Origin of the sequence: Alloalcanivorax gelatiniphagus (genome assembly GCF_005938655.1) — a bacterium.
In the GTDB taxonomy this organism is placed as follows: domain Bacteria; phylum Pseudomonadota; class Gammaproteobacteria; order Pseudomonadales; family Alcanivoracaceae; genus Alloalcanivorax; species Alloalcanivorax gelatiniphagus.
The window spans coordinates 52,463-98,240 of the sequence record NZ_VCQT01000008.1 but is presented as its reverse complement, the minus strand read 5'-3'; the positions used below and the strand labels follow the sequence as shown (position 1 = coordinate 98,240).

The following is a 45,778-nucleotide window of genomic DNA, read 5'->3' as shown; positions in this document are numbered from 1 at the left end:
GCTTGCCTGATTGTTAAAGAGCGTTGGAAGCGTTTTGCTTCCCGACCGGGCCGCTGCTGCTTGGCTGCGTCCGCCGTCGTTGTGGGAGCGCATTCTAGGGATTTGCGGAGAGGCGTCAACACTTTTTTCATCACTGATTCATCAAACGGTCAGAACTTGAGCATGACGATGAAAAAAGCAGCTTTCCCGGGCAAAACCGCTCATTTTCCAGGCAAAAACCGTCCTCGCAATCGATAGCCCACCAGCACCAGGGCCACCGCCAGAAACGCCAGCGATTCGCCGAAACCGGATTTCTGCACCCAGAACTGATGAATCAGTGCCAGGGGCAGGGCCAGAAAGATCAGTCTATGCAATTTCACCCACCGCTTGCCCATCCGCCGGCGCGCCTTGCGGGTGCTGGTCAGCGCCAGCGGCCATAGTGCCAGCCAGGCGGCGGCGCCGACGATGATATAGGGGCGTTTGCTCAGCTCGGTGGCCAGCCGGCCCGGGTCCCAGCCCAGGATCAGGGTCGCCCAGGCGAGAAAATGCAGGCTGGCGTAGATGAACATCCACAGCCCGAAGGTGCGCCGCCAGATCACCAGCGCCGGGATATTGAGCAGCCGGGCCGCCGGGCGCATGGTCAGGCACACCAGCAGCAGCACCAGCGCCCACCAGCCCAGGGCATTGACCAGCGCCGCCACCGGGTCCGGCCCGCTGCCGCCAGTGACGCCCTGCCACAGCACCCAGGCCAGCGGCAGCGCCCCCAGCGGCCAGGCAATCCAGGTCCAGCTCTTGGGGTTCACACTGTTCGCCGCCGCCATCAGTAGTTCTTTCTCAGATCCATGCCCTTGTAGAGCCCGGCCACCTGGTCATAGCCGTTGAACAGCTCGGTGGGCCGCCAATTGGGGTTGAACAGGGAGTTGGGCAGGCGGCGCTCCCGGGACTGGGACCAGCGCGGGTGATCCACCTCCGGGTTCACGTTGGCGTAGAAACCGTATTCCCGGGGCGCCAACAGGTTCCAGGTGGTCGCCGGGCGCTGCTCCGTGAATTCGATGCGCACGATCGATTTGATCGACTTGAAGCCGTACTTCCAGGGCACCACCAGCCGTAGCGGCGCGCCGTTCTGGTTGGGCAACGTGCGCCCGTACAGGCCGATGGCCATCAGCGTCAGGGGGTGCATGGCCTCGTCCAGGCGCAGTCCCTCCCGGTAGGGGAAGTCGATGCCGGTGAACGGCGAGTCCACCCCCGGCATCTGCTTGGGGTCGGCCAGGGTGGTGAACGCCACGTAGCGGGCCTTGCTGGTGGGCTGCAGTTTCTTCAGCAGCGCCGCCATGGGGATGCCCACCCAGGGGATCACCATGGACCAGGCTTCCACGCAACGCAGGCGGTAGATGCGCTCCTCAACCGGCAGACCCTTGAGCAGGTCCTCCAGATCAAAGGTGCCGGTGCGTTCGGCGGCGCCGGCCACGGTGAACTGCCAGGGATTGGTCTTCATACGGTGGGCATTGGCCGCCGGGTCGTCCTTGCCGGTGCCAAACTCGTAGAAGTTGTTGTATTGGGTGACGTCGTCGAAGGGGGTGAGCTTTTCGTCGGTGCTGGGCACACCGTCCTTGGCGCCGGCTACCTGCTGGCGCAGCCAGGCCGGGCGGGCGTCGTCCTCGGCGACCGGATCGACGGCGCGGGCCCAGGACGGGGTGGCGGCGAACAGTCCGGCCAGCCCGCCCAGAATCATCAGTTCCCGGCGCTTAAGATAGACGGATTCCGGGGTGATTTCGGAGCTTTTCGGCTCATTACGGTGACGTTTGCGAATCAGCACGGCTCGTTCTCCTGGTCGGTTATTCCGTTAGAGAGGCGAGCCGCGCTTTTGTTACACGGACTTCTTGCGCAGCCGCCAAAGGTTCAACAGCAGGCCGGTGACAACGTAGACCACCGCCACGGTAAGCAGCACCAGCGGCGGGTCCAGGAACACGATGGCGAAGGCCACGATCACGCCCAGCAGCACCTTGAAGGGCACCCGCCCAATGTGAAACTCCTTGAACGAGTGGTAGCGCACCGAGGACACCATCAGCAAACCCGCGCCGGCCACCGTAAAGGCTACCAGCCAGGAGATGTCGTTTCCGTCAACGCCGCGGCTGGCGCCCAGCCACACCAGGGTGGCCACCAGGCCGGCGCCGGTGGGACTGGGCAGGCCGATAAAGAACCGCTTGTCGGTGCTTTCCGCCTGAACATTGAAACGGGCCAGCCGCAACGCGGCGCAGGCCAGGTAGATGAAAGCGGCCATCCAGCCGAACTTGCCCAACTCGGTCAGCCCCCAGGAATAGGCCACCAGCCCCGGCGCCACGCCGAAGGCCACGCAATCCGAGAGCGAGTCGTACTCCGCCCCGAACTTGCTCTGGGTGTTGGTCAGTCGCGCCACGCCGCCGTCCAGGCCATCCAGAATGCCGGCCACGATGATGCCCACCGCGGCGGCCTCGAACAGGCCGTTCATGGCCGCCACGATGGCGTAGAAGCCGGCGAACAGGGCACCGGTGGTGAACAGGTTGGGCAGCAGATAGACGCCCTTGTGGCGGGCGCCGGTGCGTTCGGCTTCCACCACCTCGAAGGCGTCGGGCGCGCGGTCGCCGGTCTCTTGGGAACGGTCTTGAGGGTGGTCCTGATGCTCGGCCATGTTTGCTCACGGTAATGGGCGTTGCCGATAGTCTACCCCAGGGGCCGGACGCAAAAAACGCGCCCGGGGGCGCGTTTTTGCAAAGCTTTAGACCGCCGGGTGGCGGCAAGGCTTCAGTTCTTGGACTTGTCGACGATCTGGTTGGCCTGAATCCAGGGCATCATGTTACGCAGACGCTCGCCCACTTGCTCGATGGGGTGCTCGGCATTCTGGCGGCGACGGGCGGTCATGCTCGGGTAGTTGAGGCCACCTTCGCTGATGAACATCTTGGCGTATTCGCCGCTCTGGATGCGCTTGAGCGCATTGCGCATGGCTTCGCGGGACTGCTCGTTGATGATCTCCTTGCCGGTGGTGTATTCACCGAACTCGGCGTTGTTGGAGATCGAGTAGTTCATGTTGGCGATGCCGCCTTCGTACATCAGGTCGACGATCAGCTTCAGTTCGTGCAGACACTCGAAGTAGGCCATCTCCGGCGCGTAACCGGCTTCCACCAGGGTCTCGAAACCGGCTTTGACCAGCTCCACGGTGCCGCCACACAGTACCGCCTGCTCGCCGAACAGGTCGGTTTCGGTTTCGTCCTTGAAGGTGGTTTCGATGATGCCGGTACGGCCGCCACCGATGCCACAGGCGTAGGACAGCGCCAGGTCCTTGGCCTGACCGGAGGCGTCCTGGAAGATGGCGATCAGATCGGGAATGCCACCGCCACGGGTGAACTCGGTGCGCACGGTGTGGCCCGGTGCCTTGGGCGCCACCATGATCACGTCCAGATCCTTGCGCGGCACGATCTGGTTGTAGTGGATGCAGAAGCCGTGGGCGAATGCCAGGGTGGCGCCCTGCTTCAGGTTCGGCTCGATTTCGTTCTGGTAGATGGCGGACTGGTTCTCGTCCGGGGCCAGCACCATTACCACGTCGGCGGCTTTTACCGCTTCCGGCACGCTTTTCACGGTGAGGCCGGCGCCTTCCGCCTTGGCGGCGGAGGAGGAACCTTCACGCAGTGCCACCACGACGTCGACACCGGATTCCTTCAGGTTATTGGCGTGGGCGTGGCCCTGGGAGCCATAGCCGATGATGGCCACTTTCTTGCCCTGGATGAGGGAAAGGTCACAATCCTTATCGTAGTAGACTTGCATGGTGTTGCCCCGAATGCTGGTGAATGAACGCTGGTGAATAAATCAAGGGCCCACACCTTAGGCCATGCCCGGCGTTGCGTAAAATGATATATTCGCAACACAGCATGCCGATTTCCGGAACACACCCATGGACACCCGCCCCCTCCGCCTGTTTCTGGCCCTGGCCGAGACCCTGCACTTCGGCCGCGCCGGCGACCGTTGCCATATGAGCCCCTCGGCGGTGAGCCGCACCATCCGCCAATTGGAGGACGAACTGGGCGTGACCCTGTTCCTGCGCGATAACCGCAGCGTGAGCCTGACCCGGGAGGGGCGGCGTTTTCAGCAGTACGCCCGGGAGGCGCTGGCGCAGTGGGACAGCCTGCGGCATTCCATGCAGGAAAGCGGCCGCGTGCTGCAGGGCGAGCTGAGCCTGTATTGCTCGGTGACCGCCAGCTACAGCTTTCTGTACGACATTCTCAGCCGCTTCCGCGTCGACTACCCGGGTATCGAGATCAAGCTGCATACCGGCGACCCGGCCCAGGCCATGGACCGGGTGCTCACCGGCCGCGAGGACATCGCCATCGGCGCTCGCCCGGACGGTGCCCTGCCCCGGGGACTGGCGTTCCGGCCGATCCTGCGCTCGCCGTTACTGTTCATCGCGCCCAGCGATCAGCCCCGGCTCGCAGAGGCACTGTCCGGCCCGGCCCGGGCGGAGGCCTGGCGCGAGGTGCCAATGATTCTGTCCGAACAGGGCCTGTCCCGGCAGCGTCTGGATCAGTGGTTCCGCACCCTCGGGGTGACGCCGCGCATCTATGCCCAGGTGAGCGGCAACGAAGCGATTGTCAGCATGGTGAGCCTGGGCTTCGGCGTGGGGGTGGCGCCGCGCATCGTGCTGGAGCGCAGCCCCCTGGCGGAACGCACCCGGGCGTTGCAGGTCACCCCCGCCCTGGCGGATTACGAGGTGGGCTTGTTCACCCGGGAAAAACGCCTGGCCGACCCGGTGATCCAGGCGCTCTGGTCCCAGCCGCGCTGAGACCGGGGATCAGGACGGGTCGGTGAACAGGCTGCTGGTGGAGGGGTCCGCCAGGGACTGCAGAATGGCGCGGCTGACCAGGGTGCATTTAACGCCGTTGACCAGCCGGTAGGCGCCGTCATAGGGCGGGAACCAGAACGCGCGGATCTTGCGTTCCACGTCGTCGCCGTCGCGCACTTCCTTCATGGCTTCCATCTCCGCCCGGCTCACATAGCGGCCGCCGGTATTGGGAGTGGTGGGCAGCGGCGCCGGGTCCGCCAGCAGACGCGCGGTGACCGATTCGAACTGGGCCAGCAGCCGGGGCTGGGATTTGGCTTCCAGGCTGCGCGCGGTTTCGTGCTCCCGGTCCACCGGAAACGACTGCACCTGGATGATCTCGCCGGTGTCGATGTCCTCGTCCACATAGTGGGCGCTCACCGCCCAGTCCGGCCGGTCCTCGAGAATCGCCAGGTTGTAGCCGGCGGTGCCCTTGTACTCAGGCAGCGGCGCGGGATGGAAATTAATCACGCCCCGGGCGCAGTGATCCAGCAGCGGCCGGCGGATCTTCTGCCAGTAGAGCATGGACAGCCCCAGGTCCACTTGCAGCTCGCCGGCGGCCACCTTCGCCTCCATGGTGTCCCGGTCGAGAATCGGCACGCCGGCGGCGCGGGCCACGTCGCTGGTGGGCGACACCGACAGATGGCTGTCGGTGATCACACCCACTACCTGCACGTCGTCGCGGGCCAGCAGCCAGCGCAGTGCCTCGGCGGCCACCGGCTTGCGGCCCATGAACAGTACCTTGGTCCTGGAAGCATCCCGGGTCATGGTTCGTCGTTCCCCTGAAAATAGTCGGTGGTGGCGTGGCCGTCCTTGGCGACCCCGTCGCGTTTCAGCACGGCGGTCACGGTGCGCGCCAGGATACGCAGATCCAGCCACAGGCTGTGATGATCCACGTACCAGACATCGAGATCGAATTTTTCCTGCCAGGTGATGTTGTTGCGGCCGTTGACCTGGGCCCAGCCGGTGACGCCGGGCCGCACTTCGTGACGGCGGCGCTGGTGGGCGTTGTACAGCGGCAGGTAACTCATCAGCAGCGGGCGCGGGCCCACCAGGCTCATGTCGCCGCGCAGCACATTGATCAGCTCCGGCAGTTCGTCCAGGCTGCTGTCGCGCAGAAAGCGGCCGAACGGCACCAGCCGTTCCGCGTCCGGCAGCAACTCGCCATTGCCATCGCGGGCGTCGGTCATGGTGCGGAATTTCATCATCTCAAACGGCTTGCCGTGCAGGCCCGGCCGGGTCTGGCGGAACAGCACCGGCGCCCCCAGCTTGACCCGCACCAGCACCGCCAACACCAGCAGCAGCGGCGACAGCACCAGCAGCGCGCTGCCGGATACCAGCACATCAAGCAGCCGTTTAATCATGATCGCTCTCCTTCACCGGTGCCTGCCCGCGGGTCACCCAGGCGACGAAATCACGGCCCAGATCATCACGGCTGAAGCGGGCCCGGGCCAGCGCCAAGGCCGCTTCACCCCGGGCGGCCAGAGCCGGGCGATCATCGGCGGCGACCTCCAGGGCGTCGGCGAACGCCGCCGGGTCTTCCGGTGGCACCGCGAACCCGCAACCGGCTTCCTCGATCATCGAGGCCAGCCAGCCCGGATAGTTGTTGAGCACCGGCAGGCCGGCGGAGAGGTAGTCGAAGAACTTGTTCGGCGAGGTGCCGTAATAAAACGCCGGCACATTGGCGAGGATCTGCATGCCCAAGTCGGCGGCGGCCATCAGGCCGGCCAGGTCCGCCTTGCCCACCGGATCATGGAACACCATGGCGCCGCCCTGGGCGGCGTCCAGCTTTTCCCGATGGGCGCGGTCGATCAGCGCCGGCTTGCGCATGCCCTGCCCCACCAACACCAGCTTGATGTCCTGGCGCCCCCGGCGGCGCAACTCGGCGGCGGCGTCGAGCACCGCTTCCAGCCCGTTGGCCATGCCGTGGGTGCCGGTGAAAATCGCCATCAAGTCCTGTTCGCCCACGCCCTCCGGGCGCCAGGGCTTGCCGGCGTTGCCGAAGATGCGGAAGTCACAGCCGTTGGGGATCATGGCGATGCGTTCGTCGGCGATGCCGCGACGGCGGATGCCCTCCGCCATGCCCGGCGACAGCGCCACCAGCCGCTGGGCGGAATGGTAGGACAGCCACTCCAGCGCGCTCATCAGTGTCAGCACCAGCGGGTTGCGGATCACCCCCATGGCCTTGGGCAACTCCGGCCACAGGTCGCGCACCTCGAACACGAACGTTTTGCCGCGCAACCAGCGCGCCACGATGCCGGGGATACCCGCGGTCAGCGGCGTGCTGGTGGCGAACACCACGTCGTAGCGCCGGGTCAGCGCCACCGCCACGCTGCGCAGGGCGAACAGCAGGAACAGGCCGGCGCGCTTCACAAAGCCGTCCGAATTGGCGTAGGCGAGATTGAATTCGAGCACTTGAATGCCGTCCACCCGGCCCTCCCGGCGCCCGCGCCGGAACGGCCCGTCCAGCCCGGTTTGCCCGCCGTGATAAGAGCCGCACACCATGGTCACCTGATGCCCGGCTTCGACCAGCCGCCGCGCCATCTCATAGGAACGGGTGCCGGCGGAGCCGCCGGGGGTGGAAAAATGCTGGTGAAAATACAAAACCTTCATTCCGGAAACGCCCACTCCGTGGTCAATGTGCCCGCCTCGCCGATTTCGACTTCCACTACCGGCAGCGGGGTTTTGCGACTGTAATAGCGGGACTCCCAGCCTTCCGCCAGGCGTCGCCCCAGCACCGGCACGGTGGCCTCCACGGTCAGCACCCGCCGCCCGCACACCAGGCTGCGGTCGTCCCGCCATTGCCAGTCGCCCGGCGGCAGGCGCCAGCGCAGCACCGCCCGCTGGCGGAAACCGGCGACCCGGTCCACCACGGTCAGACGGTTGGGCGTGACCAGCGCCGTGCGATGATGCTCCGCGCCCCGCCAATCCCGATAGCCGGCGGCCATGGTCACGCCACCGGGCTCTCCGCTTTCCTCCGGGCCCTGTAGCCCGGAGGCCGATGGCCAGGCGCCGAACAGAAAGCGACCCAGCCGGGGCATCTGATCGCGGCCGTCGAACTGCACCGTATTGTGGGCGGCGGCGCCGGGAAAATAGCCATTCCAATCGGCGCCGTCATCCCCGGCCGGGTTGTAACTGTAGGTGCCGGCATCGCGCAGCAGGTTTTCGCCGTGCAGCCACAGATCCAGATGGAGCAAATCGCTCTGCGCCGGCCGGAAACGAAAGCGCGGGTAACGCAGCAACGCCAGCACGCCGCCGGTGCGCGCCACCAGATAGCCGCCGTCCGGGTAACGCACGCTGCGCCCCCAGGGCTGATGGCGGGCCGGCGGCGGCAGATCCAGCCAGGCCAGCACCTCGTCCGCCGCCGGACAATCGGTGTAGGCGCGAGCGTCGGCGAACAGGGCGGTGGCCAACTGCACGGACGGGCGGAAATCCCGGTAATCGGTGTCCGTCAGCGGCACAAAGCGGGCCCCGTCGTTGGCGCCCAGATTGGGCGCGTCCCCGGTGCCCGGGTCGGTCAGATTGCCGAGCCAGGCGGTGGCCGCCCGGGCGCGCCGCAGGAAGCGGTCGGAAAACGGCCGCCGCCCCAGCGCCCGGCGCCAGCGTTCGGCCATGCTCAAGGTGTCCAGCAACACCCGGTGGTAGGTCACCGAGTGCTGGCTGAAGCTGCCGTCCTCGCCGATCAGGCGCGCCGCCCGGTTTTCCAGCCAGCGCCGTCCGCGCCGCTCCCAGGCGGCGCCACCTGGCAGCCCCAGATCCGCCAGCCAACTGCCGCCCACGAACAGGGCGGCGGCCTCGGAGGTGCCATGGTTGTTGTCCTGGGCCAGCGCGTAATGAAGCGTGGGGGCGATGCGCGTCAGATGGGCGGCGATCAGCGCCGGCAGCCCCGGCTCCGGCGCCGCCACCTGCTCAAGCATCAGCGCCGCCATGGCCAGATGGAGCACACGAATGGATGCTTCCTGGCCGCATTTCCAGTTGGGGCCGAACCAGGGCGGATTGGCCCGCGCCGCATCCGCCAGCCAATGATTCAGACGTTCCAGGGCCCGCTCGCGCTGATCCTGATCCGGCGCCGCCAGGGCCTGCTGGGCCGCCGCCAGCACCCAGTCGTAGCGGGACGCTTCCCAGACGCCCTTGATGTCCCCCACCCCGGCATCGAAATCGCCGATCTTCCACCAGGGGCGGTCCGGGTCCGCCACCGCCTTGCCGGTGATCAGGCTGCGCGACCACCGCGGCGGCGTCGCCATGGCGCCCTCCCAGGGCGGCAGGCGCAAGCCGAACGCCTCCGGCCAGAGGTACCAGCCCTGACGCGGCGTCAGCTCCGGGCGCGGATGCTCCGGGGCACGGAAAAACGGCCCGGCCACCGCCGCCGGTGGCCGCCGCACCGCCCGGTTAACGCCGCAGCGCACGCTCAACCGGTAGAGCAGCACCCGGGCGATATTAAGAGGGCCAAGCGCCCAGGCGGTGCGCAGCAAAAGAAGGCTTCGATGGCGGCTGTTCAAAACCACAGCTCCTGTATTTCGGCGGGAAACCGCACCAGCATGGCAATCAGCATGGACGTCAGCACCAGACCGCTGATCGCCGCCTGGCCCAACAACTCCCTGGGCGCCAGATGATCATGCAGCTGAGAGAGCATGACCAGGTTCTTGATCAAGGTATAAAGCACCTGGCAGACCACGATCTGCGCGACATAGTGGCGCAACTCACCCACGCCCCAGGCTTTCAGAATCAACAGAATAAAAACACCGATCACCGAGACGGCCAGCCCCGCCAGCGCCGGTGCGCGAACCCGCTTCACCGACACGGACAGGTTCGCCAGCATCAGAGAGGAGGCCGCGTACAGGATACTCATAAAGAGCGCGGACAGGAGCAGGAACTCCAGGTCATCGAAGGACACCCCCAGCCAGACCGCCAGCAACGGCTGCCCGACCGCCAGAAACGCAACGAAGCCGAGCACCGAGGCCAGGGCCAGTGTCAGCGAGCCTTTCCAGGCCAGTGCCTGAAACGCCCGGGACTGATTATCAAAATGCAGGGACGAGCGGGTACCCAGCGACGCATTGAAGGAAATAAAGAAACCGCGCGTGAAATTATTCAGTTGCAGAAACACGCCGTACAACGACAGGGAGCGGGGGCCGACGGCGCCGTGCAACAGAACCTGGGGCGCGGTGATGATCAAGGCATAGCTCAGACTGTTCAGGCTGAGCCAGGCATTCAGTGAGAAAATTTCCCGAAAGTAGACACCACGAAAACGGCCGTCGGAGCGCAATGTTTTTTGCGGATCGGCCAGTGACGAAAAACGCGCACTGACGATGGCATAAATCAAAAGTTGTTCCGCCGCCAGCACCGCGCAATAGAGAAAAACGCCGAGGGAATCGGCCGCGTACAACGCCACCACCGCCACCACCTTGCACAGGGAGGCAACGATCAATGCCTTGAAATGCAGGTCCAAACGGTCCATGGCATACAGAGCGGCGTACTTGGGAATGGCCAGTAAGGTGAAGATCAGGCCGGCCATGGAAACCAGCAATTCCGCGCGCAGGGGTGAACTGCTGAAGGCGGCGAACAGCGCACTGCCGGCCAGAAAAAAAACGCCGATACCGAGCAAACCGCGACGCGCCGTGGTGTACAGATCCGCCGCTTTGGCCGATTGCTTCTGGTTCTCGATCAGCAGTCGGGATAACGCCACCACGGCGCCGCTTTGAATCACCAGCACCAAAGACAACACACTGAGCGAGGTGGCGACGATCCACCATTCATCCAGACCAATGGCCTGAACACCCAGCCCCACGGTGAAGAAAGAAACACCGATTTGCGCAAGACGGCTCAGCACGCTGAACGAAAGATTACGGGCCAGAATGCCCCTTGAATTCGGGTCCGGCCCGGGTCTCATGCGGGTGCCGATGCCCATAGACCGCAGGCGTCGATGCAGCATTTTCCGTCCAGGCGGGCCTGATCCAGTCCCCGGAAAGAGCGATGACCGACCAGCGCCACCGCGATATCGGCTTGCGCCAGGGCCTCATCCGCCGACACCAGCCGAACGCCGTGGTCGACCAGTTCCTTGGGCAGGGCCGTGATATTGGGCTCCACCGCGAGCAGGCCGCCCGGGTGCACCCGGGCCACCCGGGTGGCGATTTCCAGGGCCGGGCTTTCGCGCAGGTCGTCGATGTCCGGTTTGAAGGCGAGGCCGAAGAAGGCGATGGTCAGGTCCGTGGCGCGGGCCTGGGGGCGGCTCTGCAGGAGGTCCGCCACGGCCACCTTGATCTTTTCCACGACCCAGTCGGGTTTGCCGCTGTTGACCTCGCGGGCGGCGCGGATCAACCGGGCCTGCTCCGGGGTCTGGCTGACGATGAACCAGGGGTCCACGGCGATGCAGTGGCCGCCCACTCCGGGCCCCGGCTGAAGAATATTGACCCGGGGGTGGCGGTTGGCCAGCCGGATCAGTTCCCACACGTCGATGTCCAGTTGCTCGGCGATAATCGACAGTTCGTTGGCGAAAGCGATGTTCACGTCGCGGAACGCATTCTCGGTGAGCTTGGCCATCTCCGCGGTGCGCGCGGTGGTCAGCAGGCAGTCGCCGCGCACGAAACAGCGGTACAGGTCACCGGCGGCCCGGGCGCAGGCCGGGGTCATGCCGCCGATGATCCGGTCGTTCTCGATCAGTTCGTGCATGATACGGCCGGGCAGCACCCGTTCCGGGCAGTGGGCCACGCGAATGTCGGCCTGCTCCCCGGCGTGCTGGGGAAAGCTCAGGTCCGGTCTCGCCTCGGCCAGCCAGGCGGCCATCTGTTCGGTGGCGCCCACCGGCGAGGTGGATTCAAGAATCACCAGGTTGCCTTTGCGCAGCACCGGCGCCACCGACCGGGCCGCTTCACGGATATAGGTCAGATCCGGTTCCGGCACCGCCGCCGGATCGGCCTGCCGCTTGAAGGGGGTGGGCACCGCGATCAGAAACGCATCCGCCGGTTCCGGTTCCGTGGTGGCGTGCAGATAGCCTTCCTTGACCGCCGCGTGCACCGCGATGTCCAGTTCCGGCTCGACGATGTGAATCTCACCCCGGTTGATGGTGTTCACCGCGTCCCGGTTCACGTCCACGCCGATCACTTTCTTGCGGCGGCCGGCAAACACAGCGGCGGTGGGCAGGCCGATGTAGCCCAGGCCAACCACACAGACAGTTTGGAATTCCATGGATCAGGGTTCCTCGGCGAGAAAATCGGCGATGCGGCGGGCGGCCTGGCCGTCACCGTAGGGGTTATGGGCCAGGCTCATGGCTTGCCAGGCGACGGCGTCGGTGAGCAAGCGGTCGGTTTCCCGGAAAATCGCCGCCTCGTCGGTGCCCACCAGTTTCACGGTGCCGGCCTCCAGGGCGTCGGGCCGCTCGGTGGTGTCGCGCATCACCAGCACCGGCTTGCCCAGGGACGGAGCTTCTTCCTGGATGCCGCCGGAGTCGGTGAGAATCACCCGGGCGTTGCTCATCAGCCACACGAACGGCAGGTAATCCTGGGGTTCGATCAGGTGCACGTTGGCGCGGTTGCCCAGCAGCCGTTTCACCGGCTCCTGGACGTTGGGGTTCAGGTGCACCGGGTACACGAAGTCGGTGTCCGGGTGGGCGTCGGCCAGCCGCGCCACCGCCTGGCAGATCCGCTCGAAGCCGCCGCCGAAGCTCTCGCGCCGGTGGCCGGTGATCAGCACCATCGGCCCGGCCAGACCGAACGGCAGGCGCTCGGCGAGTTCCGCCCGCAGCGCCTGGTCCTGATCCAGCCGCGCCTTCACCCACAGCAGGGCGTCGATCACGGTGTTGCCGGTGGTGAGGATGGTGGCCGGGTCCACGCCCTCGGCGAGCAGGGCGTCGCGGGCGGTGCCGGTGGGCGCGAAGTGGGCCCGGGCCAGCACGCCGGTAAGCTTGCGGTTGGCTTCTTCCGGCCAGGGGGACAGCAGGTTGCCGGTGCGCAGCCCCGCTTCCACGTGGCCCACCGGAATTTTTTCATAGAACGCCGCCAGGGTGGCGGCCAGGGTGGTGGTGGTGTCGCCGTGCACCAGCACCATGTCCGGTTGCTCGGCACGCAGCACCGGGCCGAGCCCGAGCAGGATGCGGGAAGTGATGTGGTGGAGGTCCTGACCCGGCGCCATGATGTCCAGATCGTGGTCGGGGGTAATGGCGAACAGCGCCAGCACCTGGTCCAGCATTTCCCTGTGCTGCGCGGTGACACAGACCCGGCTTTCAAAGCGGGCGTCATCCTGCAGCGTTTTCACCACCGGCGCCATCTTGATCGCTTCCGGCCGGGTGCCGAACACGCAGAGAATCCGTTTTACGCTCACTGACTGGGTCCTTCTGTCCTACCCCACGGGGGAGCGTTCATTTTAGCCAGATACGACAAACCCCGCACACGGCAGGGTTCGTCGATGGATGGCTTGCCCGGCGGCCGGGAGAAGGGGCTCAGAGGCTGAGCACCTTCTCGCCACGGGAGATGCCGGACACGCCGGAGCGCACCACTTCCAGCACCTGGGTTTCGCCGATGGCGGCGATGAACGCCTCCAGCTTGTCGGTGGTGCCGGTGAGCTGCACCGTATAAACGGTGGCGGTCACATCCACGATCTGGCCACGGAAGATGTCCACGGTGCGTTTCACCTCGGCGCGCTGGGCGCCGGTGGCCTTCACCTTCATGAGCATGATTTCACGCTCGATGTGGGCCCCTTCGGTGAGATCCACCAGCTTCACCACCTCGATCAGCTTGTTGAGGTGCTTGGTGATCTGCTCGATCTTCTTCTCGTCGCCGGTGGTGGTCATGGTCAGGCGCGACAGGGTCTCGTCCTCGGTGGGGGCCACCGTCAGGGTTTCGATGTTGTAGCCACGCTGGGAGAACAGACCCACCACCCGGGACAGGGCCCCGGGCTCGTTTTCCATCAGAATCGAAATGATACGTCTCATCAGGTCCGCTCCGTCTTGCTCAGCCACATATCACGCATGGACCCGTCGGCGATGTGCATCGGGTACACGTGCTCGGTGGGGTCCACGTAGATGTCCATGAACACCAGCCGATCCTTCAGCGCGAAAGCTTCTTCCATGGCGCTGTCCAGGTCCTCGATCTTCTCCACCATCATGCCCACGTGACCGTAGGACTCGGCCAGCTTGACGAAATCCGGCAGGGATTCCATGTACGACTGGCTGTGGCGGCCGCCGTACTGCATGTCCTGCCACTGGCGGACCATGCCCAGGGCCTGGTTGTTGATGTTGATGATCTTGATCGGCAGCCCGTACTGCAGGCAGGTGGACAGCTCCTGAATGTTCATCTGGATGGAGCCCTCGCCGGTGACACAGGCCACCACCGCGTCCGGGTGCGCGAACTGCACGCCCATGGCCGCCGGCAGGCCGAAGCCCATGGTGCCGAGCCCGCCGGAGTTGATCCAGCGACGGGGCCGGTCGTACAGATAGTACTGGGCGGCGAACATCTGGTGCTGGCCCACGTCGGAGGTGATATAGGCGTCGCCCTTGGTGGCCTTGTACAGGGCCTGGACCACCTGCTGGGGCTTCATCGGGCCCTGCTCGTTGGTCTCGAAGCGCAGCCCGTGCACTTCCCGCCAGCCGGCGATTTCCTGCCACCAGCGCTCCAGGCTCTTGGTGTCGGTGCCGACGCTGCCCTGCTCGTCGAGCATGGCCAGCATTTCGTCCAGCACCTGGCCCACCGGGCCGACGATGGGAATGTGCGCGGCCACGTTCTTGGAAATGCTGGCCGGGTCAATGTCGATATGAACGATCTTGGCGCCCGGACAGAATTTCTTGGTGTTGTTGGTGACACGGTCATCCAGGCGCGCGCCGGCGGCCAGGATCACGTCCGCGTTGTGCATCGCCATGTTGGCTTCGTAGGTGCCGTGCATGCCGAGCATGCCCAGGAACTGCTCATCGGTGCCCGGGTAGGCGCCCAACCCCATCAGGGTGTTGGTGACCGGGAAGTTGAGCTTGCGCGCCAGGGCGGTGAGCGCCTCGCTGGCCTCGCCCTGGATCACGCCGCCACCGGCATAGATCACCGGCCGCTTGGCCTTGAGCAGCTCGTCCACGGCCTTGCGGATCTGACCGGAATGGCCACGGGTCACCGGCGCGTAGGAACGCATCTTCACCTTCTTCGGGTACTCATACGGGAAGGTGTTGTGCGGCGCGGTGTGGTCCTTGGGAATATCCACCAGGACCGGGCCGGGCCGGCCGGTGCTGGCGATATAGAACGCCTTCTTGATCATGTCCGGAATCTGACGCGGGTCGCGCACCATGAAGCTGTGCTTCACGATCGGCCGGGACAGACCCACCATGTCGGTTTCCTGGAAGGCATCGTCACCGATCCAGTCGGAGCGGACCTGACCGGACAGCACCACCATGGGAATGGAGTCCATGAAAGCGGTGGCGATGCCGGTGATGGCATTGGTCGCGCCGGGACCGGAGGTCACCAGCACCACGCCGGGCTTGCCGGTGGAGCGGGCATAGCCGTCGGCGGCGTGGGTGGCCGCCTGCTCGTGGCGCACCAGAATATGATTGACCGTGTCCTGCTGGAACAACGCGTCATAGATGTGCAGTACAGCCCCTCCGGGATAGCCGAAGATGTACTCCACCCCCTCGTCCTGCAAAGCGCGGACCACCATTTCCGCACCGGATAACATTTCCACGTTGGTTACCTCGAATCACAAATAGCATTCACTCCGCCGGCGGGCGGCGGAACGGGAGTGTTGCCTGGGTACGTCAGGTACCCCATAACCTGTGGGAAGAACGCCGTACTTGGGCGTTCCGGGTCCGCGTGGAGGTGGCCGACGGCGGACACAGGTCGGGAAGCTCGGAGGGGAGCGCCTGGCCGCGCAGAACCCCAAGAGATTCCAACGGCGGGACAAGCGTGCAGTAGATGCTGCTTTAGGACGCCGCGGTAACGACGCCCCGGGTCCCGGCCACACAGGCGCCGGTAAGCGTCTGCGGGTTCCGATCTCCGGAAAGGGCTCAATATTGTCAGAAATGCGGCCGTTTTCAAACCCCTGAAAGGCGGTTCAGTTGCACAATAGCGGGCGCCGGGGGCATTCTGCCCCGGCCATCCTTAGGGGTTTTCGAGGGGACCGACCACCATGAACACGACCCGCGCACTACTCACCGCCGCGCTGCTGGCTCTGGCCGCGCCGGCGCTGGCCGCCAAATACTACAAATGGGTGGATGAAAACGGCGTCACCCACTACGACACCCGGCCGCCCCAGGGGGGCTCCGCCGAGGAGGTGCGCACCCGCCGGTCCGCCAGCTCCGATCAGCCGGAAGCCCTGGAACGCCTGCGCGAACGGCGCCAGGCCGAGGCCCGGGATGACCAGGGGTCGGACCAGGGCAACCGCCAGCCCCAACCGGCCGCCGGGCCGGTCCGGTACCGCAAGGAAGAATGCGACCAGTACCGCCGCAATGTGGACACCCTGGAGAACAAGCCGGTGGTGCGGGCGGAAAACCCGGATACCGGGGAGATGGAAGTGATTGATCAAGAGCGCCGCGCGCGGATGCTGGAGCGATCCCGCGCGGCGGTGCAAGCCTGTGACCAGCAAGGGGTCAAGTAAGCCGTCATGAGTCGATTTTTGCGTGAGCGTTTCGAGGACGTGGACCTGACTCCCGGCCAGGGGCGCATCAGCGCCACCCTGGCGGTGGGGCTGGGCAGCCTGGCACTGCTGGCCAGCTTCTGCTTCCTGTTCCCTCAGTGGTTCACCACGCCGGAGTTCCGGGGCTTCTACAATGCCGGCGTGCTGCGCGCGATCCTGTTCGCCGGCATCGGCGTGGCGTTCGTGTCCGGTTTTATCAGCGTGCTGCGCCATCCGGACGCCCGCTATGGTCTGGTGGGCATGGTGCTGGCCTGCATGGCCGCCCTGCTCGGCTCCGGGCGCATCAATGTGCCCGCCGTGGAGGGGCGCAGCCTGTACGCCGGGCTGGACTACTTCGTGCTGACGCTGCTGGTGCTGGCGCTGGTGTTTATCCCGCTGGAGCGGCTGTATCCCAAGGATCGGGATCAGCGGGTGCTGCGCCGGGGCTGGATCACCGATATGAAGTACTTTCTGTTCAGCCATGTGGGTGTGCAGCTGATCAGCTTCTTCACCATCATTCCGATTCAGGTATTCCTGCACGACCATGTGCACGTGGGCTTTCAACAATGGGTGGCGGCGCAGCCTCTGTGGCTGCAGTTCATCGAGATCCTGGTGGTGGTGGATCTGGCCAGCTATTGGATTCATCGGGCCTTCCACGAGGTGCCCTGGCTGTGGAAATTCCATGCCGTGCATCATTCCAGCGAGCAGTTGGACTGGATGGCCTCTTCCCGTCTGCATCTGGTGGAAATCGTCGCCAACCGCTTCGCCGGCTATCTGCCGATCTTTCTGTTCGGCTTCGCGCCGTCGGCGGTGTACGCCTATCTGGTGTTCATCTCGTTCCACGCCATCTTCATCCACGCCAATGTGCGCTTCCGCTTCCCCGTGGTGCGCTGGCTGATCGCCACGCCGGAGTTCCACCATTGGCATCACTCCTCCGAGGATGAGGCGGTGGACAAGAACTACGCCGCCTTTCTGCCGGTTTACGACAAGCTGTTCGGCACCCTGTTCATGCCAGACCGGCTGGCCGCCCGCTACGGCACCCGGGCCAGCACCCGGGTGCCGGAAGGGGTGGTGCGGCAGCTCTCGTTCCCGTTCCGCCGGGACCGCGGCGCCAAGCCCTGAAAGGCAGGCGAAAAGGTTCATCGCGCTTTGGCCGGACATTTCGCTCCGGCCGGGGCGGCTCAGTAAGCGACGCCCTTCCTCGATCAACTCCGGTGCTACTGTCATCGCGACTGAAGTCGCTCCTACTCACAGCTCCGCTTTGGGGTCGCCGTCACCGGCCGGGGTTACCGTAGGAGCGGCTTCAGCCGCGATGAACCATAAAAAAAGGGCCGGGAATCCCGGCCCTTGGTTGTTGGGCACTTGCGTTGCTGGTCAAGGGCGCCTGGGGCGATGGCGTCAGGCTTTGGTAAAGCTCAGCTTGCCGTCGACCACATCCACCCGGATGGTGTCGCCCGGGACAAACTCGCCCTTGAGCAGCGCCTGGGCCAGCGGGTTTTCCAGCTGGGACTGGATTGCCCGTTTCAGTGGCCGTGCGCCGTACACCGGGTCGAAGCCCGCCTCCACCAGCTTGTCCAGCGCCGCGTCGGACAATTCCAGATCCATCTCGCGCTCCACCAGCCGTTTGCGCAGGTAGTCCAGCTGGATGGCGGCGATGCCCTTGAGCTGGCCCTGGCCGAGCGGGTGGAACACCACCGTCTCGTCCACCCGGTTGATGAACTCCGGGCGGAAGTGGGTGGCCACCACTTCCATCACCGCGTCCTTCATGGCGTCGTAATCCTTCTCCTTATCACCGGATTCGACACCGGCAAGACGCTGGATCAGGTCGGAACCCAGGTTGGAGGTCATCACCACCACCGTGTTGCGGAAGTCCACGGTGCGGCCCTGGCCGTCGGTGAGGCGGCCGTCTTCCAGCACCTGCAGCAGCACGTTGAACACATCCGGGTGGGCTTTCTCCACCTCGTCGAGCAACACCACCGAGTAGGGTTTGCGGCGTACCGCCTCGGTCAGGTAACCGCCCTCCTCGTAGCCCACATAGCCCGGGGGTGCGCCGATCAGCCGCGCCACGGAGTGCTTCTCCATGAACTCGGACATGTCGATGCGCACCATGGCTTCCTCGGTATCGAACAGGAAGCCGGCCAGCGCCTTACACAGCTCGGTCTTGCCCACCCCGGTGGGGCCCAGGAACAGGAAGCTGCCGTTGGGCCGGTTGGGGTCGGCCAGGCCGGCCCGGGAGCGGCGCACCGCGTTGGCCACGGCGGTGACCGCCTCGTCCTGGCCGATCACCCGCTTGTGCAGCTCTTCTTCCATGCGCAGCAGCTTGTCGCGCTCGCCTTCCAGCATTTTCGACACCGGAATGCCGGTCCATTTGGAGACCACCTCGGCGACCTCCTCCTCGGACACCTTGTTGCGCAGCAACTTGGTTTCCACCGGGCCGGCGGCTTCCTCGCGCTCCTGGGCCTGGCGCACCTTGGTTTCCAGGTCCGGAATCACGCCGTACTGCAGCTCGGACATGCGGTTCAGGTCGCCGGCGCGGCGCGCCTGCTCCATGTCCACCCGGGCCTGCTCCAGTTCCGCCTTGTATTGCTGGGCACCCTGCAACGCCGCTTTCTCCGCGTTCCAGATTTCCTCCAGGTCGGCGTATTCCTTCTCCAGGCCGTCGATGTCTTCTTCCAGTTTTTCCAGCCGCTTGCGGCTGGCCTCGTCGGATTCCTTGCGCAGCGCTTCCCGCTCCATCTTCAGCTGGATCAGGCGCCGGTCCAGGCGGTCCATTTCCTCCGGCTTGGAGTCGATCTCCATGCGGATACGGCTGGCCGCCTCGTCCACCAGGTCGATGGCCTTGTCCGGCAGCTGCCGGTCGGTGATGTAGCGATGGCTGAGCTTGGCGGCGGCGATAATGGCGCCGTCGGTGATGTCCACGCCATGGTGCACCTCGTAGCGTTCCTTGAGGCCACGGAGGATAGCGATGGTGTCCTCCACCGAGGGTTCATCCACCAGCACTTTCTGGAAGCGGCGCTCCAGGGCGGCGTCTTTTTCGATGTGCTGACGGTATTCGTCCAGGGTGGTGGCGCCCACGCAGTGCAGCTCACCCCGGGCCAGGGCCGGCTTGAGCATATTGCCGGCGTCCATGGCACCGTCGGCCTTGCCGGCGCCAACCATGGTGTGCAGCTCGTCGATAAACAGAATGATGCGGCCTTCCTGCTTGGACAGCTCGTTGAGCACCGCCTTGAGGCGCTCCTCGAATTCACCACGGTACTTGGCGCCGGCGATCAGGGCGGCCATGTCCAGGGACAGCACGCGCTTGTCCTTGAGGCCTTCCGGCACCTCGCCGTTGACGATGCGCTGGGCCAGGCCCTCGACGATGGCGGTCTTGCCCACGCCGGGCTCGCCGATCAGCACCGGGTTGTTCTTGGTGCGGCGCTGCAGCACCTGAATGGTCCGGCGGATTTCGTCGTCCCGGCCGATCACCGGGTCCAGCTTGCCGCTTTCCGCCCGCTCGGTAAGGTCGGTGGTGTATTTCTTAAGAGCTTCCATTTTGTCCTCGGCGTTGGGGTCGTTGACCGACTCACCACCGCGCACTTCCTGAATTTTCTCCGCCAGCACCGCCTTCTTGACGCCGGCGTTCTTCATCAGCTTGCCAACATCGCCGCTGTCCTCACAGGCCGCCAGCAGCACCGCCTCGGTGGAGATGTACTGGTCACCGTGCTGCTGCGCCTCACGGTCCGCCAGATTCAACAGGCGGGCCAGATTTTGCGACAGCTGCACGTCACCGGTGAACTGGCCCACGGTGGGCAGCTTGTCCATGGCCATTTTCAGGGCGGTGATCACGTCCGCCGGGTTGGCGCCGGCTTTTTCCAGCAACGGCGCCGCCACCCCGCCCTGCTGCTGAAGCAGCGCCAGCAGCAGATGCACCGGTTCGATGGCGGTATGGCTCTGCCCCACGGCCAGGGACTGGGCCTCGCCGATGGCTTCCTGAAGCCGGGAAGTCAGTTTGTCCATTCTCATTCTGTGTACTCCTTCTGCGCGCCGGGGCGGCCCCGTCAAACGGCGACCGGCCCTCGGCCGACTGTTCAAAAACTGAACTTAAAATGCGGGCTTACGTGAAGGTTTCAAGAGGCGGGACGGTGGATATTGATCAGGGTCAAACAGGATCGCGGCTGAAGCCGCTCCTACGGGGGCGTATTCCCCCCCCCGGGCCGTCAGGCCGGCGCCAACCAGATCAGGCTGGCGAAACGACCGGTCTGGCCCTCCGCCCGGTAGGAATAGAAATGGCGCGGGTCCGAGGCGGTGCAATGGTCGCCGCCGGCGATGTCGGCCACGCCGGCCGCCGCCAGGGCCAGGCTGGCCGCGTGGGTAAGAGAAAAGCGCCAGTGGCCGGGCTGGCTGTCCCGGCTGAAGGCCCGCGCATACTCCGGGCCCAGGGCCAGAAATGCCCGGTGCACGTCCTCCCCCACCTGATAGGCGCGGTCGGAAATCGCCGGCCCCAGCCAGGCGGACAGGGCCTGGCCATCCGGGGCCAGCGTGGCCACCGCCCGCGCCAGAATGCCGGCGCGCAGCCCGCGCCAGCCGGCGTGCACCGCCGCCACCGCGCTGCCGTCGGTACGCGCCAGCAGCACCGGCAGGCAGTCCGCGGTGAGCACCGCACAGGGCCAGCCGGCCTGGTCGGTCCACACGCCGTCGGCCTCGTTGTCCGGGTCGCCGGCGGCGATCAGCCGGTCCCCGTGCACCTGGCGCAGCCAGGCCGGCGGATGGTCGGTGCCCAGCAGCTTGTGCAGATGGCGACGGGCCTGCTCCACCCGTTCCGGTTCGTCACCGCAGTTCATGCCCAGGTTAAAGCCGTGCCAGGGGGGCGGCGAGTGCCGCCCCAGCCGGGTGGTGACCAGGGTGCGCACCCGGGGATGGGGGCGCCACTCCGGGTGCAGCCACTGGCTGATGTCGGGCAGGGTCATGGGTCCTCCCGATCCGCCTCCAGGGCCTGGATCAGTGCTTGGAAATCCGCCGGCAGGGGTGCCTCGAATTCCAGGTATTCGCCGCTGGCCGGGTGCACCAGCCCCAGTTTTCGAGCGTGCAGGGCCTGGCGGGGGAACCGGCGCAGGGTCTCGCGCAGCTGTTCGCTGGCGCCGGCGGGCAACTTCAGGCGCCCACCGTACAAGGGATCCCCCACCAGCGGGTAGCGGCGGTAGGCCAGGTGCACCCGGATCTGGTGGGTGCGGCCGGTTTCCAGGCGCACCTGCACCCGGGTGTGGGCCCGGTAGCGGTCCAGCACCCGATAGTGGGTCACCGCGTTCTTGCCGCCGTGCTCCACCACCGCCTGGCGCTTGCGATCCACCGGGTGGCGCCCCATGGGCGCGTCCACGGTACCGCCGCCGGTCATCACGCCCACCGCCACCGCCTCGTACTCGCGGTACAGGCTCTTGTCCTGCAGCTGCGCCACTAGGCCAGTGTGCGCCTCCACCGAGCGCGCCACCACCATCAGGCCGGTGGTGTCCCGGTCCAGCCGGTGCACGATACCGGCCCGGGGCAGACCGGAAAGGCGCTGGTCCAGGTGCAGCAGGCCGTTGAGCAGGGTGCCATCGGCGTGGCCGGCGGCCGGGTGCACCACCAGACCGGACGGCTTGTTGATCACCATCAGGTCCTCGTCCTCATAAACCACCGGCAGTTCGATGGCCTGGGGCCGGTCGTCGATCTCCGGTTCCAGCTCCACCTCCAGGGTCAGAGCCTCGCCGCCCAGCAGCTTGTCCTTGGGCCGCGCCGGGCGGCCGTTGACGGTGAGTACACCGTCCTTGATCCAGCCTTGCAGCCGTGATCGGGAGAAGCCGTCGAACAATTCGGCGGCGGCCTGATCCAGCCTTGACCCGGCGTACTGCTCGCTCACCTGCTCGGTGCGCTGAATTTTCTCGCCGCCAAGATGTCCCATAGTCCGACCTGTGATTACAATAGGCGCACCATTGTACCCCGTCGTACCGAGGAAAAAATGCCGAGACTGATATGGCCGCTGCTGGCCGCCCTGTTGTTGGGCGCCTGCGCCAGCAAGCCGGAGGAAAGCCCGGAACGTACCGAGGCCGCCCAATATCGTGAGGCGCAGAGCGCCATGGACTCCAATAACTACCTGACGGCCATCGACCGGCTCAAGGAACTGGAGGCCCGCTTCCCCTATGGCCGCTACGCCGAACAGGCGCAGCTGGACCTGATTTACGCCCACTTCCGGTCCCAGGAGTACCCGGAAACCGTGGTCGCCGCCCAGCGATTCATGCGTAGCTACCCGGCCCACCCGAGGCTGGACTACGCGCTGTACATGCAGGGCCTGGCCAACTTCTATATGGAGCGCAGCTTCTTCGACTCCTTCATGACCACCGACAAATCCGCCCGGGATCTGACCTCCGCCACCGACTCCTTCGAGGATTTCGAGCGCCTGGTGACCCGCTTCCCGGACAGCGAGTACGCGCCGGATGCCCGCAGCCGCATGGTGTTTATCCGCAACGAAATGGCCCGCCATGAACTGCACGTGGCCCGCTACTATGCCCGCCGCGGCGCCTACATCGCCGCCATCAACCGGGCCCAGTACGTGGTCCAGCACTACCAGCGCACGCCGCTGGTGCCGGAGGCCCTGGCGATCATGACCGCCGGCTACCAGCGCCTGGATCAGCCGGAGCTGGCCGCCAAAAGCCGCCGTATCCTCCAGGACAACTACCCGGACAGCGGCTACCTGGACAAGGACGGCGAGGTGGATCTGGCCTGGTGGCCGAATGAACACAAAGGCCTGCTGAGTCTGCTGACCTTCGATTTGTTGTAACCCTTATCGCGGCTGAAGCCGCTCCTACGGTCGATGGATTCGCCGTGGGAGCGGCTTCAGCCGCGCTGCCTCAATCCCCGGGCCGCCAACCATTGGTGATCGGATAACGCCGGTCCTTGCCGAAGGCGCGGCGGCTGACCCGGGGCCCCACCGCCGCTTGACGGCGCTTGTACTCGTTGCGGTCGGTGAGCTTCACCACCCGGTACACGGTGTCGCGGTCGAAGCCGTCGCGGATCACCGCTTCGGCGCTCATGTCCTGCTCCACATACCGCTCCAGGATCGCATCCAGCTCGTCGTAACCGGGCAGCGAGTCCGAGTCCACCTGGTCCGGGGCCAGTTCCGCCGAGGGCGGCCGGGTGATCACCCGTTCCGGGATAATCTCGCTGCCGGCTTTCTGATTGCGCCAGCGGGCGATGCTGTACACCGAGGTTTTGAACACGTCCTTCAGCACCGAGAAGCCGCCGGCCATATCACCGTAGAGGGTGGCGTAGCCCACCGCCATTTCGCTCTTGTTGCCGGTGGTCAGCACCACCGAGCCGCCTTTGTTGGACAGCGCCATCAGCAGCACGCCGCGGCAGCGCGCCTGCAGGTTTTCCTCGGTGGTGTCGGTGGAGAGCCCGGCGAACGGTTCCTCGAGGATCTCCATGAAGCCGTTGAACGCCGGCTCGATGGGCAGCACCCGGTAGTGCACCCGCAGGGCGCGGGCCTGTTGCTCCGCGTCCTCGATGCTGATCGCCGCGGTATAGCGGAACGGCATCATCACCGCCTCCACCCGTTCCGGGCCCAGGGCGTCCACCGCCACCGCCAGGGTCAGCGCCGAATCGATGCCGCCGGACAACCCCAGCAGGGCGCCCTTGAAACCGTTCTTGTTGACGTAGTCCCGGGTCGCCAGCACCAGAGCGCGGTACAGACTTTCCTCCGCCTCCGGCGGCGGCAGCATCTCGCCGCGCGGCGTCAGCCCGCCGTGCTCGTGGGCCAGGTCCACCGGCACCAGGGCTTCCTCGAAGCTGGCGCCCTGCACCCGCACCTCGCCATCACCGGCGACCACGAAGGAGGCGCCGTCGAACACCAGTTCGTCCTGGCCGCCGATCAGGTTGCAGTACAGCACCGGCAGGCCGGTTTCCCGGGCCCGGGCCTGCACCTGCTCAATGCGTTCGTCCTGTTTCCCCAACCGGAACGGCGAGGCGTTCAGGTTGAGCACGCAGGTGGCGCCGGCCTCGGCGGCCCGCGCCGCCGGCTGCGGAAACCAGATGTCCTCGCAGATGGTGAGCGCCAGCCGCTCGCCGCCCAGTTCAAACACGCAGGGCTGGTCGCCGGCCTGGAAGTAGCGTTTTTCGTCGAACACCCGGTAGTTGGGCAGGCACTGTTTGAAATATTCGTGGCGCGGGCGGCTGTCGCCGGGGAACAGCACCCCGGCGGTATTGCGGCGCACGCCGTTGCGCACCGCCGGATAGCCGATCACCACCGGAACCTCGATGCTCTCGCCAATGCTGGCCAGCGCTTCATCGATGCGGGTATTGAGGCTGGGGCGCAGCAACAGGTCTTCCGGGGGGTAACCGGTGAGCATCAACTCGGGGAACAGCACCAGTTCCGCGCCCAGCAGGGTGCGCGCTTCGCGGGTGGCGGCCACCACCGCCCGGGCGTTGCCTTCAATATCGCCGACCAGCGGATTCCGCTGGGCCATTACGAGTCGCATAGTACCGCCTTTTCTCCGTGGAGCGCTGATTGTACTCTGTAGCCGCCCGCCCTTCACAGACAACAGCCCGGTCGGGCCTTAGGGGAGATCCACATGGGTTTGATTCGGCTGCTGATTCTGGCGGCGGTGGTGTATCTCGGCTGGCGGCTGGCCCGGCGCCTGCTGAACGCCTCCGGTGGCGCCAGCGGCGGCGGGCGCGATGCCGCGCCGCGCAGCGAGAAAATGATCAAATGCCGCCAGTGCGGCGTGCACGTTCCGGAGGGCGAGTCATTCCGCCATCGCGGGCTGGCGTTCTGCAGCCAGGAACACCAGCGCCTGTACCTGGAGCGGCATGAACTCTAGCTGGACCGCGGCGCGCATCTACAACCTTTACCGCATCGTCATCGCGGCGGTGCTGCTGGCCTCGTTTTATCTGAGTGACCGGATGATCGGGCAGTACCTGCCACGGCTGTTCGAAGTCACCGTCTCCGCCTATCTGCTGCTGACCCTGATCTCTTCCGCCGCCGACTACACCCGGCGGCTGCGCAAGCCCAATTGGGCCCAGCCGCTGGCCCTGGTCATCGACGTGCTGGTACTGGGGCTGGTGGTGCATTCCAACGGCGGCCTGGAGGGGGGCCTGGCGGTGTTGCTGCTGGTCAACGTGGCCGCCGGCAATATCCTTCTGCGCGGGCGCCTGGGTTTTCTGATCGCCGCCCTGGCCACCCTCACCGTGATGTTCGAGCAGTTCTATTTCGCCACCCAGATCGGCGACCGCGACCCGTTCCAGCTCACCGAGGCGGGCCTGCTGGGCATTGCTTTCTTCATGGTGTCGCTGATCATCCAGCAGATCGCCAGCCGCCTGGAACGCAGCGAAGTGATCGCCGCCCGCCAGCGGGTGGCGATCCAACGCCTGGAAGCGCTCAATCAGCAGATCGTGGCGCGCATGCGCACCGGCGTGATGGTGTTCGACGACGACTATCAGGTGCTGCAATCCAACCCCTCGGCGGACGGCTATTTCGCCCAGTCCATGGTCGGCCAGCACCTGCCCCGGGCCCTGATCGAGCGCCACCGCGATTGGCGAGACGCGCCGCACCTGGTGCCGCCGCCGCTGCGGCTGTCGCGGCAATCCCCGGAGGTGAATTCCCGCTTCGCCGACCTGGACACCGGCCACGAAGCGCTGACCCTGGTATTTCTTGAGGACACCGCCCGCATCGCCCAGGAGGCCCAGCAGTTGAACCTGGCGTCCCTGGGGCGCCTGTCCGCCACCCTGGCCCATGAGATCCGCAACCCGCTGAGCGCCATCAGCCAGGCCGCCGAGTTACTCCAGGAGGACGGCGCCAGCGCCGAGGACGCCCGCCTGCTGACCATCATCCGCAACCATGTGCAACGGGTGAACGGCATTATCAGCGACGTGCTGGACCTGTCCCGGCGGCCCCGGGGCCAGGCGGCCCGCTTCCTGCTGGCCGATGCGGTGGAGGAACTGGCCGCCGGCTGGCACCAGCGCGGCACCGCGCCCGAGCGGCTGCGCGTGGAACAGGGGGACGGCAGCCTGGAGATCCGTTTCGACCGCAGCCAGTTTCAGCAGGTGATGGACAACCTGATCGGCAACGCCTTTGCCCACGCCGGACCGGCAAGCCGGGTCACCCTGAGCTACGGCCAGCACACGCGCACCGGCCTGCCCTGGGTGGCGGTCCGCGACGACGGCCCCGGGGTGTCGGCCCAGGCCGCCGCCCACCTGTTCGAACCCTTCCACACCACCAGCGACCAGGGCAACGGCCTGGGCCTGTATGTCAGCCGCCAGCTGTGTCAGGCCAACCAGGCCACCCTGGACCACGAGGACGCCCGCCCGGGCGCGCGCTTTGTGATAACCTGTGCCCACCCGGATCGGCAGTTTCAATAACCATGAAAATAACCACGCCCCGTGTTTTGGTAGTGGATGACGAAGCGGATTTGCGGGAACTGCTCGTCATCACCCTGGGAAGAATGAAATTGGACGCCACCGCCGCGGCGTCGCTGGACGAAGGCCGGCGCCTGCTCGACGGCGGCGCCTTCGATCTGTGCCTCACCGATATGAATCTGGGCGACGGCACCGGCCTGGATCTGATCCGCCACGCCGCCGCCCGCGCCCCGCAGATGCCGGTGGCGGTGATCACCGCCTACGGCAATATGGAAATGGCCACCGAGGCCATGAAACTGGGGGCCTACGATTTCATCGCCAAGCCGGTGGCACTGGACCGCCTGCGCCAGCTGATCGAGGACGGCCTGGGCATCAGCCGCACCGGCGCCAACGACACGGCCGGCGGCGAGGAAGACAGCCTGATCGGCCAGGGCCCGGCCATGGCCGCCCTCAAACAGCAGATCCGCAAGCTGGCGCGCAGCCAGGCACCGATCTATATCAGCGGCGAATCCGGCAGCGGCAAGGAGCGGGTGGCCCGGCTGATCCACGGTCTCGGCCCCCGCCGGGAGAAGCCGTTCGTGGCGGTCAACTGTGGCGCCATTCCCTCCGAGTTGATGGAGAGCGAGTTCTTCGGCCACCGCAAAGGCAGCTTCACCGGCGCCGTGGAGGACCGTAAGGGTCTGTTCCGCGAAGCCGACGGCGGTACCCTGTTTCTCGACGAAGTGGCCGACCTGCCCCTGCATATGCAGGTGAAACTGCTGCGCGCCATCCAGGAAAAGACCGTGCGCCCGGTGGGCGAGTCACGGGAAGTGGCGGTCAACCTGCGCATTCTCTGCGCCACCCACCGGGACCTGGGCGCGGAGATGAACGCGGGCCGCTTCCGCCAGGATCTCTACTACCGGCTCAATGTGATCGAGGCCCATGTGCCGCCCCTGCGCGAGCGCACCGAGGACATCCCCGCCCTGGTGGAACATGTGCTGCGGCGTCTGGGCGATGCCTGGGAAACGCCGCCACCGGCGGTCGGCGAAGCGGCCATGGCCGCCCTGTGCGACTACGACTTCCCCGGTAACGTGCGTGAACTGGAAAATATTCTGGAGCGGGCCATGACCCTGTGCGAGGACCGGCGCATCGAGCCGGCCCATCTGCACCTGCCCGCCGGCGACCAGGGCGCCCGGCCGGAAGCCGGCCAGGTGCCCGGCCGCCACCCGCAGCTACCGCTGGAGGATTACCTTCAGGAAATCGAGAAACAGGAAATTCTGCGGGCGCTGGACGCCACCCATTGGAACCGCACCGCCGCCGCCAGGAAACTGGGCATGACCTTCCGTTCCCTGCGCTACCGGCTGAAAAAGCTGGAACTGGATCAGGACGACGGCGACGACGATTCCAGCGAATAGTCCGCCGGGTCCACAAAGGGCGTTTCCCCGCACATCAGCTGCGCCAGCAGTTCGGCACTGGCCGGCGCCGACACCAACCCATTGCGGTGATGCCCCACCGCCGCGAAGATGCCATCGGTGCCCGGCACCGGGCCCAACCAGGGCCAGTCCCGTGCCGCCCCCGGGCGCACCCCGGCCCAGTGACGGGCAGGCTGGCAATCCGCCAGCATCGGCAGGATATTCACCGCCATGGTCTCCAGCCGCCGACGGGCCGGTGCCGTGGGTGAGGTGCTGGCGTCCCCCTGGGTCAGGGTGGAGCCGGCCAGTACCGCGCCATCGCTGCGGGGAATCAGGTAGCCCTGCTCGGTCAGAATCGTGGCGCGCACCTGCCCCGGCGGCAACCGGTAGAGCAGCATTTCGCCCTTGGCGGGGAACAGTGGCAATGAGACGCCCAGCGGCGCCAGCAGCGAGGCACTCCAGGCCCCGGCGCTGATCAGCACCGTTGGCGCGGCCAGCCGCTCACCGTTGTCCAGGATTACCTCGCCGCCCCGCGCCGTTGGCGTCACCTCGGTGACCCGCGCCTCGACCCGGGTCACGCCCAGCGCCGCCAGGCCGTCGCGCAGCCCCTTCAACATGCGCGGGTTGCGGATGTTGCCCACGTCCGGAAACCACAGCCCCTCGCCGGCCCGGCCGGCGGGCAGATGCGCGCTCAGCGGCGCCACCTGGCAGCGCTGGCCATGGTCTTGCGCCCAGGCCAGGCCGCGCTCCGCTTCCTCGCCGGCGGCTTCCACCCACAAACCGCTCTCGTTCAGGTCCGCGGCGGCCAGCGCCGGCCCGGCCAGCCGCCGCACCAGAGCCCGGTAGCGCCGTGGCCCGTCCAGGGTGAGCCGGTTCATCGGCTCCGGATAACGCCAGTGATACAGCGGCGACAGAATGCCACCACCGGCCCAGGACGCCGGCGGGTGCAGGGAGGGCGCGTCCACCAGCACCACCTCGCGGCCACGATCCGCCAGCTCCAGCGCGCTCAGCAGACCGACGATGCCACCGCCCACGATTAATACATCAGCCATAGTGTTTTGTGGTGTTTGGATGACAGGAAAGGGAGCAAAGGTAACACAGGGCGCGAGCCCGCGGGGACGTAAACTGAAACCGGATATTGGTGATCGACGGTCACCTTGCGACGGATCAATAACCGGGCCGGCGGGACGCTCTCCCGGCCCCCACTCAAGGATGAGGAAACCCCATGGAAAGCAAAGGATTCACACTGGTGGAGTGTCTGACCACGTTACTGGTGGTGGCGATTCTGGCCGCCGCTGGCCATTACCTGAACGCGGAGCTGATTCCGACCCAGCGGGTGATCGCCGCCAGCAACGGCATTCTCGGTTTGATGCATCGCGCCCGGGCCGAGGCGTTTACCCGCGGGCCGCTGCTGCTGTGCGACGGGCACAGCCACTGCGAACGCTTCCGCACCACCGACCGTCTGCTGCTGGCCTCCGACCGGGACGACGACGGCCAGATCTCCGAGCGGGACATTCTGGAACGGCTGCGCCTGCCCGCCGGCACCACCCTGGAATGGCGGCGCTTTCGCGGCGAGGCACTACGCTATGGCCGGCGCGGCAACCTCTACTACCAGAACGGCCACTTCCTGATCTGCAACCGGCGCCAGGCACGCCGCATCGTCATGACCGTGATGGGCACCGCGCGCATCGAACCGGACCCGGGTGCCCGCTGCCCCTGAGTGAATCAGCGTTTGCCCCAGGCCGGCGAGGAGCCCAAGGTACAGGAGCCGTCCTTGACGAAGCAGGTACGGCCCTCGCTGTCCAGGCGCAACAGGCCATCACCGCTCTGCGCGCCCTTGGGCGTGGCCAGCACGTTGTAGCGCTGATCGTTGTCGGTAACGTTGATGGTCACGGTGTAATAGTCACTGTTGGCCAGCTCCGGTGCCAGGCTGGCCAGCTTGCTGCCCGCGTCCTTGTAGGAAAAGTGGCGCGCCCGGTAACTCTCCAGGGAAGCGGCCAGATCCATCAGCTTGCCCTGGTACTCGGAGCGACGGGTTTCGCGCACCTGATTGGTGTAGGACGGGTAGGCGATGGCGGCCAGAATCGCCACGATCACCACCACGATCATCAACTCGATCAGCGTGAAACCGCTCTGCCTGTTGATGGTCTCGCTCATTGGTCATCCTCCTGGCTTGGCGGGAAGTACTGGTTAGCCTCGTTCTTGTCCATCGGATACCAGCGCTGCTTTCGGAACATGGCGTAGTCAGGATCAATCATGCCGGGGCACACCAAACCAGCACAGACAACAATATCCCCGGATTCAGTGTGGATTACGTCGAGGCTAGGGGGGATACCACCGGTATCCAGCTTCTCTCCGCCCCAATCATCGCCACCACCACCGCCGTTGTCGCCATCGCCACCGCCATCGCTGCCGTCGCCGCCATCATCACCGCCATTGTCACCTTCGCCGTCATCTCCGCCCCCGGGCACACTACCGTCGTTGGTGAAGGATCGAGCCTCGCCGGTGATCAAGCCCGCCCGATAGGCATAGGCGTTACCGTAGCGTACGACACAGGGGTCCGGGTCTTCGTCCGCAGTAGTCGGAACGTAAGTGGTGAACATGACCGACCCTTCGGCGATGGTCGGCGAAGACATTACTTTTTCGCCGTCGCGTTCAAAGGCCACTCGCCAACCATCTCCAGATCCGTCAAGAGTAGGGGGATTCGCACCATTCACTCGCGGCAGATCGCTCAGCGTGACCGGCGTTCCCTGTGTGGTGCTCTTGAAATTCCTGTCCGCGACGACGAAAAAGCCCTCTTCCGTATTAGTGTCCAACGGATGTGCCCGATAGCCCGAACCGGCAGCCACGTATAAAGTTTCGCGCCGGCCCGTTCTGCTGTATCCGATCGCGGGCGCCTCGTAAAAGCGCCGGTGATCCGGTACACCGCTTCCACCTAAGCTGGCCAGGCGCACCACACCGTCAACCACCTCCGAGGCACTGCCGGCGTCATTGTCCAGATTCACACGGAATATCTGGCCGCCCAGATCCGCGAAATAGAGATAATCCGCCAGACCATCAAAATTCAGATCCACCACCGAGATGGCACCTGGTACGGCCCACTTCATATCAGCAACCTGGGTCGTCGCATCATCCTTGCCAATAGACCAGAGTCGGTCCCCGCTAAAGGCATCAACCATATACACCGCATTGCCAAGGCTATCCTGCCCCGGTCGACTGCCAGCCGTATCATGACCTTCGGGGTTATAACCCCCACCGAAAACCAGCACCGGCTTGATGGAGTCTCCGACACTAACGTACGTCAAAGTCGGGGTGGACCAGGTCTGACCCAACCGGCTGAAGCCGCTGTCCGCATTCGCGGTGGAGGATTCATCCGCCCAACCACCACGGATGCGCCATTTCAAACTCGGATTATTGATATCCGAAACATCCAAGGCGTAGTAATTGCTACCACCGCGCCGCATGCCACCATAGATGTAGACATCATCGGCATCACCATTGGCCTTGGCGGTGCGGTACGCCACCCAGCTACCATCCATGCCATAAAGGCTGCGGATATTGTTCTCCTTCAAGGGAGGAGAGCGCACCAGGTCATAAGCCTTCTTGAGCATTTCATCCGGCATGAAGACAAATTTTTCCGTGCCATCCTTGGTGTCAATGGCATGCAACATGCCCCCATTGGTAGCCACGAACACATAATTGACCTGATCGTCAGCGTCGGCGCCGTCCTGATCGACCTTATAGTTCACCAGAAGAGGCTCGCCGTGCATCGGATCGCCCCAGAGCGTAAGCAGTGCCTGGTAAACCTCTTCCTTGGTATTGAAAGCTGGAACGGCATTGTCCGGGATGCCAAAATCTTCCGCATCCATATCTTCCAGTCTGTCCGCATCCAGAGTATAAGAGCCGCTACCGTCCGCGTTTCCGATAATCAGCTTGCGATTGGACAGCTCACCAACCGCCCCCCCTTTGCGAACATCCGGCCCATCCGGCTCCCCATCGGTCCAAAAGCTCTTAGCGCTTTCGCGAACGTAGCCGGTTTCGGTGTCCAGGGCTGCATTGCCGTTGGAATCCACTACCCGGCCCCCCTGCAGACGGTAGCGCTTCAAGTTTCCGGGCCAGACCGAGGTCTTCTCTGGTTTGAACATACCGTAATAAATCTGGTCCAGGTGTGACAGACGGTTGTTCTGGTTCACCGAAACACCCGGCGAGCTGATGGTCTGCGCATCTTCCGCGATCAGGTTCAGGATATCGTTGAATTCCGCGGCCAGTTCACTGGCATTGTCCGCCAAGCGCACATCCTCCGTGCCGCCGTCGACCGCCACGTTTCTCATGTTGTTGATCTGGGAAGAGCCATTACTCACCCCGAACGCCACCTGCCAGGTGCGCACTGAGCGCCCTTTCGAGTTGCGTGTCTCATCCAGTAGCCAGGACGCAATTCGACGTTGGCAGCTGTAGGAGCCATTGCAGTAGCCACCGGTAAGATCCCTGGCACTGGAGTAATCGGAATCCTGGGTCGGGTCACCATCGGTCATGACGATAATGTGGTTCGATTCGCACTGGTTTTCCAAGTTCATGGGCGAGGTGTAGCGATCACTGCTCACGATTTCGTAGCGGTTACATCCCCACCAGCGCTGATCCTTGCAAACACGCTGCAGGTTCACCGACATGCGCGGCTCGTCTTCACCAGCCTCCCCGTAAATCGCGTAACCGGACGGCGGCAACCCCATCATGTAACGGGCCATTTCCGAGTAGGCTTCCATGGTCGGAGTGTTGGAGGTGCCTTGCAGGCCGCTTACCAATTGCTTGACCTCCTGGCGCGAGGCGTCGTCCATATCGCTCACCGGATAGAACACATAACCGCCGTAGCCAGAATTTTCCGCGCCGCCATTGAATTTCCCCACGCCGATGCGCACGCCATCGCTGAGGCCGTCCACCACTTCCGAGAAGGCGACCTTCAACTGCGCCATCTTGGTATCATTGCGGGAACAATCCCGACTGCCAAAGGGCGGATCACACATACTGCCCGAGGTATCGATCAGGAAAAGAACGTTCGCAATCTGCTCGTTACTCTCGTTATTAACATCCGCCTGAGCAAAATAGATTTCGGTATCATCAGCGTGCAGACTGGTCGGCGAAAGAAAAACAGCGCCGAGCAAAAAGCAGAAAAATAAAGACCTGTTCATGATCCATTCCCTCTCACTTCTATCACGGTTGCGATGAAACACGCCTACCGCTGAAATCCGACGGCACGAACAAACCACGCTTTAGTGCCTGCTGAAGATGATGGTTATCGATTTTAAAATCGTCTACTTCTGAGTCACCCATGATTTCGAAGGTATAATCCACCACCGTAGACCCACCACCGCTATAGCTGATCTCCTGCCCATCGACTGGCTCAGCTCCATTCTGGCGGATGCGGGACTGGGCCTGGACCATTCCGCGCGAGTCCAACCGCTCATTACCCTCACAAGCCGTATCTTTTACGGTGTCGCCGCTGAGGCAACGATAGATGATCTGGCCGTTGAACAAAGGCTGCAATTCCAAGCCCTCAAGGCCATACAGATAAGCGTAGGCATCGGCGACCGCCGATTCGGCACCCTCGAACGCCATGGCGTCCACCTGGGTGCCGGTGGAAATCTTCGCGCTGAACATGCTTGTCTTCATCGCCGTGACCCCCATCAGGGAAACAATCACCAGAATCAGCAGCGCGATCAGCAGGGCCACACCTCGCTGGGCACGCACGGACGAGATTGGAGAAGTCAGTTTCATACTTCACCCCAACGGTAGTTACGAATCGCCACGGTGGACAGGAACTGTCGGAGCAGTTTCCCTCCTTCGTTCACCGCCTCCTGGTGATCCAGAAGATAAAAAGTCCGCTCCTCATCACCCCCTCCCAATGATGGCAACGGTTTCTCAAGCAGCAGGGCGATCTTCACCGCGACCACCGGATTGACACCCACATCGCTGGCTTTCACGTACCGCGAAGCGAAGGCCACCCTATCCTCGGTCTGGTCGATGCCGTAGAGCACCTGGAAGCTGCGTACATCCTTGAGCAGGATGACACTGTCCGTAGACAGGTTTCCCCGGCATTTCAGGTTGCCGTCGTCGTCCACCCAGTAACTGTTCACCACTTCGGTCATCACCGCCGGCGTCAAGGTGGTGCCGGTGCAGTCGGCGCGCCCATGGTGGCTGATGGTGAGCCGATCATTGCTGCCGTTCGCGCTGTCGGCGGAGCCCGGTATGTCCCCAACGGCTTCCAGGTTCACGCCGGGGTAATCAACGGAACCCACCAGGTCGCTCACGTAACCGGTTAGCTGCAGGTCCTGACTGATAAAGCGCATCGCCAGCTGGCCCTGCTCCTGGGCCTCGCTCATGGCCTGTTGCAAGGCGAAGGTGCGCTGGTTGGTGGAAAACAGGGATACGGCGGCGGCGGTGATCAGCAGGCCGAGGACCATGGCCACCATTAATTCCACCAAGCTGAAACCGGCCATGTGTTTGGGGGTTTTCATCGTGCCGCCTCCATGACCACGCATTCGGTGCCCTCGTCGGCGGCGATCTGCCCATTGCTGATGCAATCGTCAATGTCTTGATCGTGCCAGGCCACCACCACGCAGCTGGTAATGCCGCCGCAGGCCTGAACCTGGATGCGGCCGGCAGGCAGCAGGTTACCGGCCTGCCAAGCCAATTCCTCAATGTCCCAGGCGGCCACTTCCGCGGAGGTGCAGGTGTTGTCGTAACAGTCCATGGGGGGCGCGTCACCGAAGGACCGCTGGTCGACCCCCCACTCGTCGCGGTCCAGGTAGAGCGGCCGAGCGGCTTCATTGACGAGAATGCGTTCCAGCGCATCACGGGCCAGGGCGGTGGCCTGAGCCCGTATCTGGGCGCTTTCCGAGCCTTTCAGTGCGCTCAGCTGCAGGCCCGCATAGCCCAACACGCCGATGGCAAGAACCAGCAGGGCGACCAGAATTTCCACCATGCCCACCCCGGTTTGCTGTCTCATAGCGGTCTCCAACCTTCTTCAACCACAGGTGATCACGGTGTTACTGACCACGCCGAAGCGGCCCACGTGAATACGCCGGCCGCTCTCTCCGCTGCGGTCGTCACAGATCTTGAACTCCGCGTCCGCGGCGATCAGGCCGGAGGGCAGAAACTCCACTTCATCGCTGGCCGATTCCACGGTGACCGCCCCGGCGGGCAGAAAGCTCTGGTCGCCTTCCGTGTCGGAACTGTCGTAGAACACTTCCCAGCCGTCGTTCCAGGAGTTGCCCAGAGGCCGCAGCAGCACCGGCTTGCGCAGGTTCACCGCCTGGGCTCGGGCGGTATTGATGGCGGTGATCAGATCAGCGGCGCTGGAGCGCAGGGCGATATTGGCGGTGACCGAGCGGAACGAGGGCACGGCGATGGCCAGTAGTATTCCCGCCAGGCCAATCGTCAGCATCAGCTCGATAATGGTGAAGCCCTGCCCCTTTGCGCGGGCGTTTGTGCGTGCGTCTGAGCGTGCGTCGATCACCACGGCACTCCGTTACCCCAATTAAGGTGATCACACTGTCTCAATTACAAAAAGCAGGCAACGGCACTTGGACGAGCGGTGCCTTCCTTGCGCCAAGCGGCAACAACCGTGAAGCAACAGTGAACCGGTTCATGGTTTTGGGAGAGCATTCCCAGGCAGCGGGACGCCGCCCGGGGTAGGATCAGGGCCGCAGCGCCTTTGGCATGGAGAAGCGGATGTTCTCCTCGCGGCCGGGGATTTCCTGGGCATCCTGCCCGCCCAGCTGGCGCAGACGGGCCACCACCTGGTGCACCAGCTCCTCCGGCGCGCTGGCGCCGGCGGTGACGCCCACGGATTGTTTGCCGTCCAGCCAGGTGGGATCGACCATGGTGGGGTCGTCCAGCAGGTGGGCCTCGGTGCCGCAGCGCTCCGCCAGCTCCCGCAGGCGGTTGGAGTTGGAGCTGTTCACCGAGCCGACCACCAGCACCAGGTCGCATTCCAGCGCCAGCTGACGCACCGCGTCCTGGCGGTTGGTGGTGGCGTAGCAGATGTCCTCGCGCTTGGGCCCGAGAATGTTGGGGAAGCGGCCGCGCAGCGCATCGATGATGCGCGCCGTGTCGTCGACGCTGAGGGTGGTCTGGGTGACGAACGCCAGGTTATCCGGGTCCTGCACCTGCAGGCCGGCCACGTCGTCCTCGTCCTCGACCAGGTACATGCGCCCGCCCTTGGAGGTGTCGTACTGGCCCATGGTGCCCTCCACCTCCGGGTGCCCCTGGTGGCCGATCAGAATCGCCTCACGGCCCTCGCGGGCGTAATGGATCACTTCCATATGCACTTTGGTAACCAGCGGACAGGTGGCATCGAACACGCGCAGCCCGCGCCGCTCCGCTTCCTCGCGCACCGCCTTGGAGACCCCGTGGGCACTGAAAATGACGATGGCGTCATCGGGTACCTCGTGCAGTTCCTCCACGAACACCGCGCCGCGCTCGCGCAGCCCGTCGACCACATAGCGGTTGTGCACCACCTCGTGGCGCACATGGACCGGCGGCCCGAACACGTCCAGGGCCCGGTTGACGATTTCGATGGCGCGGTCCACGCCGGCGCAGAAACCGCGGGGATTGGCGAGACGGATTTGCATACAAAAACCTGCTTGGGCTGTGGGGCGAGTATACCCGTGGCGGGGCGGGCCCGGCCAGGAACAGGACGGGGATCGCGGCCCGGACAGGAGCCGCGATCATGGGCTCAGTTGAGGCGGACCACCTGCTCCGGCGCGTCGTGCTCGACGGCGATGATCTCCACCCGGAAGGTCAGATCGCGGCCGGCCAGGGGGTGGTTGAAGTCCACCGTCACCCATTCCTCGTCCAGGCCGGTGACCACGCCGGGCAGCTCGGCCCCGGCGGCGTCGGCGAAGTTCATGACGGTGCCCGGTTGCAGTTCATCGGCGGCGAAGGTGGCGCGTTTGAAGTGCTGGACGTTCTGCTCGTTGTAGTCACCGAACCCGGCCTGGGCATCGATGAAGACACTGCGTTTATCGCCGGGGCGCAGCCCCAGGATCGCCTTTTCAAAACCGGGCAACAGGGAACCGTCGCCCCAGGAAAACGAGGCCGGCTCGCCGCCAAAGGTGCTGTCCATTTCGGTGCCGTCCATCAGATGGACCGCGAAATGCAGGGTCACCCGGGTTTGCGGGCCGACCCGCAGGTGGTCAGTCATGGGCGCGACGCCCTCCCAGCAGCATGTCGAGAATGATCAGTATGGCCCCCAAGGTGATGGCGCTGTCGGCGATATTAAAGGCCGGGAAGTGGTAATTTCCCCAATAGAAATCGAGAAAATCCACCACATGCCCCAGCACCACCCGGTCGTAGAGGTTGCCCAGGGCACCGCCCAGGATCAGTGCCAGCGCCGCCCCCTGCATGCGCTCGGTTTTCAGTTTGCGCAGCCAGCTCAGGATCAGCACCGCCGCGACCAGGGCCACCACGGCGAAAAACCAGCGCTGCCAGCCGCCGGCACCGGCCAGGAAGCTGAAGGCGGCGCCGGTGTTGTAGGCCAGGGTCAGATTGAACACCGGCAGGATCTCCAGGCGCTCGTACAGCTCGAAGCGGGCCACGATCCAGTGCTTGGTCAGCTGATCAAGGGCGATCACCAGCACCGTCAGCCACAGCCAGTTCAGCTGCCCGGGCAGGCCCCGGGCCGAGGCCAGGGCGGAGTGGCTTCCCTGGGTATCACGCGCCCCCTGGGTATTACGCCCTCCCTGAATGTCACGCATAGTCCCGTTCCTCGCCGGGGCCTTCCACGTTGGTCACGCAGCGGCCGCAGATATCCGGATGGGCCGGGTCCACGCCCACGTCCTCCCGGTGGTGCCAGCAACGGGCGCATTTGGCGTGCGGCGACGGCGCCACCCGCACCTTGAGCCCGGATACCGCGCTGTCCTCCAGATCCGCCGGCGCTTCGCTGAGCGGCGCCAGGGTGGCGGTGGAGGTGATGGTGACGAAGCGCAGCTCGTCGCCAAGACGGCCCAGCAGGCCGCCCAGGGTGTCGTCCACGTACAGGGTGGCGTCGGCGGCCAGGTTGGCGCGCAGTTCCTTGCGGTTGCGGGCTTCCTCGATGGCCTTGTTGACCGCCTGTTTGACCGCCTGCACCCGCTCCCAGAACGCCAGGTCCATGGCGGCGTCCGCCGGCAGCCCGAACAGGCCGTCGTACCAGGTGGTCAGGAACACGGAATCCGCTTTTTCGCCGGGCAGGTGCTCGTGGATTTCCTCGGCGGTGAAGCTGAGCACCGGCGCCATCCAGCGCGCCAGCGCCTGGGCGATGTGGTACAGGGCGGTCTGGCAGGAGCGCCGCGCCACCGAGTCCTCGCGGGTGGTGTACTGGCGGTCCTTGATGATGTCCAGGTAGAAACCACCCAGCTCAAGGGCGCAGAAGTTGTGCAGCCGCTGGTAGACCTGATGGAACTGGTAGCCGTTGTACAGCTCCCGCAGCTCGTCCTGCAGCTGGGCGGCCCGGGCCACCGCCCAACGGTCCAGGGCCAGCATGTTCTCCGGCGCCACCGCGTTGGCCGCCGGGTCGAAGCCATTCAGGTTGGACAGCAGGAAGCGGGCGGTATTGCGGATGCGCCGGTAGCTGTCCGCCACCTGCTTGAAGATGTTCTTGGACACCGTCATTTCGCCCCGGTAGTCCGTGGAGGCGATCCACAGCCGCAGGATGTCGGCGCCCAGTTCGTTCCATACATCCTGGGGAGGAATCACGTTGCCCAGGGACTTGGACATCTTGCGGCCCTGCTCGTCCACGGTGAAACCGTGGGTGAGCACGCCCTTGTAGGGGGCCGCGTCGCGGATCGCGGTGCCGGTGAGCAGCGACGACTGGAACCAGCCACGGTGCTGGTCGGAGCCTTCCAGATAGAGATCCGCGGGCACCGTCAGTTCCGGGCGCTGCTCGAGCACCGAGAAATGGGTGGTGCCGGAGTCGAACCACACGTCCAGCACATCGGTGACCTTGCTGTAGCGCTCGGCGTCGTCGCCCAGCAGCTCCACCGGGTCCAGTTGGAACCAGGCCTCGATGCCTTCCTTCTCCACCCGCTTGGCCACTTCCTCGATCAGGCGCGGGGTGTCCGGGTGCGGCTCCGAGGTGGCCTTGTCCACGAACAGGGCGATCGGCACGCCCCAGGTGCGCTGCCGGGAGATACACCAGTCCGGCCGGTCCCGCAGCATGCCTTCCATGCGCGCCTGGCCCCAATCCGGGGTCCAGGTGACCTTTTTCACTTCCTCGCGGGCGCGGGCCAGCAGACCGCTTTCGCCCAGGCCGATAAACCACTGGGCGGTGGCGCGAAAGATGATCGGCGTCTTGTGGCGCCAGCAGTGCGGGTAGCTGTGGGTGATGCTCCGCTTGGCGATCAGCACGTCGTGTTCCTTGAGCGCGTCGATCACCGGGCCGTTGGCCTTGTTCACGTGCAGGCCGCCGACCACCGGCAGGTCGTCACGGAACACGCCGTTGTCCTGCACCGGGCTGTCCACTTCCAGGCCGTAGCGCTTGCCCACCGCGAAGTCGTCCTCGCCGTGGCCCGGCGCGGTGTGCACGCAGCCGGTGCCGGCGTCCACGGTGACGTGTTCACCCAGCACCACCGGTACCACCCGCTCCAGGAACGGGTGACGCAGTTGCAGGTTTTCCAGCAACTGACCTTGGAACGGCTGGGAACGCTCGACCCGCTCCAGGCCGTAGCGCTCCACCGCGCTGTCGGCCAGCGCCTCGGCCACCACCAGCTGCCGGGCGCGGCCGTCCTGCTCGCCGCTGAGCAGCACGTAGTCCACTTCCGGGTGCACCGCCACCGCCTGGTTGGCGGGCAGGGTCCAGGGGGTGGTGGTCCAGATCACCAGCGCCGGGGCGGTGGCTTCCACGCCGGTGCGGGCGGTGAAGTCCGCCGCGTCCACGGCGACGAAGGCCACGTCGATGGCCGGGGATTTCTTGTCCTGGTATTCCACTTCCGCTTCCGCCAGGGCGGAGGCGCAGTCCAGGCACCAGTGCACCGGCTTGAAGCCCTTGGTCAGCAGGCCTTTGTCGACGATCTTGCCGAGCGCGCGGATGATGTTCGCCTCGGTGTCGAAGTTCATGGTCAGGTAGGGGTTGTCCCAGTCGCCGAACACACCCAGGCGGATAAAGTCCTGCTTCTGCCCTTCCAGCTGCTGGGCGGCATAGGCCCGGCACTCCTCACGGAAGGTGCGGGCGTCCACCTTGTGGCCGGCCTTGCCCACCTTCTGCTCCACCTTGTGCTCGATGGGCAGACCGTGGCAGTCCCAGCCCGGCACATAGGGGGCATCAAAGCCTTCGAAGCCCCGTGCCTTGACCACCACGTCCTTGAGCACCTTGTTGATGGAGTGCCCAATGTGAATCGAGCCATTGGCGTAGGGAGGGCCGTCATGCAGCACGAACTTGGGACGGCCGGCGGCGGCCTCGCGCATCTTCCGGTACAGATCCTGCTGGCGCCATTGCGCCAGCCGCTCCGGTTCACGGGTGGACAGACCGGCTTTCATGGGAAAGTCGGTATGGGGAAGGTTCAGCGTCGCCTTGTAGTCCGTCATAGTCCGTCGTCTTGTGCAAAAAAGGCTTTTACCTGCTCCAGGTCCCGCCGCATGGCGGTCTTGAGCTGGTCCAGGCTGTCAAAGTTCGTTTCCGGGCGCACGAAATGGTGAAAATCCACGCTCAGGTGGTGGTCGTACAGGTCACCGCTGTAATCCAGCAGGTGCACTTCCAGGCGATTCTCGCGGCCGTTCACCGCCGGCCGCGTGCCCAGATTGGCGGCCCCCGGGTGGCGCTCCAGGCCGGCGCCGCTGACGCGCACCGCGAACACCCCCTGCAGCGGCGACACCGGCCGCTTGAGCGCCAGGTTCACGGTCGGCATGTCCAGGGTACGGCCGATCTTGTCACCGTGGCGTACCCGGCCGCTGATCCGGTAGGGCCGCCCCAGCAGGCGCTCGGCCAGGGCGAAATCACCGCTCTCCAGGGCCGCCCGCACCCGGGTGCTGGACACCCGCTCGCCGTCCACCTGGCAGGTGGGGGTGTCGGTGACCGCGAAGCCGAAGCTCTCGCCGGCCCGGCGCAAGTACTCGAAATCGCCGTCGCGGCCGCACCCGAAGCGGAAGTCATCGCCCACCACCAGATAGTCGATGCCCAGCCCCCCCACCAGCAAATCACGAACAAAGGCTTCCGCGGTAAGGCTGCGGAAACCCTCGGTGAAGCGGGCACAGAGTACCTGATCGACGCCCTGCTCGCGCAACGCGATCAGCTTGTCGCGCAGACTCATCAACCGGGCCGGCGCCTGTTGTGGGGTGAAAAACTCCTGGGGCTGGGGCTCGAACAGCATCACCGTGGCGAGTTTGCCACGGGCACGGGCCTGTTCGATCACCTGCGCCAGGATGCGCTGGTGGCCCAGATGCACGCCATCAAAATTGCCGATGGTGGCCACGCAGCCCCGGTGCGCCGGCCTCAGATTATGAATGCCGCGAATCAGTCGCATTCCGTCCTCGTCGCCTTCCCGGAGGCGTGTCGCCCGCGCGTCCGGAAGAAAAGAGCGCCGATTATAGAAATCATCGGCGCAGGTGGCGAGGTCTGAGGCCGAGAATCACCAACACCAGCAGATAAACCAGCATCCCGGTGACCACGATCAGGGCCAGCCAGGCCACCCGTTCGGTCAGCCCGCCCTGCAACCAGATCCCGGCACGGCCGGCCAGCCACTGAATCACCGCCACCATGGCGCCGCCGGCGAGCAACAGCCGCAGCCAGTGCCGGCCCCAGCCGGCCAGCGGCTCGAACACCCCGGTCCGGCGCAGGCCCAGATACAGCAACCCGGCGTTCAGCCAGGCCGACAAAGAGGTGGCCAGCGCCAGCCCGGCGTGCTGCAACGGCCACACCAGAATCAGGTTGAACACCATGTTGGCGACCATGGCCACCACACCGATTTTCACCGGCGTTTTGGTGTCCTGGCGGGCAAAATAGCCCGGCGCCAGCACCTTGATCAGCATGAACGCCACCAGACCGGCGCTGTAGGCGCGCAGGGACTCCGCCGACCGCAGCACGTCGTTGGCGGTGAATTCACCGTGGCGGAACAGGGTGGCGAGCAGCGGCTCGGCGATCACCGCCAGGGCCAGCGCCGCCGGCACGCCGATCAGCAGCACCAGGCGCAGGGCCCAGTCCAGGGTACGCTGGAACGCCCGCGAGTCATCGCCGGCGTGCTTGCCGGACAGGCTGGGCAGGATCACGGTGCCGATGGCGATGGCGAACACCCCCAGGGGCAGTTCCGTGAGCCGGTCGGAATAGTACAGCCAGGTCACCGAGCCGGTCTGCAGCAACGACGCCAGCACCGTGTCCAGCAACAGGTTGATCTGGCTCACCGACACCCCGAACATGGCCGGCGCCATCAACCGCAGGATGCGGCGCACCCCCGGGTCGCGCCAGGCCATGCGCGGCACCGGCATCAGGCTCAGGCGGGCGAGAAACGGCAACTGGAACAGCAACTGCACGATGCCGGCGATCAGCACCCCCCAGGCCAGCGCCACGGCCATGCGGCCCTCGGCGAAATGCGGCGCCAGGTAGAGCGCGCTGCCGATCAGGCTGAGATTGAGCAGCACCGGCGTGAACGCCGGCACCGCGAAGCGGTTCCAGGTATTGAGAATGGAGCCGGCGAAGGCGGTCAGGGCGATAAAGAACAGATAGGGAAAGGTCAGCCGCAGCATTTCCACCGCCAGCGCCCTTTTATGCGGGTCGTCGCCGAAACCGGGGGCGAACACCCAGATCAGCAGCGGCGCCCCCAGTACCCCGGCCAGGGTGACCAGCGCCACGGTGCCGCCCAGGGTGCCGGCGACCCGGTCGATCAGCAGCCGGGTGGCCGCCAGGCTGCCCTGGTCCCGGGCCCGGGTACGGTATTCGCTGAGCACCGGCACGAAGGCCTGGTTAAAGGCCCCCTCGGCGAACAGCCGGCGCAGAAAATTGGGGATGCGGAAGGCCACGAAGAAGGCATCGGTGCCGGCGGAGACGCCGAGCAGGCGCGCCAGCACCACGTCGCGCACCAGCCCCAGCACCCGGGAGAGCAGCGTCATGGCGCTGACCACCAGGGTGGAGGCCAGCAATCCGCCTTTTTTGCCTTTCGTCGCCTGCTCGTCCATTCCCGGGTCTCCGTGAAACCGGCCAAGGGTACCCAAAGCGCCGCCGGCCCGCCAGAAGCAGGGGCCACGGCGCGCCAATAAGGCCGCGCGTCCCCCGGGCCCGGCCCGGCACCGGCTTAATAAACGGTTTATTATTGACTTCTCAGGTACGGATCGGCATCATTGCGCACCTTCAAACCGGCCCACGGGCTTCGTGCGTCCCGGTTTCACCGAATCAAGCAGATTGATCCGCCCTTTTCCGGGCCGGTCAGAAACAAGACAGGAGCAGGACCTTGGCTAACTCACCGCAAGCACGCAAACGCGCGCGTCAGGCGGAAACGCGTCGTCAGCACAACGCCGCGATGCGTTCCATGGTGCGTACGTACCTCAAGAAGGTGAACGCGGCCATTGCCTCCGGCGACCAAGGCGCCGCACAGGAAGCATTCCAGAAGGCGACCTCTGTGCTGGACAAGGCCACCCGCAAGGGCAAGTTTCACCCGAACAAGGCCGCGCGCCACAAGAGCCGCCTGAACGCCAAGATCAAGGCCATGGCGGCCTGATCGACGCGATTTCAGCGCTCGACAAAAAAACCGGCCTGTGGCCGGTTTTTTTATGGCTGGAGATTGACCCCGACCAAAGCGGAACGCCGCGCCTCAGCCGCGATCCAGTACCACCAGATTGTCCCGGTGGATCAGCTCTTCCTCGTTCATAAAGCCCAGCACGTCGGCGATTTCGTGGCTCTTCTTGCGGCACAGCCGCCGCGCATCGGCGGCGTCGTAGTTGACCAGGCCGCAGGCCACGCGCCCGCCGTTCTCGTCCTCGCAGGCCACCATCTCCCCCCGGGAAAACTGCCCGAACACATCCACCACCCCCACCGGCAGCAGGCTGGAGCCGGACTCACGCAACCGGCGCACCGCGCCGGCGTCCAGCACCACCCGGCCACGCATGCGCAGATGCCCGGCCAGCCACTGCTTGCGGGCGTTCATCGGTGAGGTGTCCGGCATCAGGGTGGTGCCCGGCGCCGCCCCGGCGCACAGCTCCGCCAGCACCTCCGGACGACGACCGGAGGCAATGGTGGTCATGGCGCCGGAGCGCGCCGCCAGCCCGGCGGCACGCACCTTGGTGGCCATGCCGCCACGGCCCAGACCGGAACCGCCACCGCCGGCCATCAGCGCAATGGCCGGATCGGAGGCGCGCGCCTCGCGGATCAGGGTGGCCGCCGGGTTCTGCCGGGGGTCGGCGTCGAACAGCCCTTCCTGGTCGGTGAGAATCACCAGCCGATCCGCCTCCACCAGGTTGGCCACCAGGGCCGCCAGGGTGTCGTTATCGCCGAAGCGGATCTCGTCGGTGACCACGGTGTCGTTTTCGTTGACCACCGGCACCACCGAGAAGCCGAGCAGGGTCAGCAAGGTGCTGCGCGCGTTCAGGTAGCGCTTGCGGTCGGACAGGTCATCGTGGGTGAGCAACACCTGGGCGGTGTGCAGGTCGTGCTTGCGGAAGCAGCTTTCCCAGGCCTGCACCAGGCCCATCTGCCCCACCGCGGCGGCGGCCTGCTGCTCGTGGATGGATTCCGGCCGGCGCGCCCAGCCCAGCCGGGTCATGCCCTCGGCCACGGCGCCGGAGGACACCACGATGGGCTCGATGCCGGCGGCCCGCAGCGCCACCATCTGATCCACCCACACCTGCATCAGATCACGATCCAGGCCGCGCCCGTCATTGGTAAGCAGGGCGCTGCCGATCTTGATCACCCACCTAGCGCTCATAGACGATCTCCACGTCGTGATCGTCGTCGTCATCATCGTTGTCGTCATTGTCCCGGGCAGCCCGGTTGACGCGCTTGATCTCCTGGATCTTCTCGCGGGCTTCCTGCTCCAGACGCTCGCGCAGGGAGCGCTGCTCGGCGGCGTACTCCGGATCTTCCTTCTCGCGCAGGCGGCGCTCCTCGATGGCGTTCATCAGCGCGTACACCAGCTCCTCGCAGCCCACCCCGGCGGCGGCGGACAGCCGGAACACCGGACCCTCCCAGCCCAGCTCGGCGACGATCTCCTCGACGCGCTCGGCGGCCTCCTGGTCGGGCAGCAGGTCGATCTTGTTGAACACCAGCCAGCGCTCCTGCTCCGCCAGGGCCGGCGAGAACCGGTCCAGCTCATCGGCGATGGCGTCGATCTGGTCCGCCGGCTCGCCGTCCAGGGGCGCGATGTCCACCACATGCAGCAGCAGACGGGTGCGGGCCAGATGCTTGAGGAAACGGATGCCCAGGCCGGCGCCCTCGGCGGCGCCCTCGATCAGGCCGGGAATGTCGGCCACCACGAAGCTGCGGTAGCGGTCCGCCTTCACCACGCCCAGGTTGGGCACCAGGGTGGTGAACGGGTAATCCGCCACCTTGGGCTTGGCGGCGGAAATCGCCCGGATCAGGGTACTCTTGCCGGCGTTGGGCATACCCAGCAGGCCCACGTCCGCCAGCACCTTGAGCTCCAGCCGCAGGCGGCGCACCTCGCCGGGG

40 protein-coding genes and 1 pseudogene (1 of these 41 only partly in view) are annotated in these 45,778 nt (G+C 65.5%); 9 read left to right on the top strand and 32 right to left on the bottom strand.

Features of this window, described 5'->3' with window-relative positions; all coding sequences use genetic code 11:
• Positions 1-200: 200 nt before the first annotated feature.
• The 4 genes from FGS76_RS01585 to ilvC all read right to left on the bottom strand — a co-directional run bounded on the left by FGS76_RS01585 (position 201) and on the right by ilvC (position 3,777).
• Positions 201-800, bottom strand: coding sequence for a protein-methionine-sulfoxide reductase heme-binding subunit MsrQ (locus FGS76_RS01585; RefSeq protein WP_138770871.1), 600 nt, complete (start codon positions 798-800; stop codon positions 201-203).
• Complete coding sequence (msrP, locus tag FGS76_RS01580; RefSeq protein ID WP_138770870.1) at positions 800-1,795, bottom strand: protein-methionine-sulfoxide reductase catalytic subunit MsrP; 996 nt, start codon at positions 1,793-1,795, stop codon at positions 800-802. The genes FGS76_RS01585 and msrP overlap by 1 nt, the downstream gene beginning before the upstream one ends.
• Before the next feature lie 51 nt (positions 1,796-1,846).
• Positions 1,847-2,647 carry a CDP-diacylglycerol--serine O-phosphatidyltransferase gene (gene pssA, locus FGS76_RS01575; protein WP_138770869.1) on the bottom strand — a complete coding sequence of 267 codons (801 nt, stop codon included), beginning with the start codon at positions 2,645-2,647 and terminating at the stop codon, positions 1,847-1,849.
• A 113-nt stretch (positions 2,648-2,760) separates the two neighbouring features.
• Entirely contained in the window at positions 2,761-3,777 is a 1,017-nt protein-coding gene (gene ilvC / locus FGS76_RS01570; RefSeq protein ID WP_138770868.1) for a ketol-acid reductoisomerase, read from the bottom strand.
• Positions 3,778-3,904: 127 nt separating this feature from the next.
• On the opposite strand from ilvC, the gene ilvY reads away from it, so the two are divergent.
• Complete coding sequence (ilvY, locus tag FGS76_RS01565) at positions 3,905-4,789, top strand: HTH-type transcriptional activator IlvY (RefSeq protein WP_138770867.1); 885 nt, start codon at positions 3,905-3,907, stop codon at positions 4,787-4,789.
• Positions 4,790-4,798: 9 nt separating this feature from the next.
• Here ilvY and FGS76_RS01560 read toward each other — a convergent pair whose 3' ends face one another.
• From FGS76_RS01560 to FGS76_RS01520, 9 genes are all read right to left on the bottom strand, one after another.
• Entirely contained in the window at positions 4,799-5,593 is a 795-nt protein-coding gene (locus FGS76_RS01560; protein WP_205717143.1) for a formyl transferase, read from the bottom strand.
• A complete protein-coding gene (locus FGS76_RS01555) occupies positions 5,590-6,189 on the bottom strand; it encodes a sugar transferase (RefSeq protein ID WP_138770866.1) in 600 nt (199 codons plus the stop codon). The genes FGS76_RS01560 and FGS76_RS01555 overlap by 4 nt, the downstream gene beginning before the upstream one ends.
• Complete coding sequence (locus FGS76_RS01550; protein ID WP_138770865.1) at positions 6,182-7,438, bottom strand: glycosyltransferase family 4 protein; 1,257 nt, start codon at positions 7,436-7,438, stop codon at positions 6,182-6,184. Before FGS76_RS01550 ends, FGS76_RS01555 begins: the two co-directional genes overlap by 8 nt.
• Positions 7,435-9,324: a heparinase II/III domain-containing protein gene (locus FGS76_RS01545; RefSeq protein WP_138770864.1), complete on the bottom strand. Its 1,890-nt coding sequence runs from the start codon at positions 9,322-9,324 to the stop codon at positions 7,435-7,437. The genes FGS76_RS01550 and FGS76_RS01545 overlap by 4 nt, the downstream gene beginning before the upstream one ends.
• Positions 9,321-10,754 (bottom strand): polysaccharide biosynthesis protein, encoded by a 1,434-nt coding sequence (locus FGS76_RS01540; RefSeq protein WP_138770863.1) that lies wholly within the window; start codon positions 10,752-10,754, stop codon positions 9,321-9,323. The genes FGS76_RS01545 and FGS76_RS01540 overlap by 4 nt, the downstream gene beginning before the upstream one ends.
• Positions 10,709-12,007, bottom strand: a complete 1,299-nt coding sequence (wecC, locus tag FGS76_RS01535) for a UDP-N-acetyl-D-mannosamine dehydrogenase (RefSeq protein WP_138770862.1) — start codon at positions 12,005-12,007, stop codon at positions 10,709-10,711. Before wecC ends, FGS76_RS01540 begins: the two co-directional genes overlap by 46 nt.
• Positions 12,008-12,010: 3 nt before the next feature.
• Positions 12,011-13,138 (bottom strand): non-hydrolyzing UDP-N-acetylglucosamine 2-epimerase, encoded by a 1,128-nt coding sequence (gene wecB / locus FGS76_RS01530; protein WP_138770861.1) that lies wholly within the window; start codon positions 13,136-13,138, stop codon positions 12,011-12,013.
• Between the two features lie 118 nt (positions 13,139-13,256).
• The gene (ilvN, locus tag FGS76_RS01525; protein ID WP_138770860.1) at positions 13,257-13,748 is read right to left on the bottom strand and encodes an acetolactate synthase small subunit; all 492 of its coding nucleotides are present in this window, start codon (positions 13,746-13,748) and stop codon (positions 13,257-13,259) included.
• Entirely contained in the window at positions 13,748-15,472 is a 1,725-nt protein-coding gene (locus tag FGS76_RS01520) for an acetolactate synthase 3 large subunit (RefSeq protein WP_138770859.1), read from the bottom strand. The genes ilvN and FGS76_RS01520 overlap by 1 nt, the downstream gene beginning before the upstream one ends.
• Positions 15,473-15,916: 444 nt before the next feature.
• Between FGS76_RS01520 and FGS76_RS01515 the strand changes: the two genes are divergently transcribed.
• Positions 15,917-16,384 carry a DUF4124 domain-containing protein gene (locus tag FGS76_RS01515; RefSeq protein ID WP_138770858.1) on the top strand — a complete coding sequence of 156 codons (468 nt, stop codon included), beginning with the start codon at positions 15,917-15,919 and terminating at the stop codon, positions 16,382-16,384.
• A 6-nt stretch (positions 16,385-16,390) separates the two neighbouring features.
• Entirely contained in the window at positions 16,391-17,524 is a 1,134-nt protein-coding gene (locus tag FGS76_RS01510) for a sterol desaturase family protein (RefSeq protein WP_138770857.1), read from the top strand.
• Between the two features lie 276 nt (positions 17,525-17,800).
• On the opposite strand, the gene clpB is transcribed toward FGS76_RS01510, so the two are convergent.
• The 3 genes from clpB to rluD all read right to left on the bottom strand — a co-directional run bounded on the left by clpB (position 17,801) and on the right by rluD (position 22,319).
• Positions 17,801-20,407, bottom strand: a complete 2,607-nt coding sequence (gene clpB, locus FGS76_RS01505; RefSeq protein WP_138770856.1) for an ATP-dependent chaperone ClpB — start codon at positions 20,405-20,407, stop codon at positions 17,801-17,803.
• A 194-nt stretch (positions 20,408-20,601) separates the two neighbouring features.
• Positions 20,602-21,351 (bottom strand): peptidoglycan editing factor PgeF, encoded by a 750-nt coding sequence (gene pgeF / locus FGS76_RS01500; RefSeq protein WP_138770855.1) that lies wholly within the window; start codon positions 21,349-21,351, stop codon positions 20,602-20,604.
• A complete protein-coding gene (gene rluD, locus FGS76_RS01495; protein WP_138770854.1) occupies positions 21,348-22,319 on the bottom strand; it encodes a 23S rRNA pseudouridine(1911/1915/1917) synthase RluD in 972 nt (323 codons plus the stop codon). Before rluD ends, pgeF begins: the two co-directional genes overlap by 4 nt.
• 57 nt (positions 22,320-22,376) lie before the next feature.
• Between rluD and FGS76_RS01490 the strand changes: the two genes are divergently transcribed.
• Complete coding sequence (locus FGS76_RS01490) at positions 22,377-23,195, top strand: outer membrane protein assembly factor BamD (RefSeq protein ID WP_138770853.1); 819 nt, start codon at positions 22,377-22,379, stop codon at positions 23,193-23,195.
• A 70-nt stretch (positions 23,196-23,265) separates the two neighbouring features.
• On the opposite strand, the gene FGS76_RS01485 is transcribed toward FGS76_RS01490, so the two are convergent.
• The gene (locus tag FGS76_RS01485) at positions 23,266-24,891 is read right to left on the bottom strand and encodes an NAD+ synthase (RefSeq protein WP_138770852.1); all 1,626 of its coding nucleotides are present in this window, start codon (positions 24,889-24,891) and stop codon (positions 23,266-23,268) included.
• A gap of 93 nt (positions 24,892-24,984) precedes the next feature.
• Here FGS76_RS01485 and FGS76_RS01480 point away from each other — a divergent pair, with 93 nt between their 5' ends.
• From FGS76_RS01480 to FGS76_RS01470, 3 genes are read left to right on the top strand one after another with little or no spacing between them, the layout of a single operon-like run.
• A complete protein-coding gene (locus FGS76_RS01480; protein WP_138770851.1) occupies positions 24,985-25,233 on the top strand; it encodes a PP0621 family protein in 249 nt (82 codons plus the stop codon).
• Complete coding sequence (locus tag FGS76_RS01475) at positions 25,223-26,770, top strand: sensor histidine kinase (RefSeq protein WP_138770850.1); 1,548 nt, start codon at positions 25,223-25,225, stop codon at positions 26,768-26,770. Before FGS76_RS01480 ends, FGS76_RS01475 begins: the two co-directional genes overlap by 11 nt.
• 2 nt (positions 26,771-26,772) lie before the next feature.
• Positions 26,773-28,161: a sigma-54-dependent transcriptional regulator gene (locus FGS76_RS01470; protein ID WP_138770849.1), complete on the top strand. Its 1,389-nt coding sequence runs from the start codon at positions 26,773-26,775 to the stop codon at positions 28,159-28,161.
• Here the strand turns inward: FGS76_RS01470 and FGS76_RS01465 are convergent.
• Positions 28,128-29,210, bottom strand: a complete 1,083-nt coding sequence (locus tag FGS76_RS01465; protein WP_138770848.1) for an NAD(P)/FAD-dependent oxidoreductase — start codon at positions 29,208-29,210, stop codon at positions 28,128-28,130. The two genes, FGS76_RS01470 and FGS76_RS01465, sit on opposite strands and share 34 nt — an antisense overlap.
• 173 nt (positions 29,211-29,383) lie before the next feature.
• Here FGS76_RS01465 and FGS76_RS01460 point away from each other — a divergent pair, with 173 nt between their 5' ends.
• Positions 29,384-29,878, top strand: a complete 495-nt coding sequence (locus FGS76_RS01460) for a GspH/FimT family pseudopilin (RefSeq protein ID WP_138770847.1) — start codon at positions 29,384-29,386, stop codon at positions 29,876-29,878.
• 5 nt (positions 29,879-29,883) lie between these two features.
• On the opposite strand, the gene FGS76_RS01455 is transcribed toward FGS76_RS01460, so the two are convergent.
• The 12 genes and pseudogenes from FGS76_RS01455 to murJ form a co-directional block, all read right to left on the bottom strand.
• Positions 29,884-30,315 (bottom strand): type IV pilin protein, encoded by a 432-nt coding sequence (locus FGS76_RS01455; protein ID WP_138770846.1) that lies wholly within the window; start codon positions 30,313-30,315, stop codon positions 29,884-29,886.
• A complete protein-coding gene (locus FGS76_RS01450) occupies positions 30,312-33,341 on the bottom strand; it encodes a PilC/PilY family type IV pilus protein (protein WP_138770845.1) in 3,030 nt (1,009 codons plus the stop codon). The genes FGS76_RS01455 and FGS76_RS01450 overlap by 4 nt, the downstream gene beginning before the upstream one ends.
• Positions 33,342-33,363: 22 nt before the next feature.
• Complete coding sequence (locus FGS76_RS01445; RefSeq protein ID WP_138770844.1) at positions 33,364-33,927, bottom strand: PilX N-terminal domain-containing pilus assembly protein; 564 nt, start codon at positions 33,925-33,927, stop codon at positions 33,364-33,366.
• Positions 33,924-34,667 carry a PilW family protein gene (locus FGS76_RS01440; protein ID WP_240692351.1) on the bottom strand — a complete coding sequence of 248 codons (744 nt, stop codon included), beginning with the start codon at positions 34,665-34,667 and terminating at the stop codon, positions 33,924-33,926. Before FGS76_RS01440 ends, FGS76_RS01445 begins: the two co-directional genes overlap by 4 nt.
• Positions 34,668-34,813: 146 nt before the next feature.
• Positions 34,814-35,134, bottom strand: a pseudogene (pilV, locus tag FGS76_RS19840) (type IV pilus modification protein PilV); the annotation flags it as partial.
• A 42-nt stretch (positions 35,135-35,176) separates the two neighbouring features.
• Entirely contained in the window at positions 35,177-35,668 is a 492-nt protein-coding gene (locus tag FGS76_RS01430; protein ID WP_276607917.1) for a GspH/FimT family pseudopilin, read from the bottom strand.
• 181 nt (positions 35,669-35,849) lie between these two features.
• Positions 35,850-36,785, bottom strand: a complete 936-nt coding sequence (gene ispH, locus FGS76_RS01425; protein WP_138770840.1) for a 4-hydroxy-3-methylbut-2-enyl diphosphate reductase — start codon at positions 36,783-36,785, stop codon at positions 35,850-35,852.
• 104 nt (positions 36,786-36,889) lie between these two features.
• Positions 36,890-37,357 (bottom strand): FKBP-type peptidyl-prolyl cis-trans isomerase, encoded by a 468-nt coding sequence (locus FGS76_RS01420; protein ID WP_138770839.1) that lies wholly within the window; start codon positions 37,355-37,357, stop codon positions 36,890-36,892.
• The gene (gene lspA / locus FGS76_RS01415) at positions 37,350-37,910 is read right to left on the bottom strand and encodes a signal peptidase II (RefSeq protein ID WP_138770838.1); all 561 of its coding nucleotides are present in this window, start codon (positions 37,908-37,910) and stop codon (positions 37,350-37,352) included. The genes FGS76_RS01420 and lspA overlap by 8 nt, the downstream gene beginning before the upstream one ends.
• The gene (ileS, locus tag FGS76_RS01410; RefSeq protein ID WP_138770837.1) at positions 37,903-40,716 is read right to left on the bottom strand and encodes an isoleucine--tRNA ligase; all 2,814 of its coding nucleotides are present in this window, start codon (positions 40,714-40,716) and stop codon (positions 37,903-37,905) included. Before ileS ends, lspA begins: the two co-directional genes overlap by 8 nt.
• On the bottom strand, positions 40,713-41,651 hold the full coding sequence (gene ribF, locus FGS76_RS01405) for a bifunctional riboflavin kinase/FAD synthetase (protein ID WP_138770836.1): 939 nt from the start codon (positions 41,649-41,651) through the stop codon (positions 40,713-40,715). Before ribF ends, ileS begins: the two co-directional genes overlap by 4 nt.
• A 70-nt stretch (positions 41,652-41,721) precedes the next feature.
• Entirely contained in the window at positions 41,722-43,296 is a 1,575-nt protein-coding gene (gene murJ, locus FGS76_RS01400; RefSeq protein WP_138770835.1) for a murein biosynthesis integral membrane protein MurJ, read from the bottom strand.
• Between the two features lie 272 nt (positions 43,297-43,568).
• On the opposite strand from murJ, the gene rpsT reads away from it, so the two are divergent.
• Entirely contained in the window at positions 43,569-43,835 is a 267-nt protein-coding gene (rpsT, locus tag FGS76_RS01395; protein ID WP_138770834.1) for a 30S ribosomal protein S20, read from the top strand.
• Between the two features lie 93 nt (positions 43,836-43,928).
• Here the strand turns inward: rpsT and proB are convergent, their stop codons facing one another.
• Both proB and cgtA read right to left on the bottom strand, forming a co-directional pair.
• A complete protein-coding gene (proB, locus tag FGS76_RS01390) occupies positions 43,929-45,038 on the bottom strand; it encodes a glutamate 5-kinase (RefSeq protein WP_138770833.1) in 1,110 nt (369 codons plus the stop codon).
• On the bottom strand, positions 45,028-45,778 hold the 3' portion of the coding sequence (gene cgtA, locus FGS76_RS01385) for an Obg family GTPase CgtA (protein ID WP_138770832.1). The gene runs 434 nt beyond the window's last position; the window shows 751 of its 1,185 coding nt (coding positions 435-1,185); the start codon falls outside the window, past its right edge; its stop codon occupies positions 45,028-45,030. Before cgtA ends, proB begins: the two co-directional genes overlap by 11 nt.

Excerpts from the sequence above, each read along its gene's own strand:
- FGS76_RS01470 (WP_138770849.1), top strand. The coding sequence starts at position 26,773 with ATGAAAATAACCACGCCCCGTGTTTTGGTAGTGGATGACGAAGCGGAT.
- murJ (WP_138770835.1), bottom strand. The coding sequence starts at position 43,296 with ATGGACGAGCAGGCGACGAAAGGCAAAAAAGGCGGATTGCTGGCCTCC.
- ileS (WP_138770837.1), bottom strand. The coding sequence starts at position 40,716 with ATGACGGACTACAAGGCGACGCTGAACCTTCCCCATACCGACTTTCCC.
- ilvY (WP_138770867.1), top strand. The coding sequence starts at position 3,905 with ATGGACACCCGCCCCCTCCGCCTGTTTCTGGCCCTGGCCGAGACCCTG.
- FGS76_RS01515 (WP_138770858.1), top strand. The coding sequence starts at position 15,917 with ATGAACACGACCCGCGCACTACTCACCGCCGCGCTGCTGGCTCTGGCC.
- FGS76_RS01585 (WP_138770871.1), bottom strand. The coding sequence starts at position 800 with ATGGCGGCGGCGAACAGTGTGAACCCCAAGAGCTGGACCTGGATTGCC.
- FGS76_RS01465 (WP_138770848.1), bottom strand. The coding sequence starts at position 29,210 with ATGGCTGATGTATTAATCGTGGGCGGTGGCATCGTCGGTCTGCTGAGC.
- FGS76_RS01475 (WP_138770850.1), top strand. The coding sequence starts at position 25,223 with ATGAACTCTAGCTGGACCGCGGCGCGCATCTACAACCTTTACCGCATC.
- FGS76_RS01480 (WP_138770851.1), top strand. The coding sequence starts at position 24,985 with ATGGGTTTGATTCGGCTGCTGATTCTGGCGGCGGTGGTGTATCTCGGC.
- FGS76_RS01450 (WP_138770845.1), bottom strand. The coding sequence starts at position 33,341 with ATGAACAGGTCTTTATTTTTCTGCTTTTTGCTCGGCGCTGTTTTTCTT.
- FGS76_RS01485 (WP_138770852.1), bottom strand. The coding sequence starts at position 24,891 with ATGCGACTCGTAATGGCCCAGCGGAATCCGCTGGTCGGCGATATTGAA.
- rluD (WP_138770854.1), bottom strand. The coding sequence starts at position 22,319 with ATGGGACATCTTGGCGGCGAGAAAATTCAGCGCACCGAGCAGGTGAGC.
- lspA (WP_138770838.1), bottom strand. The coding sequence starts at position 37,910 with ATGCGTGACATTCAGGGAGGGCGTAATACCCAGGGGGCGCGTGATACC.
- FGS76_RS01460 (WP_138770847.1), top strand. The coding sequence starts at position 29,384 with ATGGAAAGCAAAGGATTCACACTGGTGGAGTGTCTGACCACGTTACTG.
- FGS76_RS01555 (WP_138770866.1), bottom strand. The coding sequence starts at position 6,189 with ATGATTAAACGGCTGCTTGATGTGCTGGTATCCGGCAGCGCGCTGCTG.
- FGS76_RS01445 (WP_138770844.1), bottom strand. The coding sequence starts at position 33,927 with ATGAAACTGACTTCTCCAATCTCGTCCGTGCGTGCCCAGCGAGGTGTG.
- pssA (WP_138770869.1), bottom strand. The coding sequence starts at position 2,647 with ATGGCCGAGCATCAGGACCACCCTCAAGACCGTTCCCAAGAGACCGGC.
- clpB (WP_138770856.1), bottom strand. The coding sequence starts at position 20,407 with ATGAGAATGGACAAACTGACTTCCCGGCTTCAGGAAGCCATCGGCGAG.
- ispH (WP_138770840.1), bottom strand. The coding sequence starts at position 36,785 with ATGCAAATCCGTCTCGCCAATCCCCGCGGTTTCTGCGCCGGCGTGGAC.
- FGS76_RS01550 (WP_138770865.1), bottom strand. The coding sequence starts at position 7,438 with ATGAAGGTTTTGTATTTTCACCAGCATTTTTCCACCCCCGGCGGCTCC.
- ribF (WP_138770836.1), bottom strand. The coding sequence starts at position 41,651 with ATGCGACTGATTCGCGGCATTCATAATCTGAGGCCGGCGCACCGGGGC.
- FGS76_RS01540 (WP_138770863.1), bottom strand. The coding sequence starts at position 10,754 with ATGCTGCATCGACGCCTGCGGTCTATGGGCATCGGCACCCGCATGAGA.
- FGS76_RS01490 (WP_138770853.1), top strand. The coding sequence starts at position 22,377 with ATGCCGAGACTGATATGGCCGCTGCTGGCCGCCCTGTTGTTGGGCGCC.
- FGS76_RS01420 (WP_138770839.1), bottom strand. The coding sequence starts at position 37,357 with ATGACTGACCACCTGCGGGTCGGCCCGCAAACCCGGGTGACCCTGCAT.
- ilvC (WP_138770868.1), bottom strand. The coding sequence starts at position 3,777 with ATGCAAGTCTACTACGATAAGGATTGTGACCTTTCCCTCATCCAGGGC.
- proB (WP_138770833.1), bottom strand. The coding sequence starts at position 45,038 with ATGAGCGCTAGGTGGGTGATCAAGATCGGCAGCGCCCTGCTTACCAAT.
- ilvN (WP_138770860.1), bottom strand. The coding sequence starts at position 13,748 with ATGAGACGTATCATTTCGATTCTGATGGAAAACGAGCCCGGGGCCCTG.
- FGS76_RS01455 (WP_138770846.1), bottom strand. The coding sequence starts at position 30,315 with ATGAGCGAGACCATCAACAGGCAGAGCGGTTTCACGCTGATCGAGTTG.
- wecC (WP_138770862.1), bottom strand. The coding sequence starts at position 12,007 with ATGGAATTCCAAACTGTCTGTGTGGTTGGCCTGGGCTACATCGGCCTG.
- FGS76_RS01510 (WP_138770857.1), top strand. The coding sequence starts at position 16,391 with ATGAGTCGATTTTTGCGTGAGCGTTTCGAGGACGTGGACCTGACTCCC.
- FGS76_RS01560 (WP_205717143.1), bottom strand. The coding sequence starts at position 5,593 with ATGACCCGGGATGCTTCCAGGACCAAGGTACTGTTCATGGGCCGCAAG.
- pgeF (WP_138770855.1), bottom strand. The coding sequence starts at position 21,351 with ATGACCCTGCCCGACATCAGCCAGTGGCTGCACCCGGAGTGGCGCCCC.
- FGS76_RS01440 (WP_240692351.1), bottom strand. The coding sequence starts at position 34,667 with ATGAAAACCCCCAAACACATGGCCGGTTTCAGCTTGGTGGAATTAATG.